Source organism: Falsiroseomonas frigidaquae (genome assembly GCF_012163145.1).
Classification (GTDB): domain Bacteria; phylum Pseudomonadota; class Alphaproteobacteria; order Acetobacterales; family Acetobacteraceae; genus Falsiroseomonas; species Falsiroseomonas frigidaquae.
In genome coordinates this window covers 226,490-281,642 of record NZ_JAAVTX010000006.1, presented here as the reverse complement: position 1 = coordinate 281,642, position 55,153 = coordinate 226,490, and the positions used below count along the sequence as shown (strand labels likewise).

The following is a 55,153-nucleotide window of genomic DNA, read 5'->3' as shown; positions in this document are numbered from 1 at the left end:
CTGCGGTTCTGGGAGACCAAGTTCCCGCAGCTCAAGCCGCTGAAGCGCGGCGGCGGCCGGCGCTACTACCGGCCCGAGGACATCACGCTGCTGCGGCGGATCTCCGACCTTCTCTATACCCAGGGCTACACCATCAAGGGCGTGCAGCGCCTGCTGCGCGAGGGCGGGCTGGACGAGGCGGGCAGCGCGCCCGAGCTGCAGCTCGGCGAAATCGATGAGCCGGAGGCGCCGGAGCCGGTGCGCGATGCGCTGGATGCGCTGGAACGCCTGGCGCATGAACTGCGGGTGCTGGCCGCCCGCGGCTGAAACGGGGCGCTGATGGGGGGCGCGAAGGGGCTGATTTTGCGCCCCGGGGGTTGGCGCCGTCGGCCCCCCGGTGCTATTGCCGCCGCAGTCGGAGCGTAGCGCAGTCTGGTAGCGCATCAGTCTGGGGGACTGGGGGTCGTGGGTTCGAATCCCGCCGCTCCGACCATTCAGCCCCAGAATCATTTCAAGTGGTTGTCCACAGGCGAGTAGCCGGGCCGCGATTTGGTCTTCTGCAGGTCACTCGCGCCATCGGGCCTGGGCGCGCCCGGGCCATGAAGCCGCGTCGCAGGCGACGCCCCCTTTAGACGAGCAGATCGACGGCCTCGAACTCCACCTGCCCCGGTTTCAGGCCGGACGGTGGGGGAGATCTGCCGGCGGCCACAGGCCTTCGAGGCAACATTCTATCGCTTGCGATCGCAACTTGGAACGCAACCGTCTTCTGCCTGCGCCGGATGTCGAACCGCAGCTCGGAACGACCTACTCCGCTGCGACGAGCGGCCGTTCCGGCATCTCGCCTCCGATACGCCGGGTCAGTGCCGCAGCCGCCTCGGCCAGGATCGGTCGCACGGCCGCCTGCGCCTCCGCTGTCCAGCGGATCACGGGCGCGGAGAGGGCCAGGGCCCCGGCGAGCTTGTCGCCGGGCCCGAAGACCGGCGCGGCCATCGCCCCGGTATGCGGATCCGTGGCGCCCATGGTGACGATCGGCAGGTCGAGCGTCGCGACATAGCCTGGCAGCGGCCGCTGCGCGAAGGCGCGGAGCACCTGGGCGATGGCGGAATTGTCGAGCGGCAGAGCGTCCCCGACCCGGACATGCATTCGTAGAAGGTGAGGGCTGTCCACTCGATACAGGCAGAGCCGCTGCTCACCACGCCGGATGTAGAAAGCCGCGGTCTCGCCCGTGCGCGCCACGAGCTCTTCCAGCACCGGCATGACGTGCGCGCCAAGCCGGAAGGACTGGGTGTAGATCGTGCCGAGGCGGAGCACCTCGGCATCCAGCCGGTAGGCGCCATCATCCTCGCGCGCGAGGTAGCCATGTTCCTCGAGCGAGATGGCCAGGCGCATGATCGTGCTCTTCACCAGCCCCGTGCGGTCCGCGAGTTCCGCCAGCGACAGGGCGCGATCTCCTTTGCGGAATGCGGACAGCAAGGTCAGGGCACGCTCCGCCGAGGCCACGCCCTCCAGCGCCGGTCGCCGCTTTCCGTTCTCCGCCATGCCCGCCTCCGGCCCTGCGGCTCCAGTTAAGCCGAATCCAGCCGCGCGCGCAGGATGCTACCCGTCTCGCTCCCGCTGATGAACAGGTCGTGCCCACCCAAGCCGCCCAGGCAGCGGCTGGTGGTGGAGGCGCCGGCGCGGGAGGTGACCGCAAGGAAGCGCCAGGCCGTGCCGACGCGGGTATGGGCGACCAGCAGGTTTCCGCAGTAGCCATCTGGTCCTGGTCCGCGAAGAAGATGCTGCCATCCGAGCCGAGGCAAGGGGTCGTTCAGCCCCGGGAAGCCCTCGCTGCGCGCGGCCTTCAGTAGCGGCGTGATCGCGTCGCTGGATGGATCCGTGCGGATCAGGCCGCGCTTGCAGTCTCCCTTTGTAGTCTTGCATTTCGAAACGGCATTTCGTTATAAGCGGGCGTCGCTCGGGCCTATCAAGAATGCCGCGGGCCGGGGAAGGAGGCGTTGGAGATGCCAGGACGCCATTTCTGCCGCCGCGCAACCTTCCTCGGACCGGCCGCACTACTGCCCACTCCGGCCCTCGCCCAGCGCGGCTGGCCGGCTGGGCGCCCGGTCGAGACCGTTGTTCCCTTTCGCGCCAGGTGGCGCCATGGCGCGAATCGTCGCGCCCTTCCTTGCCTGTCTGGCTCCCGTGTCGTGGTGAGCAACCGGGCCGGTGCCGACGGCCAGGTCGGGACCGAGGCGGCGGCGCACGCCGCGCCCTATTCGCCGACCCGGCCTGGTCCGAGGCTGCGGCCCGCGCGGGCTTGCCGCTCCAGCCCCTGGTCGGGGGCCTGTCGCGAACTGGCGCTTGGTGGCGATGCGGCGCTTCCAGCTTCCAGCTTCCGAACGATCGACCCGGAGATTGAAACCTCATTCCGCTGCCTTCCATACCCACGGTGGCGGACTCTTCAACGTGGGCCATGAGATCAGCGCGGCCTTAGCCATGAACATGCGCCCCGGCTTCCCGACCTTCTCCGAGAGAGCTCCTTCATGACTCAGCCTCATGCCGCGAAGCCCGCCGTCCTCGTCACGGCCGCGAAGCTGGCCCCGGAGGCGGTCTCGATCCTTACCGCCGCCGGCTATGCCGTGCCCTGCACCTCCGGCTATCCGTCCGAGGCCGAACTTCTCGCCGCCATCGCCGAGCACCGCCCGGTGGCGTTGCTGCACCGCCAGGGGGTCATCAACGGCACGGTGATGGATGCGGCCGCGCCCGCGCTGCGCGTCATCGCGCGCCACGGCGCGGGCGTGGACGGCATCGACCTTCCCGCCGCGGAGGCGCGCGGCCTCACGGTGACGCGGGCCGCCGGCGCCAACGCCCGCTCCGTCGCGGAACATGCCATGGCCCTGATGCTCTCCCTGCTGAAGGACCTGCCCGCCGTCACCGCCGGCATGCGCGAGGGGCTGTGGGAAAAGACGTCCCGCATGACCCGCGACGTGGCGGGTGTCTCGCTCGGTATCGTGGGCTACGGCGCCATCGGCTCCCGCGTTGCGCGACTGGCGGATGCCTTCGGCATGCGGGTCGCCGCCTTTGACCCGCTGCTGCCGGCCGGCCCCCTGCCGGGCCCCGGAGATCGCATGGCCGACCTGCCGGCGCTGCTCGCCCGCGCCGAGGTGCTGTCGCTGCATTGCCCGCTGGAAGCGGCGACGCGCGGCATGATCGGCGCGGCGGAACTCGCGGCGCTGCCGCGCGGCGCCATCCTGGTGCACACCGCCCGTGGCGGCATCGTGGATGAGGCAGCGCTGCTAGCGGCGCTGGATTCCGGCCATATCGCCTGGGCCGGCCTCGATGTCTTTGCGAAGGAGCCGCTGGACGCGGCCAGCCCGCTTCGCACCCATCCGCGCGTCCTGCCGACGCCGCATCTGGCGGCCAACACGCCGTTGGGCGCCGTCGGCATGTCCACGGGCGCGGCCGAGAGCATCGTCGCCGTGCTGGCGGGGCGCCTGCCGGCGCTGCCGGGCACCGTGGTGATCCCGGGTGGCCTGCGCGCGGCCGCCTGACAGGATGGCGGCAGGTCGCAGCAAGGGATGGTAGGGCGCGCATGACCCCGCGTCCTCCGCTCGCGCCAGCGCTCGCGCCGGACACCTTCACCTGCCTCGGCGCGCTGCGCGACGCCGGCTTCGATGGTGGAGTTGTCCACGGCCCCCCTTTGCGCCGGAAAGCGCAAGAATGTCTTCAACACAGCTGAACAGCTGGATTCCAAATGGAGAGGAAACCATGAGCATGCACACAGCCCTCACGCGCCGCGGCATCCTTGCCGCCGGCGTGGTGTCACTGGCCGCGCCCGCGCTGGCGCAGCCCGCCTGGCCGGCCGGCCGGTCCATCGAGGTCATCGTCGGCTTCGCGCCGGGTGGCGGGACCGACGTGATGGTGCGCGCCCTCGCGCAGTTCCTGCCGGCCGAGTTGCCCGGCGCCAACTTCGTCGTCTCGAACCGGCCCGGCGCCGGTGGCGAGACGGCCTATGCCGCGCTGCAAGGCGCCCGCCCGGATGGCTACACGCTCGGCACCATCAATACGCCGGGCTACGTCGCGCTCGGTGTGCAGCGCCGCGTCCGCTATGACCGCGCCCAGATCCGCCTGATCGCGCGCCTGGTCGACGATCCCAGCGCCTTCGTCGTGCACCGCGATTCGCCCTTCCGCACGCTGAAGGACGTGGTCGAGGCTGCGAAGCGCCGGCCCGGGACGATCAGCGTCGGCTCCTCCGGCATCGGCACCGACGACCATCTCGGCCTGACGCTGTTCGAGGCCGCGTCGGGGGCCGAGTTCATCCACGCGCCCTTCGCCGGCGCTGGACCCGTGCGGAACGCCGTGCTCGGAAAGCAGATCGACATTGCCGGCCTCAATCTGGGTGAAATCGGGATGCTGGGGCAGGAGAACCCACTCCTCCGCGCCATTGCCGGCATGGGCGAGCGGCGCTGGGAGCTGATGCCCGACGTGCCCACCTTCCGCGAGGAGGGCTACGACGTGCAGATGAGCAGCGAACGCGGGATCGGCGCGCCGCACGGCATTCCGGACGAGATCGCGAAGCGCCTGGAGGATGCGATCGCGAAGGTGATCGCCACGCCCGAATGGGCCGAGAAGGTCCGCCAGCTGGAACTGGCGATGTCCTTCCTGCGCGGCGCGGAGTGGGAGGCGCAGATGCCGGCGCAGCTCGCGCGCTACCAGGGGATCTGGCAGCGGACGCCGTGGCAGTGACAGGCAAGACGATGCGCCGCCCGCGGCAAGGTGCGCCATCCCTGGCCGCCTTGGGGCTGCGCACGGCCCGGGCGCAAGCATGACCTGCTAGCCGGGACATCCCACAGGTCGTAGGTGCCTCCGGGTCCTCAATCGGCGAAACGTCTTTCGCGAGGGAGCCTTGCGGCGATGCAGGAGAGGCAGCCGGTGCCGACCGAGTGCGGCCCGGTGGCCTCGCCCTGCCGAGCGGGCAGGCTGCCGGTACGCAGCTTCCGGATGGATTCTAGGCCGCAGGCAAAGGCGACGAGGTTCTGGCGCGTGCCTGGAGGTTACGGCCGCACTGCCGGGGTTTCGACCGCGAGGCCTGCGGCGCGGGACATCAGGAACAGCTCGATGGCGATGTATTCCGGGGCGCCATAGGCGAAGGGCTCGGCCCGCACCCCGGTCATGCAGCCACGCAGCCGGCGTTGCAGCGATCCCAGCGCCTGCCACTCCAGCCGGTACAGCGGGTAGCCGGTGGGATGCGCCTGCGGGATGATGCTGCCGGCGAGCCGCCGTCCCGGATGGTCGTCGTGGCACTGCGCGCAGGACAGGTCGAGCTGCCCGCGCCGTTCCGCATAGAGCGCCGCCCCCTGCACCCGTGCGGCATCCAGCCGCGGGTCCGCCGGTGGCGCAATCGGCAGGCCGCGCGACTGCTGCCCGACATGGGCCGAAAGCGCCAGCAGGCCCTGGCTCTCGCGCGCCAGCGGTGGCGCGCCCTGTCGATCTGTCCGGCACTGCGCGATGCGGCCGGCGAGGTCGATCGGCGCCTGCCGCGCCGTGTCCCAGGCCGGGTAGCGCGCCGCGACTCCCTGCATCGAGCCCTCGGCGTGGCAGGAGGCGCAGGATTGCCCGGCGGGCCCGGCAGGCTGCCGGAACAGATCCTCGCCCTCCAGTGCCCAGAGCATGCCGGGGTTGCTGGTATCGTCGCGCTGCATGGCCTGGGTCTGCGGCGCCATGTCCTCGAAGCCGGAGCGCCGTTCCTGCGCCAGGGCCGGCAGCGCGAGCAGGGCGAGCATCAGCGCGCGGTGGATCATGTGACGGTGAGGTCGCGCGTCTCGGTCTGCGCAAAGCCATTGTCGCCCTCCCAGCTCATTTCCACCACGCCTGATCGGGTGGCCACGGTGGTGAAGGACAGGAATGGGTTGGCCGCGATGGCGGGCGACAGCTCCGCCTGGAAGACGACCTCGCCATCATAGCGGCAGGTGAAGCGCCGGATGATGTCGCGCGGCGCCACCACGCCGTTGGCATCCGGCCGGTAGCCGGTCTCCATCAGGTGCTGGATCAGCGTGCGGATGGTGATGACCTCCCCGCGCGCCGCCGTGCGGGGGACGTTGATGAGCACACGTGCCATGGCCTAGCCCTCGATGCAGGCGGCGAGGGTGACGACCACCTGCGCCTCGTCCGACCAGAAGCTGCCATCCGACAGTGACGCCACCGCCAGCAGCCTTTGCGACGTCGCCAGCCGCATATGCGTCGCCAGCATCGCCCGCCCGGCACGCGGGCCAAGCTGCGCGGTGATGACATGCGGCTGGGGATTGCGTTCGTTGAAGACGGCGATGGCGCGGACGTGGTCCGCCGCCGTCATCGGACTGTCCACCACCACGCTGAGCGGCACGGTGTTGCCGTTCTCGACCAGCGGCGAGATGTCGAGCGTGACGCGGCCGCGCGTGACCGGCGCGCCGCCGGTGAAGCCGCGCACCGCCTCCGCCATCGCCTCCGCCGTCGCATGGGCGGCTCGGGGCAACAGAAGCAGGCCTGGTGCGGCGAGGAACAGGCGGCGGGGCGTGATCATGGGGCAGCCTCTTCGCGCAGCGTCATCAGGAAGGCCAGCACATCCTCGATCTCCGCCGCCGTCAGGATGGTGCGGCCCTGGAAGGCGGGGCCGACGCGGTGGAGACCCTCCCTGCGATGGTAGGAGGGCATGATGCTGTCCGGGTTCAAGCGCTTGCCATCGACCAGCCGCAGCCGGAGCTGGCCCTCGGTCCAGCGGCTGCCGGCGCCGGCCAGGCTGGGCGCGAGGTTGCCCTGGAAGGGCTCCTCCGGGAACGGCCCGGAATGGCACAGCAGGCACAGCCCGCGCTGGCGGTCGGCGACGATGGCGCGGCCGCGCGTTGCATCGCCCGGCGTGCCGGTCAGGGAGCGCGGGATCGCATCCTCCACCACCTCCTGCGCGGCAGCGGGCAAGGCCAGCAGCAGGAATGCCAGCAGGATGCTAGGCGAAGGCATCGGCTGTGATCGTCTCGAACCAGTCCTCGGCATATCGCGCCTCGGCCTCCCGCACCGCCGCCGGGGCCGCGAGGGGGCTGGTGCCGCCGGCGCCGGGCACGTCGGACAGCAGGCCGTTCGCCGGCTGGTAAACGCCCGCGACGGAAATGCCGTAGCCGGGCGCCACCAGGCTGTAGCAAGTGTTCAGCAGCTTCGGCGGCTGCACCGGCGCATCGCGCAGCAGCCCCGCGATGGCCGCCGCGCAGACCCTCGCCTGGGCATTCGCGGCGAAGGCGGATTTCGGCATGGCGCCGGCAATGGCGGCATCGCCGATCACATGCACGCCCGGCACCAGCCGGGACTCGAAGCTGGCCGGGTCGATCGGGCACCAGCCGCTACGGTCTGCCACGCCTGCCTGTGCCGCGATGTCGCCGGCGCGCTGCGGTGGGATGACGTTGACCACGGCGCCGGAATGGTCGCCGAAATCCGTCACCACGCTGCGCTCCCCCGGCTTCACCGCGGTGACGCGGCCGCCCATGGACAGGGGCACGTATTCCAGCAGGCCGGGATACAGCGCCGCCCAGGCGGCCTCGAACAGCCGCTGCTTGGAGAAGACATCCTTCGCATCCAGCACGATCAGCTTGGAGCGCGGCTTCGACTGTTTCAGGTAATGCGCGATCAGGCTGGCGCGCTCATAGGGGCCCGGCGGGCAGCGATAGGGATTGGCGGGGATGGTCATGACGACGGTGCCGCCATCCTCCATCGCCACAAGCTGGCGCCGCAGCAATTCGGTCTGCGCCCCGGCCTGCCAGGCATGCGGCAGCGCCTCCGCGGCGGCTGCGTCATAGCCGGGCAGCGCCTCGAAGCGCAGCGTGATCCCCGGTGACAGCACCAGCCTGTCATAGGCCAGTTCCGCGCCGTCGCGCAGCCTCACGCGCCGTGCCGTGGCATCGACGCCCGTCGCCGCCTGCTGCACCACCGCGATGCCCTGGGCCCGCAGCGCATCATAGCCGAAGCGTTGCGCCGAGATCGGCCGCAACCCGGCGATCACCGCATTGCTGAACGGGCAGGCGGTGTAGGTCGCGTTGGGCTCGACCAGCGTCACGTCCAGTGCATGCCCATGCAGCGCGCGGGCGCAGCTGGCGCCGCCGAAGCCGCCGCCGATGACAACCACGCGCGGCCGCCCCCGGCCTTCTCCCTGGGCCAGCGCCGGCGCCGGCAGCAGCAGCGCGGCGAGGCCGCGGCGCGAGAGCCTCATCGGACGATCCATGCGGCGATCGCCTGCGTCTCGGCCTCGGAGAGCCCCTTGGCCAGCCGGTCCATCAGCGTGGCCGGCCGTGTTCCTTCGCGGAAGGCGCGCATCGTTGCCGCGACCTCCGCCGCATCCCGCCCGCGGAGGGAGGGGATGGCGGCCCCCTCCCGCCCATGGCAGCCGAGGCAGGAGGAAGCGCCGGGTGGCGCCTCCTCCGCAGCTGCCGCGAAGGCCGCCAGTGCCAGGATCGGCGCCAGCTTGCGCGCGCTCACGTCCGGCGCAGGTCGGCCTGCTGCAAGGGCAGGGACCGAACCCGCTTGCCGGTCGCGGCGAAGACCGCGTTGAGCACGGCCGGCGCCGCCACCGCGATGGTCGGCTCGCCAACGCCGCCCCAGAAGCCGCCGGAGGGCAGGATGATGCTCTCCACCTTCGGCATGTCCGCCATCCGCATCACCGGGTAGGTGTCGAAGTTGGTCTGTTCGATGCGGCCATCCTTCACCGTGCAGGCGCCATAGAGCGCGGCCGAGAGGCCGTAGACGAAGGACCCTTCCACCTGGGCCGCGATCTGCTGCGGGTTCACCGCATGGCCGGGATCGGTCGCGGCGACGATGCGGTGCACCTTCAGATCGCCGGCGTCGCTGACGGAAACCTCCGCGCAGGCCGCCACGTAGCTGCCGAAGCCATGCGTCACGCAAAGGCCGCGATGCACCGCCTGACCGTTCACCGGCGCCGCCGGCGTGCCCCAGCCGGCCCGTTCCGCCACCGCGTTCAGCACCGCCAGGTGCTTCGGGTGGTTCGCCATCAGCGCCCGGCGGAACTCCAGCGGATCCTTGCCGGCGGCATGCGCCAGTTCATCCATGAAGCATTCCAGGTAGATGGCGTTCTGGTTCAGGTTCACGCCACGCCAGAAGCCGGGCGGCACATGCGGGTTGCGCATGGCATGGTCGATCAGCAGGTTGGGGATGGTGTAGCCGATATCGGCTTCGCCACCGCTGGCGTTGAGCCCCTGGAACACCACCGGGTCACGGCCGTCGCGGATATTCTGCGGGAAGATGCCGGCGACGATGGACTGGCCGGAGATGCGCATGGTCAAGCCTGTCAGCTTGCCCTCCGCATCCAGCCCGCCCACCAGCTTGCACATGGTGACAGGGTGGAAGCGGCCCTGCAGCATGTCCTCCTCCCGCGTCCAGAGCAGCTTCACGGGCGTGCCGGGCATCTGCTTGGCGATATCCACCACCTGGCGAACCCAGTCATGCACCGCGCCGCGCCGGCCGAAGCCGCCGCCGAGGTGGATCTTGTGGATTTCCGTCTGCGCCGGCGGCAACCCGGCCGCTTCCGCCGCGGCGGCGTGGGCGGCTTCGCCATTCTGCGTCGGCGTCCAGACCTCGCAGCGTTCCGGGGTCCAGACGGCGGTGGCGTTCATCACCTCCATGCAGGCGTGGTTCTGGTGCGGATAGCCGTAAACGGCCTCGATGCGCTTCGTGGCACCGGCGAGGCCGGCGGCGGCATCGCCGGCGCGGTTGCCGAGCGCCGCCTGCGGCGCCTCCAGCCCTTCCCGCATCACCGCCTCGAAACTGGCGGAGGAGGCATTGGCGTGCTCGCCCTCGTCCCAGGTAATCTTCACGGCATCCAGCGCCGTCTTGGCGCGCCACCAAGTGTCGGCAACCACGGCCACGGCATAGTCGCCGACCCGCAGCACGCGCTTCACGCCCGGCATGCGCTCCGCCTCGGCGCTGTCCACCTCCCGCACCTTGCCGCCGAAGACCGGGCAGGCGTGGATCGCGGCGTTCAGCATGCCGGGCAGCTTCAGATCCATGCCATAGACCTGGCTGCCATTCAGCTTGGCGCGGGTATCCAGCCGCGGCACGGGCTGGCCGGCGATCTTCCAGTCGGCCGGGTTCTTCACGGCCACATCCGTCGGCACCGGCAGCCGCCCGGCGGCTTCCGCCACCTGCCCGTAGGTGGTGGTCCGCCCGGTCGGCGCGTGGGTGATGACGCTGGCGGCGGCGCGGCATTCACCGGCCGGCACGGACCACGCATTGGCGGCGGCCTGCACCAGCATCATGCGTGCCGCGGCGCCGCCCTTGCGGACATAGTCGTGGCTGTCACGGATGCCGCGGCTGCCGCCAGTGGACATATTGCCCCAGATACGGCCACGCGCCAGGTTCTGGCCGGGCGTCGGGTATTCCGTGGTGACCTTGGCCCAGTCGCATTCCAGTTCCTCCGCAACCAGCTGCGCGAGGCCGGTCAGCGTGCCCTGACCCATCTCGGACCGGGCGATGCGGATGACGACGGTATCGTCCGGCTTCACCACCACCCAGGCATTCACCTCGGGCGAGGCCGGCGCTGCGGCAGGTGTCCCCTGGGCCGCGGCCTCCCCAGGCATAGGGATGCGGAAGCCGAGGGTGAAGGCGCCGGCGGCAGCGACCGCGGTGCCGAGGATGCGGCGGCGAGACGGATTTCTAATGGCGTTCATGGTGCGCTTCCTCCTCAACCGGCCGCGGACGAACCGGCGGCGCGCTGCACCCCGGCGATGACCCGGTTGTAGGTGCCGCAGCGGCAGATATTGGTGATCTCCTCGCGGATCTGTGCCTCGGTCGGGCGCGGCGTATTCGCCAGCAGCGCGGCGGCGGCCATGATCATGCCGGGCTGGCAGAAGCCGCATTGCGGCACATCCAGCGCCAGCCAGGCCTGCTGGATCGGGTGGCTGCTGTCGGGCGACAGGCCCTCGATCGTGACGATCTTCTGGGTCTCGTCGAAGGCGGAGACCGGCATGGCGCAGGATCGCATGGCGGCGCCGTCCACATGCACGGTGCAGGCGCCGCACTGGGCGATGCCGCAGCCATACTTGGTGCCGGTCAGATTGAGGTGTTCGCGCAGTACCCAGAGCAGGGGCGTATCATCCTCCACCTGCACGTCCATGATGCTGCCATTGACGTTGAGCTTTGCCATTTGCCGTCCTCCCACCAATAGGTTGCAGCAGCGCCCAGTTTCGAGCGCATGCGCGGCCCATCCATCGACACAACCTATGATGGCAAACGCTAACAGCTTGCGGGCGAAGGCGACAACACATTCCCATGGTAGATCGAGGGGCCTGCCACATCTGGCCTGGGACCTGGCCCTGGTCGGATGAACCGCCCGGACATCGCCCAGGGCGGTAGCGTCCGCGGAGGTTGTGCAAGATCCGGCTTCGGCCGGGGTGTTGGGTTCGGGTGGCCATCGGCCCTGGCAGCCAGGGTAGCGTTGCGAAGCTCCCGCCCCTGACCGGCCGAGGACCCGATGACCGACGACGGATTGGCTACTGGCGGACCTGCTGGCGAAAGCCGGAGGCGGAGACTTCCTTCGTGGCGTTGCCGAGGCGGTGCTGCAGATACTGACGGAGGCTGATGTGAAGGCCTGATGGGCGCCAGCGTCGGTTCGAATCCCGCCGCTCCGGCCATCGAGCCCCCGCTACCGCCCAGGTCGCAGCAGGTCCGCCAGAAGCGCGGTGCCGACGCCGGCCAGCATCAGCAGCGCCATCGGCACCGCATCCTCCCCCGTCAGCGCGCCCACCAGCCCGGCGCCCAGCGCCGCCAGGCCGAATTGCAGCACCCCGAGCAGGGCGGAGGCGCTGCCCGCGCGCATGCCGTGCCGCGCCAGCGCGCCGATCGCCGCATTGGGCAGCACCAGTCCGGTGCAGGCCAAGGCGAGGCAGGCCGGCAGGTAGAGGCCGAGGAAGCCGCCCCAGCCGGTGAACGCCGATGCCGTCATCAGCAGCACCGAAAGCGCCGCCGCATACAACGCGACCCGCGGCACCAGCCCGCCGAATCGGGTGAGCAGCCAGGGGTTGAACTGCGTCAGCCCGATGAAGCCGATGGCGCTGACCGCGAACAGCAGCCCGAATTGCGACGGCGCGATGCCGTATTGCGCGATATAGACCTCCGGCGCGCCGCCGATGAAGGCGAAGACCATGAACATGGAGGCACCGCCCATTACCGCATGGGTGATGAAGCCGCGCTCCACACTGATGCGCCCGAAATCGGCCAGGAGTCCCAGGGGGGAGCGGCGCACCCGGCGCTCCGCCGGCAGCGTCTCCGGCAGCAGGAAGCCCGCCAGCAGGCAGGAGGTCAGGCCATAGCCGGCCGAGACCCAGAAGATGATGCGCCAGCCCGCGGCCTCCAGCAGCAGCCCGCCGATGGTGGGTGCCAGGATCGGCGCGGCGCCCATCACCAGCATCAGCCGCGACATCAGCCGCGCCGCATCCAGCCCGGTCGCCAGGTCCCGCACCATGGCGCGCGGGATCACCGCGCTGGCCGCGCCGCCGAAGGCCGCCAGGCAGCGCCAGGCGGAGAGCATGGCGATGTCGGTGGACAGGGCGCAGCCGATGGAGGCGACCGTATAGATGGCGGTGCCGATGATCAGCGGCCGGCGGCGGCCGAGCCGGTCCGCCAGCGTGCCCTGCACCAGCTGCCCGACCGCCAGGCCCAGGAACCAGGCCGAGAGCGTCGCCTCCACGCCGCCCCAGCGGGAGCCGAGCTCGGCCTCGATGGCCGGAAAGGCGGGCAGGTACATGTCGGTGGAAAGCGGCCCGACCGCGGTCAGGAAGCCGAGCAGCAGCGGAAGCCAGCGAGGCATGGAAATCCTTGTGGGATGGCGTGCGCCGGGTCTGCGCTGCGGAGTATTGGACGTGACCATGCAGGAGGGTCGGGGCGCCTGCCAACGCCGATTGGCGGAACCGGGTATACGCTGCGGGCCGGGCAACAGGCGAAATGAGGAGTTTCCCCCGCTACGTCGGCGCGCGCTAGGCTGCCGCAAGGCCAGGGGGAACAACGAACGATGCCGCGCCGGATCATCGACCTGTCGATTTCGCTCGATAATGACGTGGTGCAGGACCCGCCCGGTTACGGCCCCTCCATCGAATACCGCACCCACAAGGACTCGGCGGCGGAGCTGGTCGCCTTCTTCCCCGGCATCACGCCGGACCAGCTGCCGGATGCGGAGGGCTGGGCGATGGAATGGGTGAAGCTCTCCACCCATAACGGCACGCATCTCGACGCGCCCTGGCATTATGCCAGCACCATGGATGGCGGCGCGCCGGCGCTGACCATCGACGAGGTGCCGCTGGATTGGTGCATCGGTCCGGGCGTGCGGCTGGATTTCTCCGACTACGCCGACGGCCATGTGGTGACGGCGGCGGAGCTGGAGGCGGCGCTGGCCGCCATCGGCCATACGCTGCGGCCGGGCGATATCGTGCTGGCGCATACCTCGGCCGGGGCCTGCTATGGGCGGCCCGACTATGTCTCCCGCGGCTGCGGCTTCGGGCGGGAGGCGACGCTGTGGCTGACGGCGCGCGGCGTGCGTGTGGTCGGCACCGATGGCTGGTCCTGGGACGCGCCCTTCGTCCACACCAAGGCCAAGGTCGCCGCCACCGGCGATGCCAGCCTGATCTGGGAAGGCCACAAGGCGGGGCGGGAGGCTGGCTACTGCCAGATCGAGAAGCTGACCAACCTCGACAAGCTGCCAGCCACGGGATTCACCGTGAGCTGCCTGCCGGTGAAGATCACCCGTGCCTCCGGCGGCTGGTGCCGGGCGGTGGCGATCTTCGAGGATTAGGCGTCACGCAACCGCGCTGGACAAACCCCGCCGGGCCGACAACTCTACCGCATAACAAAGCCGCGGCCGTAACGGACCGCGGCGGACGTCCAGGGAGAGTATCGGAGCGGTGAAACCAGCCCCCTTCGCCTATGCGCGCGCCTCCACCCTGGCCGAGGTGTTCGACGCGCTGGAGACCCATGGCGACGCGGCGCGGCTGCTGGCCGGCGGGCAGAGCCTGGTGGCGGCGCTGAACCTGCGGCTCGCCAGCCCGTCGCTGCTGCTCGACATCAATGGCGTCGCCGCGCTGCGCGGGGTGACCTTCGCCGATGGCCTGCTGCGCATCGGCGCGCTGACGCGGCATGCGGAGCTGGGGGCGGACCCGCTGGTGGCGTTGCACGCGCCGCTGCTGGCCCAGGCGGTGCCGCACATCGCCCATGCCGCCATCCGCAACCGCGGGACCATCGGCGGGTCCCTGGCGCTGGCCGACCCGGCGGCGGAACTGCCGGCCTGCGTGCTGGCGCTGGAGGCGGTGCTGGTGCTGGCAAGCCGCGCGGGCGAACGGCGCGTGGCGGCGGGCGATTTCTTCCAGGGCCTGTACCGGACGGCGCTGCGCGGCGATGAGGTGCTGGCGGCGGTCGAAGTTCCCCCCCGCGCCGGGGCGTCCTGCACGGTTCAGGAACTGGCGCGGCGGCATGGCGACTACGCCATCGTCGGGCTGGCTGCGCAAAGCCTGGGGCAGGGGGTGCAGCTGGCCTGGTTCGGCGTCGGCGCGGTGCCGCTGCGCACGCCACTTGCGGAGGCCGCGCTGGCCGCCGGCGATATCGCGGGCGCGCAGGCGGCGCTGGCCGGGGAGCTGGACCCGCCGGGGGATCTGCATGGCCCGCCCGCCTTGCGCCTGCATCTGGCGCGCGTGCTGCTCGGCCGCGCCGCCGCCGCGCTGAAGGGGCATTGAGATGAAGCTGGACCTGTCCCTGACGGTGAATGGGGAGGCCGTCTCCGCCCGCATCGAGCCGCGCATGCATCTGGTGGATTTTCTCCGCGAGGTGCTGGACCTGACGGGCAGCCATGCCGGCTGCGAGCACGGCGTCTGCGGCGCGTGCTCGATCCTCGTGAACGGGCAGATGGTGCGCGGCTGCCTGATGCTGGCCGTGCAGGCGGAAGGCGCCGAGGTCTGGACCGTGGAGGGCCTGACCGAGACCGGCGCCATCGCCGCGCTGCAGGAGGCCTTCGTGGCGCGCAACGCCCTGCAATGCGGCTTCTGCACGCCGGGCATGCTGGTGGCGGCAGCGACGCTGCTGAAGGCTAACCCGACCCCGACGCGGGAGGAGATCCGCGAGGGCATCAGCGGCAATTACTGCCGCTGCACCGGCTACCACGCCATCATCGACGCCATCGAACAGGCCGCGCGCGCATGAACGAGCTTTCGTCGGTTGATCGGCCCAATTCCTACATCGGGCGCTCCGTGCCGCGGCCGAATGCGAAGCGGCTGGTGGCGGGGCGCGGGCAGTATGTGGACGACCTGCGCCTGCCGCGCATGGTCCATGTCGCCTTCCTGCGCAGCCCGCACGCCCATGCGCGTATCCTTTCCATCGACAGCACGGCGGCAAAGGCCGCGCCCGGCGTGGTGCGGGTGGTGACGGGGGCGGAGATGGCCGCGGTCTGCACGCCCTGGGTCGGCGTGCTGCACCATCTGAAGGGCCTGAAATCCGCGCCGCAGCACGCACTTGTCGTGGATCGCGCCTGCTGGCAGGGGGAGCCGGTTGTCGCCGTCGTCGCGCGGACGCGGGCGGAGGCGGAGGATGCGGTCGGGCTGGTCGAGGTGGCGTGGCAGGAACTGCCGGCGGCGGTGGATATGGAAGCGGCACTCGCTACCGGCACGCCGGTGATCCACCCGGATCTGGGCGACAACCTGGCCTTCACGCGCGAGCATGTCGGCGGCGAGCCGGATGCGTGTTTCGCCGATGCGGAGAGCGTGGTGGTGCAGGCGGTGTTCCACACCGGACGGCACACCGGAGTCTGCCTGGAGGGCCGCGCCATCCTGGCGGACTACAACCCGGCGGAGGGTCGCCTGACGGCGTACCATTCGAACCAGGCGCCGCACATGATGCAGACGGTCTTCGCGAAACACCTGGGCCTGCGCGAGGGTGATGTGCGCGTGGTATGCCGCGACGTCGGCGGCAGCTACGGCATCAAGGTGCATGTCTATCCCGACGAGATGGCGACGGCGGCGCTGTCGAAGATGCTGGGCCGCCCGGTGAAATTCGCCGCCGACCGGATGGAGGGCATGGTCTCCGACATCCACGCCCGCGACCATCGCATCGCGGCGCGTGCGGCGGTGACGAAGGACGGCGTGATCACCGCGATGGAGATCGATGACCTCACCGGCATCGGCCCCTATTCCGTCTATCCGCGCACCTCCGCGGTCGAGGGCAACCAGGTGGTGAACCTGTGTGGCGGGCCCTATGGGCTGCGCGGCTACAAGGCGCGCACAACGGTGGTGTTCCAGAACAAGACGCCCACCTGCCAGTACCGCGCCGTAGGCCACCCGATCGCCACCACGGTGACGGAAGGGCTGGTGGATCTCGCCGCCGAGGCGATCGGCATGGACCCCGCCGAAATCCGCCGGCGCAATCTTCTGGCTGATGACGTCTATCCTTTCCGCAATCTCGCCGGCCTGGCCTTCGAGGGGCTGTCGCACCACGCCTGCCTGACCAAGCTGCTGGCGATGATGGACTACGAAGGGCTGAAGGCGGAACGCGATGCGCTGCGCGCGAAGGGCGTGTATCGCGGCATCGGCATCGCCAGCTTCATCGAGCTGACCAATCCCTCGCCCTTCATGTACGGCATCGGCGGCGCACGGATTTCCGCGATGGACGGCGCGACGGTGCGGCTCGACCCCGATGGCAGCGTCGCCATCGCCTCCGGCGTCACGGAGCAGGGGCAGGGGACGGAGGCGATGCTGGCGCAGATCGTCGCCGGCGCCGTCGGCGTCGATCTTTCGCGTGTGCGCGTCACCACCGGCGATACGGAGACCACGCCCTATGGCGGCGGCACCTGGGCCAGCCGCGGCGCGGGCATCGGCGGAGAAGCGGCGCTGCAGGCAGGCAATGCGCTGCGCGAGCAGATCCTGGTGATTGCCGGCGCCATGCTGCAGGCCGCGCCCGAAAGCCTGGATGTGCGCGGCGACGCCGTGGTGGATCGCGACACCGGCGCCGAAAGGCTGCCTTTGGAAGAGCTTGGCCGCATCGTCTATTTCCGCGGCGATACGCTGCCAAAGGATCTGCCGCGGGAGCTGGTGGCGACGCGGCACTATACGCCGAAGGATTATCCCTTCGCCTTCACCAACGGCGCGCAGGCCAGCTACCTGGAAGTCGATGTCGAGACCGGCTTCGTGAAGCTGCTGAGGCATTGGTGCGTCGAGGATTGTGGCACCGTCATCAACCCGATGCTGGTGGACGAGCAGATCCGCGGTGGCGTGGTGCAGGGCCTCGGCGGCGCGCTGCTGGAACACTGCGTCTATTCGCCGGAGGGGCAACTGTTGACCGGCAGCCTCGCCGACTACCTGCTGCCGATGTCGGGCGAGATGCCGGATATCGCGGTGGCGCATGTCGAGACACCGACGAAGGAATCGGCCCTGGGCGCCAAGGGCGCGGGGGAGGCGGGAACGGCGGGCGCGCCGGCCGCCGTGCAGAACGCCATCAACGACGCGCTGCGGCCCTTCGGCGCGCGCGTCTTCGCACAACCCTTCACACCCGCGCGCATCCTCCCGGCGCTCGGCAAGATCTGAACAACAGGGAGAACGAACATGCACAGCATCACCCGCCGGGCGCTGCTCGGCACCGCCGCCGCCGCCCCGCTCGCCGCGCCTTCGGTTCTGGCGGCGCAGACGCAGATCAACATCACCATCGCCGCCTCCCACCCCACCACCATCGCCTGGATCTGGGCGATGCAGCAGGCGCTGATGCCGGCGGTGAACCAGGCGCTGGAGAACACCCGCTTCCGCATCCGCTGGCGCGAGGCCTTCGGCGGCACGCTGTACCGCTTCACGGAGACGCGCAACGCGGTGAAGGACGGCATCACCGATGTCGGCTTCGTCGGCACCCTGTGGGAAGGCAGCGCCATGCCGCTGCAGAACGTCACCTACTTCACGCCCTTCGCCACCGACAACCTGCGCCTGCAGGTCGATGTGATGGAGAAGATGACGGCCGAGATGCCGGAGATGCAGAAGGCCTGGACCGACAACAACATGGTCTATCTCGGCACCTGCGGGACCGAGACCTATGACCTCTGGACCACCTTCCCGGTGCGCACGGTGGAGGACCTGCGCAACCGCAAGATCAGCGCGCCCGGCGTCTCCGCCACCTGGCTCGGCGGCACCGGCGCGGTGCCGGTGAATGGCGCGCTGACCACCTACTACACGGATATCCAGACCGGCGTGAGCGAGGGCACCATGTCCTTCCCCTCCGGCATCTTCCCGGTGCGGGTGCATGAGGTGGCGAAGTACATCACCAAGGTGAATATCGGCTGCATGTATGTCGGCGGCATCGGCATGAACAGGCAGACCTTCAACCGCCTGGACCCGGTGGTGCAGGCCGCCTTCCGTACCGGCGGCAAGGCGTACACCGCGGCGCTTACCAATCGCGTGCTGGAAACCAGCGAGGCGAATATGCGGGAGATGGTGGCGAAGGGCGCCGAGCTCTCCACCCTGCCGGCCGCGGAACGCCAGCGCTGGGTCGATGGCCTGCCGGATATCGCTGGCGACTGGGCGCGCACCAATGAGGGCCGCGGCCAGCCGGCGAAGAAGGTGCTGGCGGCCTATATGGACGGGCTGCGCGCCGGTGGCGCCACGCCTGGGCGCGCCTGGACGGCCTGATCCTACCCCCCCACCCAACCCTCCCCCTGAGAAGGGGGGAGGGCTTTTTACGGGACATGCCGTATGGCGGAGTTGGATAGCATCAGCGATGCGGCGCAGGAGGAAGCGGCACGGCCACCGAAGGATGCCTTTGGCCTGGCGCTATGGCTGCTGAACAGCCTCGGCACGCTGATGATTGCGGCGATGATGGTGCTGATCGTCAGCGACGTGATCGGCCGGTCCTTCTTCAACGCGCCGCTGAATGGCGTGGCGGAAATCTCCTCCATGCTCATCGTCGTCATCGTCTTCCTGCAATTGCCGGCGGCGATCCATTGGCAGCGCATGACGCGGGCGGACATGTTTCTCAATCGCCTCGCGGCGCGCAGCCCGCGCGCCGGGCAGGCGCTGGAGGCGGTGTTCGCCGGCATCGGCGTCTTCGTCTTCCTGGTGATCTTCCGGGCCACGCTGCCGCAATTCACCGATGCCTGGGAGCAGAACGAGTTCTTCGGCGTGCAGGGCGTCTGGACGCTGCCGACCTGGCCGATCCGCCTCGCCATCCTGGTCGGCTGCGCAGGCGCGGCGCTGGCCAGCCTGGTGCAGGTGGCGATGGGTTTGAAGCGCGCCTTCGCAGGGACGCCGGCATGATCGAGATCGAGATCGGCCTCGCGCTCATCGCCATCATGGCGGGGCTGGTGCTGGCCGGCGTGCCGATCGGTATCGGCCTGGTTTTTCTTTCCTACATCGGCATCGGGCTGATCCGGGAGAATTGGGACCTGGCCGGGCGGCTTCTGGCGCTGGCCTCCTATGCCGCCATCTCGGACTACCTCTTCGCCACGATTCCGCTTTTCGTCTTGATGGGACTGCTGGTCTCCGTCAGCGACGTCGGCAAGGACACCTTCGAGGTGGCGCAGCACCTGCTGCGGCGGTTGCGCGGCGGCCTGGGCATGGCGACCGTGCTGGCGAATGCGGTGTTCGGCGCCGTCACCGGGATCTCCATCGCCTCGGCGGCGGTCTTCACCAAGGTGGCGGTGCCGCAGATGATGCGATTCGGCTATACGCCGCGCTTCGCCGTGGGCTGCGTCGCGGGCAGTTCCATCCTCGGCATGCTGATCCCGCCCTCCCTGCTGCTGATCATCTATGGCGTGCTGGCGGAGGTCTCGATCGGGCGGCTGTTCCTGGCGGGCATCATCCCCGGCCTGGTGATGGCGGCGGGCTTCATGCTGATGATCTGGCTGATGGCGACCTTCCGGCCGGACTGGGTGCAGCCCGTCTCCGCCACCGTCGCCCCGCCGCCGGAGGAAACCGCGGGCAGCCTGCTGATGAAGTCGGTGCCGATCACGACGCTGATCGCCCTGGTGCTGGGCGGCCTCTACAGCGGCTATTTCACGCCGACGGAGGCCGGCGCGGTGGGCGCCTTCGGCGCGCTGGTCATCGCCCTGCTGCGGCGGCGGCTGAATTTGCAAAAGTTCTGGCGCATCCTGGTGGAGACCGGCTTCGTCTCGGTCGGCATCCTGTTCCTGCTGATCGCCGCCAGCATGTATTCGCGGATGCTGACCATGGCCGGCATCCCGGCCTCCATCGCGGACCTGATCCAGGCGCTGGGGCTCGGCGTCTATGGGTTCCTGTTCGTCTACATCCTGTTCGTGCTGCTGCTCGGCATGATCGTGGACAGTTCTTCCATCCTGCTGATCGTCACGCCGATCGCCGCCCCCATCGCCATGGCCTTCAACCTGGACCTGATCCACTTCGGGATCATCACCGTGATCGCGGTGGAGGTGGGGTTGCTGACGCCGCCCTTTGGCATCGGCGCCTTCGCCGTCAAGGCGACGTTGAACGACCGGCGCATCGGACTGGAAACGATCTTTGCCGGCTGCATTCCCTTCATCGCGGTGATGCTGGCGGTACTGGCGCTGATCGTGGCGGTTCCCGGCCTTACGCTCATGTTCAACTAGTCCCGGCTGGCGTGCCAGCGGCATGCCGCTGAAAGGTTGGGCTTCCCATCAGGTGATGCGTTTCCTTCACTTGCGTCTTGCCCGGACAGCCTGCACAAATGTCGCAGAAGCGCATCGGCCATGCGTTGACGGCGGACCACCGCCGCGATGCAGCCGGTGCCATAACAAGACAATTGGGGGCGTCCACGAGTGGTCGATACGATCCTCGAGACCGAGGGGCTGACGAAGGAGTTCCGGGGCTTCGCCGCGGTCAGCGATGTGCGGCTGCAGGTCGCGCGCGGCAGCATCCATGGTCTGATCGGCCCCAACGGGGCCGGCAAGACCACCTGCTTCAACCTGCTGACCAAGTTCCTGCCGCCGACGCGGGGCAGCATCCGCTACGATGGGCGGGACATCACCGGCATGAAGCCGGCGGAGGTGGCGCGGCTGGGCCTGGTGCGGTCCTTCCAGATCTCCGCGGTGTTCCCGAACCTGACGGTGCTGGAGAATGTGCGCCTGGCGCTACAGCGCCAGCGCGGCGGGTCCTTCGACTTCTGGCGTGGCGAGAGCCTGCTGCGCCAGTATGACGACCGGGCGATGCAGCTGCTGGAGGATGTCGGGCTTACCGGCTACGCCCGCCACGCGGCCGGGCAGCTTCCCTATGGCCGCAAGCGGGCGCTGGAGATTGCGACGACACTCGCGCTCGATCCCGTGATGATGCTGCTGGACGAGCCCACCGCCGGCATGACGCATGAGGATGTGGACCGCATCGTCACCCTGGTGAAGCGCGTCGCCGCCGGGCGCACGGTGCTGCTGGTGGAGCACAACCTGAAGGTGGTGGAAGGACTGTGCGACACCATCACGGTGCTGACGCGCGGCCGCGTGCTGGCGCAGGGGGATTACGCCACCGTGTCCCGCAACCCGGAAGTCCAGGCCGCCTATCTCGGCACCGATCCCTCGATCGCGGGAGGCACCCAGCATGTCTAATGCCGCCATGCTGGAGATTCGCGACCTGGAGGCCTGGTACGGCGAAAGCCATGTGCTGCACGGCGTCTCCCTGGATATCCATCCGGGGGAGGTGGTGACGCTGCTCGGCCGCAACGGCGCCGGCAAGACCTCCACCTTGCGATCCATGATGGGGCTGGTGGGGCGGCGCTCGGGCAGCATCAAGTTCGAGGGGCGGGAGACGATCGGCCTGCGCTCCGACCTCATCGCCCGCACCGGCATCGCCTATTGCCCCGAGGAGCGCGGCATTTTCGCGAGCCTCGACGTGACGGAAAACCTTATGCTGCCGCCGGTGATCGCGCCGGGCGGCCTCGGGTTGGACGAGATCTACACGCTGTTCCCGAACCTCAAGGAACGCGCCCGCAGCCCGGGCACGAAGCTTTCGGGCGGCGAGCAGCAGATGCTGGCCATTGCCCGCATCCTGCGCACCGGCGCCCGCCTGCTGCTGCTGGACGAACCCTCCGAGGGCCTGGCCCCGGTCATCGTGCAGCAGATCGGCGCCATGATCCGGGAGATCAAGCAGCGCGGCTTCACCGTGCTGCTGGTCGAGCAGAATTTCCGCTTCGCCCAGACCGTGGCGGACCGGCACTATGTGATGGAACACGGCCGCGTCGTGGACATGGTGGAGAACGGGCAACTCGCCTCCAGCCTCGACCGGCTGCACGAATACCTGGGCGTCTGACAGCCTGGGCCGGACTTGAACATTCTGGGGAGAATCCAAGACATGACCATGAATCGCCGCACGCTGCTCGGCGCCGCCGCCGCCCTACCGGCCCTTGGTGGGCTGCCCTTCCGCAGCGCCCGCGCCCAGGCCGCCAACACCATCCGCATCGGCGTGCTGAACGACCAGTCCGGCACCTATCGCGACCTGTCCGGCCCGGGCTCCACCCAGGCGGTGGAACTGGCCGTGAAGGAATCCGGCATCACCCAGCGCGGCGTCACCGTGGAAGTGGTGCAGGCGGACCACCAGAACCGCCCGGATGTCGGCTCCACCGTGGTGCGCCAGTGGATCGACCGGGACGGCATCGACGTGGTGGTGGATGTGCCCACCTCCTCCGTCGCGCTCGCGGTCAACACGCTGGTGCGGGAGAAGAACAAGGTCTTCCTGAATTCCGGCGCCGCGACCTCGGACCTGACCGGCGCGCAGTGCTCGCCGAACACGGTCCATTGGACCTACGACACCTACATGCTGGCCAATTCCACCGGCGGCGCCATGGTGCGGGCCGGCGGCAAGTCCTGGTTCTTCATCACCGCCGACTACGCCTTCGGCCATGCGCTGGAGCGTGACACGGGCAATTTCGTCAAGGCGCAGGGCGGTGAGGTGCTGGGCGCCGTCCGCACACCCTTCCCGGGCACCACCGACTTCTCCTCCTACCTGCAGCAGGCGCAGCGGTCCCGCGCCCAGGTCATCGGCCTGGCCAATGCGGGCGGCGATACCATCAACTCCATCAAGCAGGCGGCGGAATTCCGCATCACCCGCGGCGGCCGCGTGAAGCTGGCGGGGCTGCTGGTGTTCATCACGGACGTCAACTCGCTCGGCCTGGAAGTGGCGCAGGGCCTGGTGCTGTCCGAGACCTTCTACTGGGACCTGAACGACAAGACCCGCGCCTTCACCCAGCGCCTCGGCGCCATGCCGGGCAATATCAAGCCCTCCATGGTCCAGGCCGGCTGCTACGGCTCGGTCCTGCACTACCTGAAGGCGGCGGGCGACATGGGTGTGGCCGCGGCCAAGGCCTCTGGCGTCGAGGCGGTGAACCGCATGAAGGCGATGCCGACCAGCGACGATGCCTTCGGCGACGGCACGATCCGCGCCGATGGCCGCAAGATCCACCCCTGCTACCTGTTCGAGGTGAAGGCCCCGTCCGAGAGCCGCGGCGCCTGGGACTACTACAAGCTGCTCGGCACCACCGCCGGCGACCAGGCCTTCCGCCCCGTGGCGGATGGCGGCTGCGCGCTGGTCCGTAGCTGATGGAAAGCCCTCTCCCCCCAATTGGGGGGAGAGGGTTGGGTGAGGGGGGCAGGCGCCGCCCGATCCTGCCTGACCCCGCCTTGAACTCGACGAAGGCCCGCGCCCGGTGATCGAAAACCTGCTGTTCGAACTCGAGATGGCCGCGCCCCAGGTGATCCTCGGGCTGGTCAACGGCGCCTTCTACGCGCTGCTCTCGCTTGGTCTTGCCATCATCTTCGGCATGCTGAACGTCATCAACTTCGCGCACGGCGCGCAGTTCATGATGGGCGCCTTCGTCGCCTGGATGCTGCTGGCCTGGGCCGGCATCCCGTACTGGGGGGCGCTGGTGCTGGCGCCGCTGATCGTCGGCGCCTTCGGCGTGGTGATCGAACGCACCATGATCGCCCGATTGTACAAGCTGGACCACCTCTACGGCCTGCTGCTGACCTTCGGCCTGGCGCTGATCATCGAGGGTGTGTTCCGCAACGGCTTCGGCTCCTCCGGCCTGCCCTATGCGCCGCCGGCGGCCTTCAACGCGCTGAACATCGACATCCCCATCATGTTCCTGCCCGGCTACCGGGTCTGGGTGGTCATTGCCTCCTTCCTGGTGTGCCTGGCCACCTGGCTGGTGATCGAGAAGACCAAGATCGGCGCCTATCTGCGCGCGGCGACGGAACGGCCGGAACTGGTGCAGGCCTTCGGCGTGAACGTGCCGCGGATGATGACGCTGACCTATGGCGCGGGCGTCGCACTCGCCGCCTTCGCCGGCGTGCTGGCGGCGCCGATCTATTCGGTGAACCCGGCGATGGGCGCCAACTTCATCATCACCGTCTTCGCCGTGGTGGTCATCGGCGGCATGGGGTCCATCATGGGGTCCGTCGTCACCGGCTTCGGGCTTGGGCTGATCGAGGGGCTGGCCCGGGTGGTCTATCCGGAAGCCTCCGCCACCGTCGTCTTCGTCATCATGGCGATCGTGCTGCTGACGCGGCCCGCCGGCCTGTTCGGAAGGGGCTGAGCCATGGCCGACACCACCATCGATCTCGGCACCACCGCCGCCAAGCATGAGGAAGCGGGCTTCCTCGGCTTCACCCGCGCCCAGGCCCTGGCCTTCGGCGTGCTGGTCGCCTTCGTCTTCATCAGCCCGTTCTTCCTCTACCCGGTCTTCCTGATGAAGATCCTGTGCTTCGCGCTATTCGCCTGCGCCTTCAACCTGCTGATCGGCTATGTCGGGCTGCTGTCCTTCGGCCATGCGGCGTTCTTCGGCATGGGCGGCTACATCACCGCCCATACCGCGAAGGTCTGGGGGCTGACGCCGGAACTGGCGATCCTGGCCGGCGGCGTGGTGGGTAGCGTGCTGGGCCTGGGCATCGGCTGGCTGGCGATCCGGCGGTCCGGCATCTATTTCGCCATGATCACGCTGGCCATGGCGCAGATGGTCTATTTCTTCTGCCTGCAGGCGCCGTTCACCGGTGGCGAGGACGGCATCCAGCAGGTGCCGCGCGGTAGCCTATTCGGCATGGTGCCGCTCGACCGGGACTTCACGCTGTACTGGGTGGTCGCCTTCGTCTTCCTGGCCGGCTTCCTGCTGGTGCACCGCGTGGTGCATTCGCCCTTCGGCCAGGTGATGAAGGCGGTGCGGGAGAATGAGCCGCGCGCCACCTCCCTCGGCTATCGCACGGATGACTACAAGCTGATGGCCTTCGTGCTGTCCGCCGCCCTGTCCGGCGTGGCCGGCGGCACCAAGGCGCTGGTCTTCGGCATCGCCACGCTGGTCGACGTGAACTGGACCATGTCAGGCGAGGTGGTGCTGATGACGCTGGTCGGCGGCCTCGGCACCGTGTTCGGGCCGGTGGTGGGGGCCGCCGTCATCGTCACCATGCAGAACTACCTGGCCGAATTCGGGGCCTGGGTGACGGTGATCCAGGGCGTGATCTTCGTGGCCTGCGTGCTGGCCTTCCGTCGCGGCGTGGTCGGCGAGATTGGCAACCTGCTGAAGGTGAAGCTGTAGGGCTGCCGCATCATGCGGCAGTCTGGGCAGGGCGCGGGCAGCGCCCGGTTGGAAACTGGACAATCTGTCCAGAAATCCGGCTTGCGCGTCTGGGTCAGCCTGTCATGTAGCAAGGCATGACGTGGTCGATCCTTCTGCGCGATTCAACGACCGGTGAATTCGGCGTCGCGGTGGCCAGCCGCTTCCTTGCGGCGGGCGCGCTGTGCCCGCGCGTCGAGGGCGGCGTCGGCGCCGCCAGCACGCAGGCCCTGGTGAACCCCTTCCTGGCGCCGGATGCCCTGTCGCGGCTGCGGGCCGGGCAGGGGCCGCAACAGGCGCTGGCGGAGCTGGTCGCCGCCGATCCGGGCCAGGCGACACGCCAGGTGCATGTGCTGGCCACCGATGGCACCAGCGCGCAGCACACCGGGGCGGAATGCGTCGGCTGGTGCGGCCACCTTGCGGCGCCGGATGCCTCGGTGGCCGGCAATATGCTGGCGGGGCCCCAGGTGCTGCGCGCGACGCTGGACGCAGCCATGGCCGCCGCCGGCCTGCCGATGGCGGAGCGCCTGCTGCTGGCGATGGAGGCCGGCGAGGCGGCGGGCGGCGACAAGCGCGGCCGCCAATCGGCGGCGATACAGGTGGCCTCGGCCGACCCCTATCCGGACCTCGACCTGCGGGTGGACGACCACCCGGACCCGCTGGCGGAGCTGCGCCGGCTGCACGGCGTCTGGCGCGGCTATCTGCGCCATTTTCGCCGCTTCCTGCCGGGGCGGGACCATCCCGGCGTGTTCGACCGCGCCGTGATCCAGGCGGCCATCGCGGAGGCGCAATCCGAGTGAGCACACCAGTCCTGGACCTCGCCCGCGTCACTGTTGAATTCCCCACCGATCGCGGCCGGCTGCGGCCCGTCGACGGAATCTCCTTCAGCGTCGAGGCCGGCAAGACGCTGGCCGTGGTGGGCGAAAGCGGCTGCGGCAAGTCGGTCACGGCGCTCGCCATCATGGGCCTGCTGCCGCAGGGCGGCGAGGTCGGCGGCGGCATCCGCCTCGCTGGCCAGGAATTGCTGGCGCTCACCCCCGACCAGCGCCGCGCGCGAAGGGGCGGCGAGATGGCCATGGTGTTCCAGGAACCCATGACCAGCCTGAACCCCGCCTTCACCGCCGGCGAACAGGTCGCGGAGGCGCTGCGCCTGCACCAGGGCCTGTCCCCCGACGCGGCCTTCGCCAAAGCCATCGAGATGTTCCGCCGCGTCCGCATCCCGGAACCCGAGCGCCGTGCCCGAAGCTATCCGCACCAGCTTTCGGGTGGCATGCGCCAGCGGGTGATGATCGCCATGGCGCTCGCCTGCCGCCCGCGCCTGTTGATCGCGGATGAGCCGACCACGGCGCTGGACGTGACCGTGCAGGCGCAGATCCTGGCGCTGATCGACGAGATGAAGCGGGAGACGGGCACGGCGGTGGTGCTGATCACGCATGACCTCGGCGTGGTGCGGGACCATGCGGACGACGTGGTGGTGATGTATGCCGGGCGCGTCGCGGAACGGGCCAGCGCCGCCGATCTGTTCGCCAACCCGCAGCATCCCTACACGATCGGCCTGCTCGGCGCCGCGCCGCGGCTGGAGGGTGGCGCCGCGCGGCTGGCCAGCATCGAGGGCACGGTGCCCGACCTGATGCACCCGCCGCCCGGCTGCCGCTTCGCGCCGCGCTGCCCCTTCGCCATCGCGCAATGCGCCGAACAGCCGCCGCTGGCCGACATCACCCCCGGCCACCAGGCGGCCTGCTGGCGCGCGCCGCTGGATAGCCTGCTGGAGCAGGCGGCATGACCGCACCCCTGCTGGAACTGCGAGACCTCGCCAAGGGCTTCCCGGTGCGCGACGCCATCGGCCGCCGGCGCGGCGCGGTACGGGCGGTGGATGGCGTCTCGCTATCCGTGCCGAAGGGCAGCGTGCTGGCCATCGTCGGCGAGAGCGGCTGTGGCAAATCGACCCTCGGCCGGCTCGCGCTCAGGCTGATCGAGGCGGATGCCGGGGAGATCCTGCTCGAGGGCGAGGACCTTCGCGGCCTGTCCGCCCGGGCGCTGCGGGCGCGCCGGCGCGACATGCAGCTGATCTTCCAGGACCCGTTTGCGAGCCTCGACCCGCGCATGACGGTGGAGCAGGCGGTGGCCGAACCTCTGCGCCTGCACGGCATCGTGCCGCGGGCGCAGGAGGCGCAGCGCGTCGCTGAATTGCTGTCGCGTGTCGGGCTGCGGCCGGAACTGGCGCGCCGCTGGCCGCATGAATTCAGCGGCGGCCAGCGCCAGCGCATCGCCATCGCCCGCGCGCTTGCCAGCCAGCCGAAGCTGATCATCGGCGACGAGCCGGTCTCGGCGCTGGATGTCTCGGTTCAGGCACAGGTGGTGAACCTGCTGCAGGATCTGATCCGTGAACTGGGCCTGACCTTCGTGCTGATCAGCCATGACCTCGGCGTGGTGCGCCACATCGCGGACCGGGTGGCGGTGATGTATCTCGGCCGCATCGTCGAGGAGGGGCCGACGAGGCAGGTCTTCGGCAACCCGCGCCACCCCTACACGCGGGCGCTGCTGGCGGCCGTTCCCGGCCAGGGGCATGCGAATGCGCCGCTGCTGGAAGGCGACATCCCCAGCCCGATCAACCCGCCCTCCGGCTGCCGCTTCCGCACCCGCTGCCCCTATGCGCAGGCGCTTTGCGCGGAGCAGGTGCCGCCGCTGGAAGGCGCCAGCCATCTCGCCGCCTGCCACTTCCAGAACAGCCTGCCGCCCGCCGTCGCGGGGCAGGATGCGGATACCGGTGGCGAAAGGCTGCGCCGCTTGCAGGCCTACTTCACAGACCAGACACAAAAGACGGGAGAACTGGCATGATCCGAAAGACCCTCGCCCTCGGGCTGGTGGCCTTCGCGGCGCTTGGCACCGCGCCGGCCGCCGACGCTCAGAACCTGCGCATCGCGCTGCGTGAGGACCCGGACATCCTCGACCCGACCCTGTCGCGCACCTATGTCGGCCGCATCGTCTACATGGGCTTCTGCGACAAGCTGTTCGACATCAACGCCCAGCTCCAGCCGGTGCCGCAGCTCGCCACCAGCTACAGCTGGGACGACCCGACCACGCTGACCATCAAGCTGCGCGAGGGCGTGCGCTTCCATGACGGGGAGATGATGGATGCGGAGGCGGTACGCTATTCGCTCAACCGCCACCTGACCCTGCAGGGCAGCTTCCGGCGTTCCGAGATGGGCGCCGTCACGGCGATCGAGGTGGTCGATCCGCTGACCGTGCGCATCAAGCTCGGCGCACCCAATGCCGCCTTCCTGGCGACGCTGACCGACCGCGCCGGCATGATCCTGAGCCCCAAGGCGGCCGAGGCCGCCGGCCGCAACTTCGGCACCCGACCGGTCTGCGCCGGCCCGATGCGCTTCGTCGAGCGGGTGGCGCAGGAGCGGATCGTGCTGGAACGCTTCCCGGAATACTGGGACGCCGCCAACATCCACTTCAACCGCGTGACCTACCTGCCGATCCCGGACAACACCGTCCGCCTGGCCAACCTGCAGTCCGGCGCGGTGGAATTCGGCGAACGGATGGAGCCGGACGACCTGCGCTCCATCCAGCGCAACCGCAACCTGCGCGGCGTGCCGGTGGAGGAGCTGGGTTACCAGGGCATCACCATCAACATCGGCAACGGTCCGCGCGCGAACACGCCCATGGGGCGTGATGCCCGCGTGCGCCAGGCCTTCGAGCTGTCGCTGGACCGCGCCGCCATCAACCAGGTGGTCTATGAGGGGATGTACACCCCGACCCGCCAGCCGGTGCCGCCGGCCAGCAGCTTCCATGTCCGCAGCTTCCAGCCGGAGCCGCGCAACGTCGACCGCGCCCGCGCCCTGCTGCGCGAGGCCGGCCACACCGCCCCGGTTCCGGTGGAGCTGACCATCCCGAACAACCCGGACCTGCGCCAGGCCGGCGAGGTGATCCAGGCGATGGCGAAGGAGGCCGGCTTCGAGGTGACGCTGCGGGCCTCGGAATTCGCCTCGGCGCTGGCCGGCGCGGTGCGCGGCGAGTTCGAGACCTTCCTGCTCGGCTGGTCCGGCCGCACCGATCCGGATGGCAACATCTACGCCTTCATGCATAGCCGCGGCGGCCAGAATGACGGGCGCTATTCGAACCCGGCGGTCGATGCGCTGCTGGAATCGGCGCGGACGGAGCAGGACGTGGCGAAGCGGCAGGACATGTACCGCCAGGTGATGGAGACGGCGCTGGGCCAGGACCGCATGCGGATCTACCTGTGGCACCGCAAGAACGTGATGATCCATTCGGCGCGGCTGACCGGCTACCAGCCGATTGCGGATGGCATGGTGCGGCTGCAGGGCATGCGGCTGAACTGAGACGCGGAACAACCCCCCCCCAACCCTCCCCCGTGAACGGGGGAGGGCTTCTTCTCCCTCCCCCGCTTGCGGGGGAGGGTCGGGGTGGGGGCAGGGGCCATCCCCAGGAGCTGACCTGAGATGTGGAACTGGCTTCTGAAACGCCTCGGCCAGGTGCTGCCGACGCTGGTGATTCTTTCCTTCCTGATCTTCGGGCTGCAACAGCTCATGCCCGGCGATCCGGCGATGATCCTGGCAGGCGAGGAACGCGGCGATCCGCAGGTGCTGGCGCAGATCCGCGCCGAGCTACGGCTCGACCAGCCGATCTGGTCGCAATACCTGTACTGGATCGGCAATGTGCTGCAGGGGGATTTCGGCTTCTCCTGGCGCATCCGCATGCCGGTCTCCGACCTGATCCTGGAGAAGCTGCCGGTCACGGCGCAGCTCGCCACCATGGCCTTCATCATCGCGGTGCCGATCGGCGTGCCGCTCGGCATCCTGTCCGCGGTGAAGAAGGACACGGCCTGGGACTGGGCGGCGAATGGCATCGCGCTGTTCGGCATTTCCACGCCGAATTTCTGGCTCGGCATCATGATGATCCTGTTCTTCAGCGTGCAGCTCGGCTGGCTGCCACCCTCCGGCTATGTGCCGCTGTGGGAGGATCCGGTGCAGTCGCTGGCCACCACCATCATGCCCGCCTTCGTGCTCGGCACCGGCGTCGCCTCCGTGCTGATGCGCCACACCCGGGCTGCGATGCTGACGGCGCTGAGCCAGGACTATGTCCGCACCGCCCGCGCCAAGGGCCTGACGGAGCGCGTGGTGGTCTGGAAGCACGCGCTGCGCAATGCACTGATCCCGGTGGTCACGCTGGGCACCATCGAATTCGGCCGGCTGCTGGCCGGTGCCGTGCTGACCGAGCAGATCTTCACCATCCCCGGCTTCGGCAAGCTGGTGGTGGATGCCGTGTTCAACCGGGACTACCCGGTGGTGCAGGGCGTGGTGCTGGCCACCGCGCTGATCTTCGTGGTGCTGAGCCTGCTGGCGGATATCCTGTACATGGCCATCAACCCCCGCTTGAGGCAGGCATGAGCGCGACCGCCCTGCCGGCCCCGCTGGCGCGCGGCGAAAGCCCGGCGCGGCGCGCGCTGCGCCGCTTCATCCGCCACCGCCTGGCGCTGGCCGGCTTCGTGGTGGTGCTGGCCTTCGTGCTGGTGGCGATCCTGGCGCCCTGGATCGCGCCCTTCGACCCGATCGAGACCAGCTGGTCCCGCATCCGCCGCCCGCCGTCGGAGCTGTACTGGTTCGGCACGGATGAGAATGGGCGAGATGTGCTGTCCCGCGTCATCTGGGGCGCGCGGGCGTCCCTGATGGCGGGCGTGGTGTCCGTGCTCGGCGCCGTGCTGATCGGCGTGCCGCTCGGGCTGCTGGCGGGGCTGGCGGGGGGCTGGGTGGATGCGCTGATCTCGCGCGTCGCGGATGCGATGCTGTCGATCCCGTTCCTGATCCTGGCCATCGCGCTCGCCGCCTTCCTCGGCCCGGCGCTGGAGAATGCGATGCTGGCCATCGCCATCACCGCCAGCCCGATCTTCGTCCGGCTATCCCGCGGCATGGCGCTGGATGCGAAGAGCACGGATTGGGTGGAGGCGGCGCGATCGCTCGGCAACCCGCCCTGGCGCACCGCCTTCGTCCATGTGCTGCCCAACATCATCCCGCCGCTGCTGGTGCAGTCCACGCTTTCGATCGCGGAGGCGATCATCGCCGAGGCCTCGCTGAGTTTCCTGGGACTTGGCCAGCAGCCACCCTCGCCTAGCTGGGGCTCCATGCTGAACAGCGCCCAGCGGTTCCTGGAGACGGCGCCCTGGCTTGCGATCGCGCCGGGGGCAGCGATCTTCGTGGTGGTGCTGGCCTTCAACCTGATGGGCGACGGGCTGCGGGACGCGCTGGACCCCCGCGCCGACAGGCGCTGAGGCCAAGGGCGCCGACAGGCGCTGAGGCCAAGGGCGCCGACAGGCGCTGAGGCCAAGGGCGCCGACAGGCGCTGAGGCCAAGGGCGCCGACAGGCGCTGAGGCCAACGGCCCGCCGACAGGCGCTGAGGCCAAGGGCGCCGTCAGGCGCTGAGGCCAAGGGAGCGCCGAACGGCGCTGAGGTCCCGCGCGGCGGTCGGCGGGAGAGGCTCAGAAGCGCAGTGTGATCCGGTAGACGCCGCTGAAGGTCACGGTTTCCCCGAACAGCGTGAGCGTGCCCTGTCCACTCGGGATGATCAGGTGGTCGGGCCTCAGGTAGAACTGCGGCTCCGGCTCCCAGTATCCGTGCTGCCCGGGCGGGTTCAGGCTGAAGCTGGCCTGGCCGAGGCTCTCCCTGACTTCGTCATAGGTCAGCCCCGACAGGTCGAGCTCCAGTTCGTTCCAGTGGCTCCCATCGGGCTGGATCATCCCGGCCCGGAAATCCAGATTGCCGTCGCCGGGGCGCCAGACCGCGGTGTGGTCCGAGCCCGTCGGCGTGGCGGTGCCGGTCGTGACCTGCGGCGCATCCTCATCACCCAGCGGCTCCGCGTCATCAGCTTCCGGGGGCGGCATGGGCGTGGCTGGCACCTCCTCCTGCTCATGCCGCGCGGCCATGCCGCCGGTCACTTCCGCCAGATCGTCGGCGTTGAGCGGGTGGAGGCCGGGGCCTTCAACAGGTGGCATGCGAGCCGCTCCAGGCTGGTCGACAAGGTGGGGCAGCCCCGGGATCCGGGCGGCGTGCCGATTGTATGCGGTGGGCATGATGTGCCCTTCATCAAATTCCACTATCGGCATCATCGGAAATCCCTGTAGCGGTTCCGTCCCTTGATCCGGCGGCACCGCGCAGCGATCTGAAGGGCGCCATGGCCAAGACCCCCCGTCTGAAGACGACCCCCCGCATCCTGCTGCCCACGCTGCCGGCGCCCGCGCGGCGCGTGGCCGGCTTCTGGCTGCTGACGCTCAGCCTCTGGCTGGCCAGCGCCATCGCGTTGTTCCGCTGATGCAGCGCCCCGATCAGCGCCCCGAGCAGCGCCCCAATCAGCTCCCCGTCTGGCAGAACGACCCCTGGCGCGGTGCCCGCGCCAAGGCGGAGAGCACCTTCAGCACTTTCCGCAACGGCACCCGCGGGTTGCTGCTGCCCCTGTTCACCTGGCCGCTGCTGTTCGACGTGGTGGTGGAGGTGGTGCGTGGGAATACGCGCGGCCTGGTCGCCGCCGGCCTGGGCATCCTGCTGCCCATCCTGGCGGTGCGGACCCTGCGACGCGGCCGGCGCGGCGATACGCGGCGCGCGGCGATGCTGGTCGCCGCCGCCACCGGCATCGTCGCCGGCATGGGCGCCGGCACCGGCGTGCCGATCGCGTTGCTGCTGGCCGCCGGCGCCTGGCTCGGCACGCGCCTGATGTATGACGGCGCGCAGGTGGAAGTGGACCCGCCCGCGCCGCCCGTGCCGCCGCCGCCGCCCGGCCCGTTGGACGAGGCGCGCATCCGCCTGGCGCGGATCAGTGCGGAGCCGCGCATGGCCGGCATCGCCCAGGCGATGGATGCGGTGCTGGATGACCTCGACGCACGGCCGGACCGGCTGCCTTTGGCCCGGCGTTTCCTGGCCGTGCATCTGGATGGGCTGGACCGTATCGCCCAGCGGCTGTCCGCCGGCGCCCAGCCGCCGGCAAGCCTGCCGCAATTGCTGACGGATATGCAGACCGCGGCCGACGACCTTCGCGCCAAGCTACGGGCGGAGGAGAGCGTGGCGCTGGATATCCAGGTGAAGGTGCTGGCCGACAGGCTGCGCCAGGAGGGTTACGCATGAGCACGACCAAGCCGAACAGCCCGAAGCCCTATGGCGCACAACCCGCCGAGGCCACCCGTTCCCCCGTCGCTCCAAGCCCGGTCTCCCCAAGCCCGATGGCAACCGCCCAGGCGGCGGCGGAGCGGGACCTGTCCGAGGCCGCGCCGGCCGGTGCGCCGGTGCCGGATGCGATGATCGGCCAACTGGCGCAGCAGATCGACCTCTCCGACCCTGGCTCGATCCTGCGCTTCGGCCAGCAGACGCAGACCCAGGCCCAGGCGGCGGCCGATGCCATGCTGGAGGGCGCGCGGAACCAGGAGACGGGGGAGGCGGGGCGGACGCTGGCGTCCCTGCTGCAGACCCTGCGCGGCTTCGACGTGACCAAGCTGGATGAGCGCCCCGGCTTCCTGGCCCGCATGTTCACCAAGGCCGGCGCCGAGGTGACCGAAATCATCGGCCGGTACGAGACGGTGAAGGGCCAGATCGAGGGCATCGGCGACAAGCTCGATACCCACCGGACCCGGCTGCTGGAAGACGTGGAGCGGCTGGAGCGGCTGTACCAGGCGACCCTGGAGTGGTTCCACGCCCTCGGCACCCATGTCCAGGCGGGCGAGGAGGTGCTGCGGCGGACCGACAGCGAAGCCATCCCGGCGATGGAAGCGGCCGTGGCCAACTCCGCCGATGACCTGGCCCCGCAGAAGCTGCGCGACCTGCGCGGCGCGCGGGATGAGCTGGATCGCCGCGTGCACGACCTGCGCCTGACCCGGCAGGTGGCGATGCAGGCGCTGCCCTCGATCCGGCTGATCCAGGAAAACGACAAGGCGCTGGCCAGCAAGATCCACTCGGTGCTGGCCAATACCGTGCCGCTGTGGCGCCAGCAGCTCGCCCAGGCGCTGGCGATCCACCGGATGCGGGAGGCCGGCCAGGCGGTGAAGGCCGCCACCGACCTGACCAACCAGCTGCTGACCGCGAATGCCGAGACGCTGCGCCGCGGCAATCTGGAAGCCCGCACCGAGCTGGAACGCGGCGTCTTCGACCTCGCCGCCGTGCAGAAGGCCAATGCCGCCCTGGTCGCCACCATCGAGGACAGCCTGCGCATCGCCGACGAGGCCCGCGGCCAGCGCCTGCGCGCGGCGGAGGAACTGGAGAAGCTGGAGGGCGATATCCGGCGCGCGCTGAAGGCGGCCAAGCCGCCGCCGCCGGCGCCGCGGCCGGTCTGAATCGTTCTTGCTCCCGGCCAGCCGCGCGCGGATGCTGCGCCCGGTTGGATGGGGGGAGAACGCCATGCTCAAACGCCGCGGCCTGATCGCGCTGGGTGCGCTGGCCGCCCTGCCGAGGGCGGCACAGGCCCAGACGGTGTTCCACCTGCCGGACCCCGCCGGCATGCGGGTCTTCCTGCATCGCCCCGCCGGCTGGCGCCCGGATGGCCGGGTCATCATCGTCATGCACGGCCTGCAACGCGATGCCGACCGCTACCTGGCGGAATGGGCGCCGCAGGCGGAGGCCGCGAACCTGCTGGTGGTCGCGCCCGAATTCTCCCGCGCGCTGTTCCCCACCGTTGCCTCCTACAACTGGGGCAACGTCGTCACCCAGGATCTGGCGCCAAACCCGCCGGAGGCCTGGTCCTTCGGCATCATCGAGAAGGTCTGGGACGCGGTGCGCGCGCGAACCGGCGCGACGCGCCCCGGCTATGCGCTGTTCGGCCATTCCGCCGGCGCGCAATTCGTCCATCGCTACCTGCTGCTGGCCGAGACCAGCCGGGCGGAGGCAATCATCACCGCCAATGCCGGCTCCTACACCATGCCGGTGCGGGAGGTGGCCTTCCCCTCCGGCCTCGGCGGCACCAGCGTGGATGATGCCAGGCTGGCGGCGGCCTTCGCGCGGCCGGTGACGGTGCTGCTCGGCGCCGATGACGTGGACCCGAACCACCGTTCCATCCCGCGCCAGCCCGGCGCCATCGCCCAGGGGCCGCACCGCATGGCGCGCGGCTTGCGCTTCTACGCCGAGGCCCGCTCCAGCGCCTGGCGACTGGGCGTGCCGTTTCGCTGGCGGCTGGAGACGGTGCCCGGCGTCGGCCACGACAATGGCGGCATGGCCCGCCGCGCGGCGGAGATCGCGGTCAGCGCCCCAACCTGATCCCGAAGCCGGACAGCACCTCATCCTCCTCCGCCTCGGGCAGGTCCTCATCCGGCCCGGGCAGGCGGCCATCCGGCGTCAGGCGGTCCACCATGCGCGGCAGGCCCTGGCTGAGCCGCGCCAGCACATCGTCCCGCCCCAGCCCGGTGCGGGCTTCCACCTCGGCCAGCGCGCCGGGCGGCAGGGCGCGTTCCAGCGCCGCGGGGTCGGCCGGCTGGTTGCCGCCCTGGGCGATCCAGCTCTTCACCTGCGGACCGAGCCCGGCCGCGCGCAGCCGGTCCGTCAGCGTCGCCAGGCCGCGCGGCCCGCCCGAGCCATGCGTCAGGCTGGTGAGCAGGGCACGCAGCACCGTCAGGTTCATGCCATCCGCCCCGGCGGCCTGGGCGGCGCCCGCTTCGGCCTCATGCAGGTCGAGACCGCCGGGGTGGCCGAACAGCCCGTCCATGATCTCGGTCAGGCTGCCGCCGCCAAGCTCGCCGGAGCTGTGGCCCTCCATTGTCTGGTGCGGCGCCTCCCCGCTGCGGGACAGGATGCGGGACAGGATATCGGTCATCGCGCGTGGTCCTTTCTCATGCGGGCCTCAACGCGCACCGCGCGGCGGTGTTCCGGCCCCGCTTGCGCGGCTGGCGGGGCTTGGGCCTAATGCCTGCAAAGAACGATCAGGGAGGATCGACCATGCCCCAGCTCACGCGCCGCGTGCTGCTCACGGCTGCCGCCGCACTGGCCGCGCCCGCCACCATCCAGGCGCAGTCCGCCTGGCCCAACGGCACCATCCGCATCGTGCCGCCCTTTCCGCCGGGCGGCAGCACGGATGCCCTGGCCCGGCTGCTGCAGCCGCATCTCATGCGCATCCTCGGCGTGAATGTGGTGGTGGAGAACCGGCCGGGCGCTTCCGGCTCCCTCGGCACCGGCGCCGTGGCGCGCAGCGCGCCGGATGGCAACAGCTGGGTGCTGGTCTTCGACACCCATGCGGTGAACCCGGCGCTGATCCCGAACATGGGCTTCGACACGGAAAAGGACATGACGCCGCTGCTGCTGTTCGGCACCGCGCCGATGGTGCTGACGGCGCATCGCACGCGCCCCTTCAAGACCTTCGCGGAGATGGCGGCCGCCGCCAAGGCGAAGCCGGATACGCTGACCTATGGCAGCATCGGCAACGGGTCGCTGGCGCATCTGACCATGGCGCTGGTCGGCCGCGCGGCCGGGCTGCAACTGGTGCATGTGCCGTATCGCGGCGGCGGCCCGCTGGCGATCGCCGCCGTGGCGGGGGAGGTGGACATGCCGGTCGCCACCCGGCCGGCGATCGGCGTGCATATCGACAGCGGCGCGCTGGTGCCCCTGGCGCAGACCGGCGCCACGCGCTCCCCCTCCATGCCCGACATCCCGACGCTGGCCGAGGCCGGCGTGCCCGGCATCGATGCGCGCGCCTTCTGGGGCTTCCTCGGCCCGGCCGGGATTCCGGCGCCGATCAAGCAGCGGATGGAGGCGGCGCTGCTCGAGGCGCTGGCGGTGCCGGAGGTGCGGGCGCGCGTCATCGCCCTCGGCATCGACCTGGATCCGAAGGGGGAGGCCGAGTTCGGGGCGTTCCTGTCCAGGCAGATCGCCACCTGGGGCGCGGTGGTGCGGGAGAACAACATTCGTCCTGATTGAGCGGCCCGATTGACCGGAACCGCGCCGCCTGTTGCCATGCATCCGATGAACCGGGGGAACGAACGATGAAGGCATGGGCGATCGTGGAAGTGGCGCAGCCGTTGCAGGAAATCGACCTGCCGACGCCGGAGCCCACCGGCAAGCAGGTGCTGCTGGAGGTTACCCATGCCGGCGTCTGCCATTCGGACATCCATGTCTGGGAAGGCGAATGGGACCTCGGCAGCCGCGGCAAGATGCGGCTGCTGGACCGCGGCGTGAAGCTGCCGCTGGCCATGGGGCATGAGACGGTGGGCCGCGTGGTGAAATGGGGGCCGGAGGCCGAGGGGCAGGGGCTGGAGGTCGGCCAGACCCGCATCGTCTTCCCCTGGGTCGGCTGCGGTACCTGCGCCAAGTGCCGGGCGGAGGAGGACAACATGTGCCTCCAGGGCAAGGCGCTCGGCATCTTCCAGAATGGCGGCTACGCCACCCACATCCTGGTGCCGGAGCCGCGCCACCTGGTTGATCCGGGTGACATCGACCCGGCGCTGGCGGCCACCTATGCGTGCTCCGGCATCACGGTCTTTTCCGCCATCAACAAGGTGATGCCGATGGAGGCCGACGTGCCGATCGTGCTGGTCGGGGCCGGCGGTCTGGGCCTGCAGGCGATCGCGGTGCTGAAGGCCATGGGCCACAAGCGAATCGTCTCCGTCGATGTCAGCGATGAAAAGCTGGAAGCGGCACGTCAGGCCGGGGCCAGCGACACGCTGAATGCCAGCGGCGAGGATGCGGCGCAGCGCCTGGTCGCCCTGTGCGGCGGGCCGGTGGAGGCGATCATCGACCTGGTGAATGGCAGCCAGACCGCGCGGATGTGCTTCGACGCGCTGACCAAGGGCGGCAAGCTGATCCAGGTGGGGCTGTTCGGCGGCGAGCTGACCGTGCCGCTGCCGCTGATGGCGATGCGGGCGCTGACCGTGCGCGGCAGCTATGTCGGCAGCCCGAAGGAGCTGCGGGAGCTGGTGAAGATCGCCCAGGGCGGCGGGTTGCCGAGCATCCCCATCACGCGGGAGCCGATGCAGAATGCGGACAGCGCCCTGCAACGCCTGCGTGCCGGGAAGGTGACTGGCCGCATCGTGCTGACGGCGGAGGCTGCATAGGCCGCAAGAGGCATGTAAGCTGCGGGGCATGCTGATCGAACCGGCTGCCCCGCCGAGTGCCCCGACGCCCTTGGCGCCCTACGTGCCCCCGTATCCGCCGCGACCGGATACGGGCCTGCCGCTGCTGCGGATGCTGAAGCTGGCGCGGGAGAACTGGCTGGCGATCTGGGCCAAATCCTCCTTCGAGCGCGACGTCTATGGCAGCCGGCTGTTCCTGCGCGATGTGGTGGTCTGCAACAGCCCCGATTCGGTGCACTACGTCTTCGTCGAGCGGCATGAGAATTTTCAGCGCAAGAGTCCGCAGCACCGCCACGCGCTGACGCCGCTGCTCGGCGACGGGCTGTTCGTCAGCGACGGCCCGCTGTGGCGCGAAAGGCGGCGGGTGGTGGCGCCCGTCACCCATGTCTCGCGGCTGGCGGAGCTGGCGCCGGCCATCACCGAGGCCGCGGCGGAGCGCCGCGAACAGTGGCGCGCCTTGGCGAATGGCCCGGCGCCCGGCCCGCTGGATGTGCTGGCCGAGATGGGCCACCTGACCGCCGAGATCATCTGCCGCACCATCTTCGGCCGTGCGCTGGGCCGCGATGCGGCGGGGGAGGTGGTGGCCGCCTTCGCCGAATACCAGGCGCATATCGGCCAGACCGACATCCTGTCCCTGCTCGGCCTGCCGGACTGGTTCCCCCGCTTCCGCGGGCCGCGTGTGCGCCTGGCGGCGCGCCGCATCCACAAGGTGGTGGACGGGCTGATCGCGGACATCCTGGAGGGCAGCCATGGTGGCGAGGCGTCCCTGATCCGCGCCATGTCGGAAGCCAAGGTGCCCGGCACCGACCGCCCGATGGACCGCCGCGCCTTCCGCAACGAGGCCATCGTGCTGTTCATGGCGGGGCATGAGACCACCGCCAATACCCTCGCCTGGGCGCTGTTCATGCTGTCCCAGGATTCCGCGAGCGCGGAGCGGCTGGCCGGGGAAGTGCGCGAGGTGCTGGGCGACCGCGTGGCGACGCTGGCCGACCTGCCCAACCTGCCCTTCACCCGCGCAGTGGTGGAGGAAACGCTGCGCCTGTATCCCCCCGTGCCGCTGCTGTCGCGGGAGGCGCTGGGGCCGGACCGGATCGGCGACCGCCCCGTGACGAAGGGCGCCATCATCCTGGTCAGCCCCTGGCTGCTGCACCGCAAGCCGGGGCTGTGGGACCAGCCGGATGCCTTCATCCCGGACCGCTTCATGCCCGGCGCGCCGAAGCCGCCGCGGCATGCCTACATCCCGTTCAGCACCGGCCCCCGCATCTGCACCGGCCAGCATCTCGGCCTCGCGGAAGCGACCATCTGCCTCGCCGCCCTGGCCGGCAGTTTCCGCCTGGTGCTGGAGCCGGGTACCCAGGTGATGCCGGTGGCGCGGCTGACCTTGCGCCCGGGCGAGACCCTGCCGATGCGCCTGACGGCCCGGTAATGGACCACCTCTACCCGTCGCCCCCCTGGCGCTGGTCCGCGCGCCGGGACCTGCTGCGCCATTGGCTGCGCGATCCCCTGCAGGGGCTGGCCGATTGGCTGCCGCACCAGGCGCTGCGCCTGCTGCCGACCGAGGCCGCCTCCGCCTTCGGCGTCCGCATGGGGCAGCGCGCCGGCCGCAAGCGGCAGGTCGGCTCCGACCGCGTCCGCGCCCTGCTGCGGCAATTGCGGCCGGAGGCGACGGCCGAGGAGGTGGAGGCGCTGCTGGCCGCGCATTGGGCGCATGTCGGCCGCTGCTTCAGCGAATTCGCCGCGCTGTCGCGCTTCCGCGCCGAGGGGCGGATCGAGATCGAAGGCGGCGAACAGCTTCTGGCGCTGCGCGATGCCGGGCGCCCGCTGATCATCGCCGGGCTGCATGTGGGGAATTGGGAAGTGGTGCATGCCGGGTTGGCGCAGCTCGGCATTCCCTTCCACGCCATCTACCAGCGCCTGCCCAACCGATTTCGCATGCGCATCGCGGACAAGGCGCGTGGCCGCAGCCGCAGCGTGGCGGGACCGCAGGCGGCGGTGGCGGTGGCACCCACGCTCGGCGCGGTGTTCGAGGCGCATCGCGTGCTGGAAAGCCGCGACGCGGCGCTGCTGTATTACGTAGACGAGTTCTGGGAGGGACGGGTGCACGCCCCGGCCCTCGGCCGGCCGTTGAAGCTGGACGGCAACATCATGCGCGCGGTGCGCCTGGCGTCTTCCACCGGGGCGGCAATCGTGCCGGCCTATGCGCTACGGCTGGGACAGGCGGCGCGGTTCCGTCTGCACTTCCTGCCGGAGGTGCCGGTCGGCCCGCCGGGGCGCGGCCGCAAGGCGGTGCTGGAGGACATCGCCGCGCTGGATGCGGTGCTGGAGCAGGTGGTGCGCGCACACCCCGAGCAGTGGTTCATGGCGCATGTCTTCCAGCCGGATCGGTAGACGGGCTTTCAGCGCCGCAGCTGCTCCATGAATCGCTGGTGATTCTGGTCGTTCAACTGCTGCTGCTGCTGCATCCTGTTCTGGTGCTGCTGGAATTGCTGCTGCTGTTGCTGCATGCGGGAATTGTGGTCCCGGGTCATCTGCTGGCTGGAATAGCCCTGGCCGCCCTGCATCATGCCCCCAGCCGGCATCCCCGCCTGGGCCTGCTGCTGCTGCCAGGCGCCCATCACCTGCTGCGCGCCACTCTGGAAAAACTGGCAGGCCTGCATGTTGCCCTGCTGGCAGGCGAACTGCGCCTGGGTGAGCTGCTGCGCGCTGGCCTGCAATTGCTGCATCGCGCCGCAGCCCTGCGGATTGCCTTGCTGGCACGCCATCTGCGCCGAGTTGTACAGGGCCTGGAGCGGCATCGCGACGCGCGGGTCGAGCTGCGCCGCGGCAGGTCCCGCCACGAGAAGCCCGAAAGCCAGGCACGCCATTGGCGAAAGATGGGCGAGTCGGGCCATGTCTCTGAGCCTCGTCGTGAAATCTGGACGGACGATCATGGCCGCCGGTCCCGACCCTCGCCAAGCTTCCAAAGGGGGTAGCCGGCCACTTGTGCGCGAGGCTTCCGGCACGCGCCCCTGGCCGCGCGCCGCATCCTGTGGCACGCCAGTCCCAAACCATCGGGAAGCGCGCCATGACCAAGTGGGACAAGTCCAAGCTGCCGAGCCGCCACACCACGGTGGGGCCGGAACGCGCGCCGCATCGCAGCTACTACTACGCCATGGGCCTGACGCAGGAGGAGATCGACCAGCCCTTCGTCGGCGTCGCCACCTGCTGGAACGAGGCCGCGCCCTGCAACATCGCGCTGTCCCGCCAGGCGCAGTCGGTGAAGATCGGCGTGAAGGAGGGCGGCGCGACGCCGCGCGAATTCACCACCATCACGGTGACCGACGGCATCGCCATGGGCCACCAGTCCATGAAGTCCTCGCTGGCCTCGCGCGACGTCATCGCCGATTCCATCGAGCTGACCATGCGCGGCCATTGCTATGACGCGCTGGTCGGCGTGGCGGGATGCGACAAGTCGCTGCCGGGCGTGATGATGGCGATGGTGCGCCTCAACGTGCCGTCGGTGTTCATGTATGGCGGCTCGATCCGCCCCGGCCGCTTCCAGGGCCGCGACGTGACGGTGGTGGATGTGTTCGAGGCGGTCGGCCAGCACGCCGCCGGCAACATGTCCGACGCCGACCTGCTGGATCTCGAACAGCATGCCTGCCCGGGCGCCGGTGCCTGCGGTGGCCAGTTCACCGCCAATACCATGGCCTGCATCTCCGAGGTGCTGGGCCTGGCCCTGCCGGGTTCCGCCGGCGCGCCCGCACCTGACGAATCGCGCGACTACTACGCCGTGCAGTCCGGCCGCGCCGTGGTGGACCTCATTCGGAAAAACCTGCGGCCGCGCGACATCGTGACGCGGGATGCGCTGTTCAACGCCGCCGCCATCGTCGGCGCGACCGGCGGGTCCACCAACGCCGCGCTGCACCTGCCGGCCATCGCGCATGAATGCGGCATCAAGTTCGACCTGCATGACGTGGCGGAGATCATGCGCGCCACGCCGCATATCGCGGACCTGAAGCCCGGCGGGCGCTACGTGGCGCAGGATGTGTTCAACATCGGCGGCGTGCCGGTGATCATCAAGGCGCTGCTGGAAGGCGGCTACCTGCGCGGCGACGCCATCACCGTCACCGGCAAGTCGCTGGCCGAGAACCACCGGGAGGTGATCGTCCCGAAGGACCAGGATGTGGTGCGCCCGACCAGCGACCCGATCAGCCCGATCGGTGGCGTGGTGTCGCTGAAGGGTTCGCTCGCGCCCGAAGGCGCCATCGTGAAGATCGCCGGCATGCACAAGCTGCGCTTCGAGGGCACGGCACTGTGCTTCGACTGCGAGGAGGATGCCTTCAAGGCCGTGGAGATGCGCGCCTACAAGCCGGGCGACGTCATCATCATCCGCTACGAAGGCCCGAAGGGTGGCCCCGGGATGCGGGAGATGCTGTCCACCACCAGCGCGATCTATGGCCAGGGCATGGGCGACAAGGTGGCCCTGATCACCGATGGCCGCTTCAGCGGCGCGACGCGAGGCTTCTGCATTGGCCATGTCGGGCCGGAGGCCGCGGTCGGCGGCCCGATCGCCCTGCTGAAGAACGGCGACCCGATCGTCATCGACGCCGAGGCCGGCACCATCGACGTGATGCTGCCCGAGGCCGAGATGGCAGCCCGGCGTGCCGCCTGGACCCCGCGCAAGACGCTCTACACCTCCGGCGCCTTGTGGAAATACGCCCAGACCGTAGGGCCGGCGTCGCAGGGCGCCGTCACCCATCCGGGCGCGGCCGAGGAAGGCCACATCTACGCCGACCAGTAGGATCGCGCCTGGCGGCGCCACCGCCAGAATGCCCTCTCCCCCCCGTTGGGGGGAGAGGGTTGGGTGAGGGGGGCGGCCCCAAATTTAAGCCGGCTCCGCCCGCCGATTTAAGCCGGCTCCGCCTGCCCATCTAAGCCGGCTCCGCCCACCAATTTAAGGCGGCTCCGCCGCAATGGGCCTCGCAGTCGCCGCGATCGCGCCCGAACCGGGACATGACGCTCGGGTTAACTCCGTATCAAGCGGCAGGGCCACCGACAGAAACCGGTCCGCCGCGCGGGAGTCCCCGTCATGCGCCGCCTCCGAGCCTTCTTCCTGCTGCTGCCGGTGCTGCTCTTCGCGCCGGGCTGCGTCGTTGCCGCCGATGTCACGCCGGTTGGCGGCTACGGCTATGGCTACGCGCAGCCCTATTACGCGCCGCCGCCGCCGCGCTACTACGCGCCGCGCCCGGTCTACCGGCCGTATTATGCGCCGGCCCCGCGGTACTATGGCCCGCCGCCGCGCCACTACGCGCCGCCGCGCCACCATGGCGGCTGGGATCGGGGTCGCGATCGGGGCCACCAGCAGCACGGCCATCGCGGCAATGACCGGGGCCACGATCGGGGCCACGATCGGGGTGGGCGCAACTGGCGCTGAGGCTCAGTCAGCCAGGTCGACGACGAGCGGCGTGTGGTCGGAGGGCTGTTCTTCCGCCCTCGGGTCCACATCCACCGTGCAGGCCACAAGCCGCTCTGCCAGCTCCGCGCTCAGCAGCGCGTGGTCGATCCGCAGCCCGGCATTGCGCTCGAAGGCGGAGCCGTAGTCCCAGTAGGTGTAGATCTGCTCCGGCGCCGGGTGCAGCGCCCGCAGCGCATCGGTCAGGCCGAGATGTTCCAGCGCACGCCATTCGGCGCGGGTCTCCGGCCGCACCAGCGCATCGGTCGGCGGCAGGGTGCCCTTTGCCAGGTCGTGTTCGGTCGGGCAGACGTTGAAGTCGCCGAGGATGGCGAAGGGGATGAAGGCATCCAGCCGCGCCTGTGCCAGGCGCCGCAGCCGCTCCATCCAGGCCAGCTTGTACAGGTAGCCCTCATCCCCGCCGGAATTGCCGTTGGGCAGGTAGATGCCGGCCACCTGCATCCCGGCCGCGGCCACCTCGATGTAGCGGGCCTGGCTGTCAGTCGCCTCGCCCGGCAGCGACTCGGCCACCACCTCGAAGGGAATGCGCGACAGCACCGCAACGCCGTTACGGCCGCCCGGCTGCCCCACCGCATGGAAGCGGTAGCCGGACGCGGCAAGCTCCACCGCCGGGAATTCCTCCGTCCGACATTTCAGCTCCTGGAGGAACAGCAGGTCGGGCTGCTGCCGCGCCAGGAAGCGCAGGATATGCGGCGCCCGCTTGCGGACGGAGTTCACGTTGAAACTGGCGAGCCTTGTCATGCGGCGGACACTGCCCGCTCTAGGCCGGGAACGAAAGGGTGACGCGGGTGCCCTGGCCGAGCGTGCTCTCGATCGCGAGGCTGCCGCCCAGGTTCTCGGCGAATTGCCGCGCCATGGACAGGCCGAGACCGGTGCCGCGGCCCGACCCCTTGGTGGTGAAGAACGGCTCGCTCGCCTGGCGCAGCACCTCCGGCGTCATGCCGGTGCCGGCATCGGCGACGGTCACGCGCAGCCGCGCCGCGCCATCCTCCGCGCGCTGAAGCCCGGCCGTCACGCGCACCTCGCCGCCATCCGGCATCGCGTCGCGCGCATTGATGACCAGGTTCACCAGCACCGTCTCGAACTCCGCGCCGTCCGCCCGCAGCGGCGGCAGGTCCGGCTCCGCCTCGCAGACCAGGCGGATGCCGGAGCCGAGCAGCCCGCCCACCGTCTCCTGCAGCCGCTCGAATGCCGCCTGCAATTCGACCGGTTCTTCCCGCATCGGCTGCTGGCGGCCGAAATCCAGCATGCGGGACGCGATCCGCGCGCCGCGCGCGGCGGTTTCCCGCATCATCAAGGCCAGGCTGCGGACCTTTTCCGGTTCCTGCGCCCGGCGGTCGATCAGTCGTGACGCGGCCATGACGCTCTGGATCAGGTTGTTCATGTCATGCGCCACGCCGGCGGTGATCTGGCCGAGCGCGGTGATGCGGGCCGTCTCGTGCAGCCGGATTTCTGCCTCCAGCCGCCGCACCGTTTCCGCCCGCGCGCGGGCCAGGGCGACGTATTCGCGACGCATGCCGATCTGCGCCAGCCGGATCAGCGAGAGCAACAGGGCCACCACGACGACGGCGGCGGCGGCGTAGCCAGCGGCGCGACGACCCCAGATGCGGCGCATCTCGTCCATGTGCAGCCCGTAGATGACAGCGACGCCGTAGCGGTCGAGCCACCGCGCGGCCACCAGCCGATTGGCCCCGAAGGCGGGAAGACCGGCGCCGGAATTGCCGGCACCGACATAGGCGAGGGCGACCCGCCCGGTCCGTGCCGAGGTGGCGATGATGGCCATCTTGTCCTCATGGGCGCCGGCCTCCTCCGGCGCCTCCGGTGCCGCCGGGTGGCGCACCAGGATGCGCCCGTCCTGGCGGATGAGCTGGATCGTGTCGGAGGGGGATATGACGATGGATGCGTAGAAATTGGCGAAGGCGTCGACGTCCGACGTCGCCCAGATCACGCCGCCATCGGGCCTCCCTTCGCGACCGCGCCGGGGATGGCTGACCGGGAAGATGCGGCGCCCGCGGACGCGGCCGGTGATGGCGGCGCCCACCGCCGGCCGCACATCATCCACCCGCGCCCCCTGATGTGCCTGGAAGTAGTCGCGTTGGGACCGGTCCACCGGCTGCATCGGGAAGGCGCGGCTGGAGATATGCAGCAGCATTCCGTCCGGGGAGATGATGCCGATGGCGCTGGTGCCCGGCGCGCTGTCGCGCAGCCTGGCCAGGAAATCAGCCACATCCGCGCTGGCCGATATCTCCGGCCAGGTGCGGTCCATGATGAAGCGGTTCACCGCGGTGAGATAGGCTTCCTGGCTCTCCAGCGAGCGCAGCGTGTTCTCATGCAGCAGGTCGACTGTCCGGGTCAGGCGGCTTTCGGTGTCCGCCTGCAGGTCCTGCCAGCTCAACCAGGCGGCGACTGCCGCCGCCAGCAGCGGGAGCACCACCACGGCCACGCAGAGCGGCCAGAATGTGCCGGGGGAGGTGAATCCGGGGGGTTCCGGCGGCGCCGGCAGCCTGTCGCTCGCCCGCCGGCCGACCGGGGTGACGGCACCTTCCAGTGCCGCACGGGCAGGCTCGGCAAGGGATACCGTCACGTTACCGGAATGCCCCGGCTGCGCCATAGGCTGACCCTATCCTTGCCGCATCCCGCATAACTGGAGGTTGCAGCCGCGTCCAGAACTGCCAGCCCTGGCAACGTTCCTGTGAACGAAACAGGGCGCCGTCGACGCTTGAGCCGACCCTTTGGCCGGCCCGTCGACGCCCATGGCTGATCAGATGTGAAGGTCCGCGATCTTGGGCCGACTGCGCCCGCAGCTGCCTAGCCGACGCTGAAGCTCGTGCCGCAGCCGCAGGCGCTGACGGCCTGGGGGTTCTTCACGGCGAAATGGGCGCCGATCAGCGCCTCGGTCCAATCCAGCTCGGCACCGGCCAGCAATTCCATGCTCACCGGATCGACGAAGACTCGGCCGGGGCCTTCCGCCACCACCAGATCATCCTCGGCCGGCGCATCCTCCAGGTCGAAGCGATACTGGAAGCCGGAACAGCCGCCGGCATCCACCGCCAGGCGCAGGCCGGCGCCCGGCTTGCCCTGGCGGGCCGCAATCTCCGCCACCTGGGCGGCGGCGCGGGGGGTGACACGGAACGGCGCGGTCATGGTGTCCATGATGGCAAGATAGGATGGAAACGCCCGAGGTTCCAGGCTCGCCTGCCGCAACTCCTCCAGCGAGCACGTCGAAGCGGGGGTCTTCCAGCACGGCCGGGCTTTCCAGCGAGGCAGGGCGGGTGCTAGGCCGCTCGGGATGGATCCGAAGCGGCTCCCGGATGGGCTGGCCCCCTGGGCAGTCCGCACTGAGAACTCCCGCGGGCGGCTGCATGCCGAGCCCGGCGGTGGCGCGCGCTCGCCGTTCCAGCGCGACCGCGACCGCATCATCCACGCCACCGCCTTCCGGCGCCTGCAATACAAGACCCAGGTCTTCGTCTACCACGAGGGCGACCATTTCCGGACGCGCCTGACCCACAGCCTGGAAGTGGCGCAGATCGCGCGGTCGATCGCTCGCGAACTGGCGCTGGAGGAAGACCTCGCGGAGGCGCTGGCGCTTGCGCATGACCTCGGCCACCCGCCCTTCGGCCATGGTGGGGAGGATGCGCTGGATGCGATGATGAAGCCCTATGGCGGCTTCGATCACAACGCGCAGTCGCTGAAGGCGGTGACGCGCCTGGAAACCCGCTACGCCGGCTTCGATGGCCTGAACCTGACCTGGGAAACGCTGGAGGGCCTGGCCAAGCACAACGGCCCGCTGCGCCGCCCCAGCCCCTACATCGTCGAATACGACCGGCTGCATCCGCTGGAGCTCAACACCCATTCCAGCGCGGAAGCGCAGGTGGCGGCGCTGGCCGACGACATCGCCTACAACAACCACGACCTGGATGACGGCATCCGTGCCCGGCTGTTCACGCTGGAGGAAGCCGCGACCCTTCCCCTGGTGCGCGAAGCCCATGCGGAGGCGCTGCGCGCCAACCCGGCCATGCCGCCGGATCGCGCGGTGTCGGAGGTGGTGCGCCGGGTCATCAACGCCATGGTGAACGACACGGTGGCCGAAACCCGCCGCCGCATCGCCGCCCTGGCACCGGGCAGCGCCGCGGATATCCGCGCGCATGACCGGCCGGTGGTGGCATTCTCCGACGGCATGATGGAGGCGAACAACGAACTGCGCGCCTTCCTGTTCCAGCGCATGTACCGCCATTGGCGCGTCAACCGCACCACCCAGAAATGCAAGCGGGCGCTGCAATTGCTGTTCACCCTTTTACACGGGGAGCCGCGCCAGCTGCCGCCCTGGTGGCAGGAAAAGGCCGGGGAGGCTGGCAGCCCCGCCGCCGCCCAGGCGGTCTGCGACTACCTGGCCGGCATGACCGACCGTTTCGCGCTGGAGGAGCATCGGCGCCTGACCGATCCCTCCGTCCCGGGCTAGCAGGGTGCCGAAATTCGCCTAGAACGCCCCTTCCCCCGCTTCTGATGGGGGAGAAGGCTTTTGCCGCAGCCTGCCAGACCCCCACCGTTTCCGGATTCGCCTTCCCATGACCCCGACCGCCGACCTGTTTGCCACCATGCGCGCCCATGTGGTGGAGGCGCTGACGCAGATCCTGCCGGAGCTGCCGCCCGAGGCCTTCGCCCGCGTGCTGGTGGAGCCGCCGAAGGACGCGGCGCATGGCGACATGGCGACCAATGGCGCGATGGTGGTCGCCAAGCAGGCGAAGATGCCGCCGCCGAAGCTGGCCACGGCCCTGTGCGAGAAGCTGCGCGAGCTGCCGGTGGTGGTGGAGGCGACGCCGGCCGGGCCGGGCTTCGTCAATCTCCGGCTGGATGAGGGGTTCATCCGCGCCGTGGTGCCGGCCGTGCTGCTGGCCGGGCCTGCCTATGGCGACGGCCCGGCGCGGGATGGCGGGCCGGTGAATGTGGAATATGTCTCCGCCAACCCGACCGGCCCGATGCATGTCGGCCATTGCCGCGGTGCCGTGGTGGGCGATGCGCTGGCGCTGCTGCTGCGCAAGGCGGGCTATGACGTCACCCGCGAATACTACGTGAACGACGCGGGCGCGCAGGTGCTGGCGCTCGCCTATGCCACCTACTGGCGCTACCTGCAGGCGCTGGGCACGCCGATGACGGAGGAGGATTACGCCCAATCCGTCCCCGGCGGCCTGCAATACAAGGGCGAGTACCTGGTGCCCGTCGGCGTCGCGCTGCGCCAGATCTTTCGCGAATCCCTGGCCGAGCCGGGCGGGATGCCCGCACCGGCCACGCTCTGGCTCGACACGGTGCGCGACTTCACCGTGGAAGCGATGATGTCCGCGATCCGCGAGGACCTGGCGGCGCTGGGCGTGCAGCACGACGTCTTCATCAGCGAGCGTGCGATCGTGGCCGAGGGCTGGCTGGAGAAGGCCGAGGCGACGCTTTCCGCCAAGGACCTGATCTACACCGGGGTGCTGGAGCCGCCGAAGGGCAAGACGCCCGAGGATTGGGAGCCCCGCCCGCAGGTCCTGTTCCGCGCCACGCAGTTCGGCGACGACGTGGACCGCCCGCTGCGCAAGTCGGATGGCAGCGGCACCTATTTCGCCAATGACGTGGCGAACCACCTCGCCAAGATCGAGCGCGGCTTCCCGCAGCTTGTGCAGGTCTGGGGCGCCGACCATGGCGGCTATGTCAAGCGCATGCAGGCCGCCGTCGCGGCGCTGTCGGACCGCAAGGTCAGCCTGGACGTGGTGCTGACCCAGATCGTGCATGTGGTGAAGGATGGCGAGCCGGTCCGCATGTCCAAGCGCGCCGGCACCTATGTCACGCTGCGCGACCTGATCGACGAGGTCGGCAAGGACGCCGTCCGCTTCACCATGCTGACGCGCAAGGCGGATGCGCAGATGGAATTCGACCTGAACAAGGTCATCGAGCAGACGCGGGAGAACCCGGTCTTCTACGTGCAGTACGCCCATGCCCGCTGCCGCTCCGTCCTGCGCTCCGCCGGCGACCCTGCCCAGGCTGATCTGGCGCAGGTGAGCCTGGATCAGCTGACGGACCCCTCCGAACTCGCGCTGATCCGCCGCATGGCGGTCTGGCCGCGCACGGTGGAAGCCGCTGCTGCGGCGCGGGAGCCGCACCGAATCGCGTTCTTTCTCCAAGACTTGGCCAGCGACTTTCATGTATTGTGGAACAGGGGGCGTGACGATGCGACGTTGCGCTTCATCCGGGCGGAGGAGCCGGAGGCGACCCAGGCGCGATTGGCGCTGGTGGCCGCGACTTCGGTGGTCCTTCGCTCAGGCCTCGCGGTGATGGGGGTCGAACCCGTCGAGGAGATGCGATGAGCGACATGATGGTGCCATCCTATCGCGTGCAGCGGGACCCTTCGGGCGTCCCGTGGCGCATGCTGGCGGTGGCGGGCGGCATGCTGGCGGTGGTCGCGGTGGGAGCAGGGGGGTACTGGGCCTTCCAGCGCTCCGGTGGCGGCGGGGTGCCGGTGGTGGAAGCCGATCCGCGCCCCTTCAAGGTGCGCCCGGATGATCCGGGCGGGCTGCGCGTGCCAAACCAGAACGCGCTGGTGCTGGAACGCCCGGGCAACCGGCAATCCTCGGCGCAGATCGGCCAGCCGGCAGGGCTGGTGCCGGAGCCCGAGGCCCCGAACCTGGACCTGCTGCGCGCCACCGTGGCGCCACCGCCGGTGGTGGCACCGCGCGCCGTGCCGCGCGCCCCGCAGCAGGCCGCCGAGGCACCTGGGCCCGCGGTGGCAAGCGAGGCCGCGCCCGAGCCGGCCGCCGCACCGGAACCCGCACCCGCCGCACCCGCGCCTGCCGCAACGGCGGTGCCGCGCGCTGTGGCCAATGGGCGGGTCATGGTGCAGCTCGCCGCCGTGACCAGCGAGGAGGGCGCGCGTTCCGAATTCGACCGCATCTCCCGCCGCGCGCCCGAATTGTTCGAGGGCCGCAGCCCGGTGGTGCAGCGGCTGGAGCGTGACGGGCAATCCACGCTGTACCGGCTGCGGACCTCCGGCTTCGCTGACCAGGACAGCGCCCGGCAATTCTGCGAGGCCCTTCGCGCACGCAACTTCGCCTGCATCCCTGTCCGCTGAGCACGCCATGACTCCGAAGGCCGCCATCATCGGCATCGCCGGCACCAGCCTGTCGGCGGAGGAGGTGGCGCTGTTCCGGCAGCACCGCCCGGCCGGCGCGATCCTGTTCCGCCGCAACGTGGAAAGCCCGAACCAGGTGACGGCGCTGACCGCCGCGCTGCGGCAGGAGCTGGGGGAGGCAGCGCCGATCCTGGTGGATCAGGAAGGCGGCCGCGTCGCCCGGCTGCGCCCGCCACACTGGCCGGAATTTCCCGCCGCCGCGCTGTTCGAGGATGCGCCATCCATGGCGGCGGAGGCGAATGCCACGCTGCTCGGCATGGAATGCGCGGCGATCGGGCTGGATGTGGTCTGCGCCCCGGTGCTCGACCTTCGGCTGCCCGGCGCGCATGGCGTGATCGGCGACCGCGCCTTTTCCGCCCGCCCGGCGGAGGTCGCCCGCCTCGGCGCCGCCTGGGTGCGGGGGCTGCAGCAGGCCGGCTGCATCCCGGTGGTCAAGCACATCCCCGGCCATGGGCGGGCGGAGGTGGACAGCCACGAATCACTGCCGCGCGTCACCGCGGACCGCGCCGCGCTGGCGGCGGATCTCGAACCCTTCCGCGCGCTTTCGGCACCGGATGGCGGGGCCAGGCTGTGGGCGATGACGGCGCATATCCTGTACGCCGCGCTGGATGCGGCGCGGCCGGCCACCCTGTCTCCCGACCTGATCCGCGACGTCATCCGCGGCGAGATCGGTTTCGACGGCGTTCTGGTCTCGGATGATCTGGCGATGGGGGCGATGGCGGGACTTTCGAGCGACCTGGCCGGCGCCACCATGGCGGCCGGCTGCGACCTGGCGCTGCACTGCACCGGCGTGCTGGCGGAAACCGCCGCATTGCTCGCCACCTGCCCGACGCTGTCGGACGATGCCGCGCGCCGGATCCAGCGCGCGCGGTCCGAAATGCTGGCGGCGCGAAGGGTGGTGGACCCGGACCTGCTGGCGCTGATCCGGGACCGGCTGCTCGCCACCCGATCCTATCTCACCGGGCCCGCCTTCGCGTGATCGCCGAGATCACGGCGATCGCGCTCGCCGCCATTTTCGCCATCACCCTGCATGAGGCGGCGCATGGCTATGCGGCGCGGGCCCTGGGCGATGACACGGCCTATCTCCTCGGCCGGGTCAGCCTGAACCCACTGCGGCATGTGGACCCGGTCGGCACGCTGCTGCTGCCCGGCATCCTGCTGGTGACGCAGCTGCTGACCATCGGGCGGGTCGAGGCGATGTTCGGCTGGGCCAAGCCGGTGCCGGTGGATTTCTGGCGGCTGCGCAACCCGCGCTGGGGCATGGTGCTGGTGGCCGCCGCCGGGCCGGGCATCAACTTCGCGCTCGCCATCGGCTTCGGCTTCGCGGCCCATCTGGTGACGGCCACGGATGCGATGGTGCCGGATGCGGCGCTGGACTGGGTGCTGCGCTTCTGCGCGCTGTCCATGCTCTACAACGTGATTCTCGCCTGCTTCAACCTGCTGCCGATCCCGCCGCTGGATGGCGGGCGCATCCTGGTCGGCATCCTGCCGGCGCCGCTGGCCCGGATGGTGGCCAGCACGGAGCGTTTCGGGCTTCTCATCGTCATCGGGCTGTTGTTCCTGGTACCCTACCTGGTGCCTGGATTCGACCCGCTGCGGATGCTGCTGCAGGCGGTGGCTTTGCCGGTGCTGGACGCGATCTTCACGCTGACCGGCCATGGAGGGGGGCGATGACCGACCCGGTGCTGCATCTTCGCCTCGATGGCTATGAGGGGCCGCTGGACCTGCTGCTGGACCTGGCGCGGGCGCAGAAGCTGGACCTCGCGGGCATCTCCATCGTGGCCTTGGTCGACCAGTACCTGGCGGTGATCGACAAGGCCCGCGGCATGCGGCTGGAATTGCAGGCCGAATGGCTGGTGATGGCCGCCTGGCTCGCCTGGCTGAAATCCCGCCTGCTGCTGCCGAAGGAGGAAGCCGGGCCGGAGGAAGACCCAGAAGCCCTGGCCAGCCGCCTGACCGACCGGCTGGCGGAGCTGGAGGCGATGCGCGCCGGCGCCGCCTGGCTCGGCCAGCGGCCGCAGCTGGGCCGCGACGTGTTCGGCCGCGGTGCGCCGGAGAACCTGACGGTGGAGGACCGCTCCGGCCTGCGCGCCGACCTCGCCGCGCTTTGCCAGGCCTATGTCGCCGGCCGTCGACGCGCGCTGGCGCTGCGCCCCTACCGCCCCAAGCCGCGCCGGCTGTGGAGCGTGCAGGACGCGCTGGCCCGGCTGAGCCAGGTGCTGGGCGACCTGCCGAGCTGGGCGGTGCTGCAACGCTTCCTGCCGGACGCCGGCGACCTGGATACGGTGGAGCGCCGCGCCGCGCTGGCCAGCACGCTGATCGCCAGCCTGGAGATGGCGCGCGGCGGCAATCTCGACCTGCGCCAGGACCGCGCCTTCGGGCCGATCCTGCTGCGCAAGGCCGAACGCGTGGAGAAGGCGGATGATGTCCGCGCTGCCTGAGGACGACCGGCCCGAGGACGACCGGCCCGAGGAGGTAAGGCCCCAGGAGGTGCTGCCCGAGGCCGACTCGCCCGGGGACGACCGGGCCGGGGACGAGCTGCCGCGGGCCAGCCCGGAGCCGGCGGTCAGCACCGCTGCCCTGCGCCTGGCGGAGGCGCTGCTGTTCGCCTCCGACCGCCCGGTCGCCCCCGCCCGGCTGCAGCCGCTGCTGGCGGAAGGGGAGGATGCGGCCGCCGTGCTGCGCGAGCTGGGCCATGCGCTCGAGGGCCGCGGCGTGGTGCTGGTGGAGACCGGTGGCGGCTACGTGCTGCGGACCGCGCCCGACCTCGCCGCCGCGCTGACCCGGGTGGTGGAGGTGCCGCGCCGGCTGCCGCGCGCGGCAATGGAGGCGCTGGCGGTGATCGCCTGGCACCAGCCCTGTACCCGCGCCGAGATCGAGGAAATCCGCGGCGCCAGCCTGGCCCAGGCGACGCTGGAGGCATTGCTGGACCACGGGCTGGTGGCACCGCGCGGCCACAAGGAAGTGCCGGGCCGGCCCACCCTGTGGGGCACCACGGCGCGCTTCCTGGAGCAGTTCGGCCTGAAGTCCCTGCGCGACCTGCCGCGGCGGGAGGAACTGGTCAGCGCCGAGGCCGCCGCCCCGGTAATGTCTGGCCCGGTGATGTCTGGCCCGGTGATGTCCGCCCCGCCGATCTCCGCCCCGCCGATCTCCGCCATGCCACCGCCAGGCGATGGACAACCCGGGTGAGCATCCGCTTCGAAGGCGTGTCCCACCACTACCCGGAACGCGGGATGGTGCTGCGGGAGCTGGACCTGGAGGTCGGGCCGGGTGAAATCCTGTGCCTTCTCGGGCCCTCCGGCTGCGGCAAGACCACGCTGCTGCGCCTGGCCTCGGGGCTGGAGCCCTTGCAGCAGGGGCGCATCACGCTGGACGGGCAGCTTATCGCGGAGCCGGGGCGGGAGACGCCGCCGGAGGCCCGCGGCGTCGGCTTCGTGTTCCAAGACTACGCGCTGTTCCCGCATCTGACGGTGGAGGAGAACGTCGCCTTCGGCCTGCGCCGCATTCCGCGCGGCCAGCGCAAATGGCGCATCATGGATGCGCTGGCGCGGGTCGGGCTGGAGGCCTTCGCCAGTTCCTGGCCGCACATGCTCTCCGGCGGGCAGCAGCAGCGCGTGGCGCTGGCCCGGGCGCTCGCGCCACGTCCGGCCGTGTTGCTGCTGGATGAAGCTTTCGCCAGCCTGGATGCCAGGCTGCGCGAACAGGTGCGCGACGACACGCTGCATGTGCTGCAGGAAGCCGGCATCGCCACGCTGATCGTGACCCATGATGCGGAGGAGGCGATGTTCATGGCCGACCGCATCGCGCTGATGAATGCCGGCCGCATCGAGCAGCTCGGCCCGCCCTCCGCCCTGTACCTGGCGCCGATGTCACGTTTCGTCGCCACCTTCCTGGGCGAGGTGAACCGGCTGCCCGGCATCATCCGGGACGGGCTGGCGGAAACGCCGATCGGCCCGGTGCGAC

General features: G+C 70.2%; 56 protein-coding genes and 1 tRNA gene (2 of these 57 cut by a window edge). 40 read left to right on the top strand and 17 right to left on the bottom strand.

The annotated features are described in order from the left end of the window. Window positions 1–306, top strand: partial view of a MerR family transcriptional regulator gene (locus HB662_RS20895; RefSeq protein ID WP_168052385.1) — the 3' portion only. It extends 114 nt beyond the left edge of the window; the window shows 306 of its 420 coding nt (coding positions 115–420); its start codon lies beyond the left edge, outside the window; the stop codon is at window positions 304–306. 89 nt (window positions 307–395) lie between these two features. Continuing rightward, window positions 396–472: transfer RNA gene (locus HB662_RS20890), tRNA-Pro, on the top strand. Between the two features lie 311 nt (window positions 473–783). On the opposite strand, the gene HB662_RS20885 is transcribed toward HB662_RS20890, so the two are convergent. Further along, entirely contained in the window at window positions 784–1,518 is a 735-nt protein-coding gene (locus HB662_RS20885) for an IclR family transcriptional regulator (protein WP_168052383.1), read from the bottom strand. A gap of 26 nt (window positions 1,519–1,544) precedes the next feature. Next, the gene (locus tag HB662_RS20880) at window positions 1,545–1,778 is read right to left on the bottom strand and encodes a hypothetical protein (protein WP_168052381.1); all 234 of its coding nucleotides are present in this window, start codon (window positions 1,776–1,778) and stop codon (window positions 1,545–1,547) included. Between the two features lie 723 nt (window positions 1,779–2,501). On the opposite strand from HB662_RS20880, the gene HB662_RS20875 reads away from it, so the two are divergent. Together HB662_RS20875 and HB662_RS20870 are read left to right on the top strand one after the other, a co-directional pair. Then, window positions 2,502–3,509, top strand: a complete 1,008-nt coding sequence (locus HB662_RS20875; protein WP_168052379.1) for a hydroxyacid dehydrogenase — start codon at window positions 2,502–2,504, stop codon at window positions 3,507–3,509. A gap of 217 nt (window positions 3,510–3,726) precedes the next feature. Further along, window positions 3,727–4,704, top strand: coding sequence for a tripartite tricarboxylate transporter substrate binding protein (locus HB662_RS20870; protein WP_168052377.1), 978 nt, complete (start codon window positions 3,727–3,729; stop codon window positions 4,702–4,704). A gap of 308 nt (window positions 4,705–5,012) precedes the next feature. Here the strand turns inward: HB662_RS20870 and soxA are convergent, their stop codons facing one another. From soxA to HB662_RS20825, 9 genes are all read right to left on the bottom strand, one after another. Further along, window positions 5,013–5,741, bottom strand: a complete 729-nt coding sequence (gene soxA, locus HB662_RS20865; protein ID WP_245185788.1) for a sulfur oxidation c-type cytochrome SoxA — start codon at window positions 5,739–5,741, stop codon at window positions 5,013–5,015. Window positions 5,742–5,755: 14 nt separating this feature from the next. Further along, window positions 5,756–6,076, bottom strand: a complete 321-nt coding sequence (gene soxZ / locus HB662_RS20860; RefSeq protein ID WP_168052373.1) for a thiosulfate oxidation carrier complex protein SoxZ — start codon at window positions 6,074–6,076, stop codon at window positions 5,756–5,758. 3 nt (window positions 6,077–6,079) lie between these two features. Further along, on the bottom strand, window positions 6,080–6,517 hold the full coding sequence (locus HB662_RS20855; protein ID WP_168052371.1) for a SoxY-related AACIE arm protein: 438 nt from the start codon (window positions 6,515–6,517) through the stop codon (window positions 6,080–6,082). Then, window positions 6,514–6,951, bottom strand: a complete 438-nt coding sequence (gene soxX / locus HB662_RS20850; protein ID WP_171970266.1) for a sulfur oxidation c-type cytochrome SoxX — start codon at window positions 6,949–6,951, stop codon at window positions 6,514–6,516. Before soxX ends, HB662_RS20855 begins: the two co-directional genes overlap by 4 nt. Then, window positions 6,938–8,188, bottom strand: coding sequence for an NAD(P)/FAD-dependent oxidoreductase (locus HB662_RS20845; protein WP_245185787.1), 1,251 nt, complete (start codon window positions 8,186–8,188; stop codon window positions 6,938–6,940). Before HB662_RS20845 ends, soxX begins: the two co-directional genes overlap by 14 nt. Further along, the gene (locus HB662_RS20840) at window positions 8,185–8,454 is read right to left on the bottom strand and encodes a c-type cytochrome (RefSeq protein ID WP_168052365.1); all 270 of its coding nucleotides are present in this window, start codon (window positions 8,452–8,454) and stop codon (window positions 8,185–8,187) included. The genes HB662_RS20845 and HB662_RS20840 overlap by 4 nt, the downstream gene beginning before the upstream one ends. After that, on the bottom strand, window positions 8,451–10,658 hold the full coding sequence (locus HB662_RS20835) for a xanthine dehydrogenase family protein molybdopterin-binding subunit (RefSeq protein ID WP_168052363.1): 2,208 nt from the start codon (window positions 10,656–10,658) through the stop codon (window positions 8,451–8,453). Before HB662_RS20835 ends, HB662_RS20840 begins: the two co-directional genes overlap by 4 nt. A 14-nt stretch (window positions 10,659–10,672) precedes the next feature. Then, window positions 10,673–11,134, bottom strand: a complete 462-nt coding sequence (locus tag HB662_RS20830; protein ID WP_168052361.1) for a (2Fe-2S)-binding protein — start codon at window positions 11,132–11,134, stop codon at window positions 10,673–10,675. 498 nt (window positions 11,135–11,632) lie between these two features. Further along, entirely contained in the window at window positions 11,633–12,796 is a 1,164-nt protein-coding gene (locus tag HB662_RS20825) for a multidrug effflux MFS transporter (RefSeq protein ID WP_168052359.1), read from the bottom strand. Window positions 12,797–12,997: 201 nt separating this feature from the next. On the opposite strand from HB662_RS20825, the gene HB662_RS20820 reads away from it, so the two are divergent. The 18 genes from HB662_RS20820 (at window position 12,998) to HB662_RS20740 (ending at window position 31,813) form a co-directional block, all read left to right on the top strand. Next, window positions 12,998–13,774 carry a cyclase family protein gene (locus HB662_RS20820; protein WP_168052357.1) on the top strand — a complete coding sequence of 259 codons (777 nt, stop codon included), beginning with the start codon at window positions 12,998–13,000 and terminating at the stop codon, window positions 13,772–13,774. A 109-nt stretch (window positions 13,775–13,883) separates the two neighbouring features. Beyond that, window positions 13,884–14,708, top strand: a complete 825-nt coding sequence (locus HB662_RS20815) for an FAD binding domain-containing protein (protein ID WP_168052355.1) — start codon at window positions 13,884–13,886, stop codon at window positions 14,706–14,708. 1 nt (window position 14,709) lies between these two features. Then, on the top strand, window positions 14,710–15,171 hold the full coding sequence (locus HB662_RS20810) for a (2Fe-2S)-binding protein (RefSeq protein ID WP_168052353.1): 462 nt from the start codon (window positions 14,710–14,712) through the stop codon (window positions 15,169–15,171). Next, window positions 15,168–17,543: a xanthine dehydrogenase family protein molybdopterin-binding subunit gene (locus HB662_RS20805; RefSeq protein ID WP_168052351.1), complete on the top strand. Its 2,376-nt coding sequence runs from the start codon at window positions 15,168–15,170 to the stop codon at window positions 17,541–17,543. The genes HB662_RS20810 and HB662_RS20805 overlap by 4 nt, the downstream gene beginning before the upstream one ends. Before the next feature lie 18 nt (window positions 17,544–17,561). Beyond that, a complete protein-coding gene (locus tag HB662_RS20800; RefSeq protein WP_168052349.1) occupies window positions 17,562–18,629 on the top strand; it encodes a C4-dicarboxylate TRAP transporter substrate-binding protein in 1,068 nt (355 codons plus the stop codon). 63 nt (window positions 18,630–18,692) lie between these two features. Continuing rightward, window positions 18,693–19,253, top strand: a complete 561-nt coding sequence (locus HB662_RS20795; protein ID WP_168052347.1) for a TRAP transporter small permease subunit — start codon at window positions 18,693–18,695, stop codon at window positions 19,251–19,253. Continuing rightward, window positions 19,250–20,560: a TRAP transporter large permease gene (locus HB662_RS20790; RefSeq protein ID WP_168052345.1), complete on the top strand. Its 1,311-nt coding sequence runs from the start codon at window positions 19,250–19,252 to the stop codon at window positions 20,558–20,560. Before HB662_RS20795 ends, HB662_RS20790 begins: the two co-directional genes overlap by 4 nt. A gap of 189 nt (window positions 20,561–20,749) precedes the next feature. Beyond that, window positions 20,750–21,526, top strand: coding sequence for an ATP-binding cassette domain-containing protein (locus HB662_RS20785; RefSeq protein ID WP_168052343.1), 777 nt, complete (start codon window positions 20,750–20,752; stop codon window positions 21,524–21,526). Continuing rightward, window positions 21,519–22,226: an ABC transporter ATP-binding protein gene (locus HB662_RS20780; RefSeq protein ID WP_168052341.1), complete on the top strand. Its 708-nt coding sequence runs from the start codon at window positions 21,519–21,521 to the stop codon at window positions 22,224–22,226. Before HB662_RS20785 ends, HB662_RS20780 begins: the two co-directional genes overlap by 8 nt. A 42-nt stretch (window positions 22,227–22,268) precedes the next feature. Next, window positions 22,269–23,513 carry an ABC transporter substrate-binding protein gene (locus HB662_RS20775; protein ID WP_168052339.1) on the top strand — a complete coding sequence of 415 codons (1,245 nt, stop codon included), beginning with the start codon at window positions 22,269–22,271 and terminating at the stop codon, window positions 23,511–23,513. A 106-nt stretch (window positions 23,514–23,619) separates the two neighbouring features. After that, window positions 23,620–24,507 carry a branched-chain amino acid ABC transporter permease gene (locus HB662_RS20770; protein ID WP_456305484.1) on the top strand — a complete coding sequence of 296 codons (888 nt, stop codon included), beginning with the start codon at window positions 23,620–23,622 and terminating at the stop codon, window positions 24,505–24,507. A gap of 3 nt (window positions 24,508–24,510) precedes the next feature. Then, window positions 24,511–25,500, top strand: coding sequence for a branched-chain amino acid ABC transporter permease (locus tag HB662_RS20765; RefSeq protein WP_168052337.1), 990 nt, complete (start codon window positions 24,511–24,513; stop codon window positions 25,498–25,500). A 116-nt stretch (window positions 25,501–25,616) separates the two neighbouring features. Continuing rightward, window positions 25,617–26,318 carry a DUF1028 domain-containing protein gene (locus HB662_RS28830; protein ID WP_209443398.1) on the top strand — a complete coding sequence of 234 codons (702 nt, stop codon included), beginning with the start codon at window positions 25,617–25,619 and terminating at the stop codon, window positions 26,316–26,318. Next, entirely contained in the window at window positions 26,315–27,301 is a 987-nt protein-coding gene (locus HB662_RS20760) for an ABC transporter ATP-binding protein (protein ID WP_342449554.1), read from the top strand. The genes HB662_RS28830 and HB662_RS20760 overlap by 4 nt, the downstream gene beginning before the upstream one ends. Further along, the gene (locus tag HB662_RS20755; RefSeq protein WP_168052333.1) at window positions 27,298–28,356 is read left to right on the top strand and encodes an ABC transporter ATP-binding protein; all 1,059 of its coding nucleotides are present in this window, start codon (window positions 27,298–27,300) and stop codon (window positions 28,354–28,356) included. Before HB662_RS20760 ends, HB662_RS20755 begins: the two co-directional genes overlap by 4 nt. After that, window positions 28,353–29,867 carry an ABC transporter substrate-binding protein gene (locus HB662_RS20750; RefSeq protein ID WP_168052331.1) on the top strand — a complete coding sequence of 505 codons (1,515 nt, stop codon included), beginning with the start codon at window positions 28,353–28,355 and terminating at the stop codon, window positions 29,865–29,867. Before HB662_RS20755 ends, HB662_RS20750 begins: the two co-directional genes overlap by 4 nt. Window positions 29,868–29,987: 120 nt before the next feature. Continuing rightward, window positions 29,988–30,935, top strand: a complete 948-nt coding sequence (locus tag HB662_RS20745) for an ABC transporter permease (protein ID WP_168052329.1) — start codon at window positions 29,988–29,990, stop codon at window positions 30,933–30,935. After that, window positions 30,932–31,813, top strand: a complete 882-nt coding sequence (locus HB662_RS20740) for an ABC transporter permease (RefSeq protein WP_168052327.1) — start codon at window positions 30,932–30,934, stop codon at window positions 31,811–31,813. The genes HB662_RS20745 and HB662_RS20740 overlap by 4 nt, the downstream gene beginning before the upstream one ends. Window positions 31,814–32,021: 208 nt before the next feature. Here the strand turns inward: HB662_RS20740 and HB662_RS20735 are convergent, their stop codons facing one another. Next, entirely contained in the window at window positions 32,022–32,648 is a 627-nt protein-coding gene (locus tag HB662_RS20735; protein WP_168052325.1) for a hypothetical protein, read from the bottom strand. A 65-nt stretch (window positions 32,649–32,713) separates the two neighbouring features. Between HB662_RS20735 and HB662_RS20730 the strand changes: the two genes are divergently transcribed. The 4 genes from HB662_RS20730 (at window position 32,714) to HB662_RS20715 (ending at window position 35,772) form a co-directional block, all read left to right on the top strand. Then, complete coding sequence (locus tag HB662_RS20730) at window positions 32,714–32,851, top strand: hypothetical protein (RefSeq protein WP_168052323.1); 138 nt, start codon at window positions 32,714–32,716, stop codon at window positions 32,849–32,851. Continuing rightward, entirely contained in the window at window positions 32,851–33,657 is an 807-nt protein-coding gene (locus tag HB662_RS20725) for a hypothetical protein (protein WP_168052321.1), read from the top strand. The genes HB662_RS20730 and HB662_RS20725 overlap by 1 nt, the downstream gene beginning before the upstream one ends. Continuing rightward, window positions 33,654–34,856 (top strand): toxic anion resistance protein, encoded by a 1,203-nt coding sequence (locus HB662_RS20720; RefSeq protein ID WP_245185786.1) that lies wholly within the window; start codon window positions 33,654–33,656, stop codon window positions 34,854–34,856. Before HB662_RS20725 ends, HB662_RS20720 begins: the two co-directional genes overlap by 4 nt. 64 nt (window positions 34,857–34,920) lie before the next feature. Further along, on the top strand, window positions 34,921–35,772 hold the full coding sequence (locus HB662_RS20715; protein WP_168052319.1) for an alpha/beta hydrolase: 852 nt from the start codon (window positions 34,921–34,923) through the stop codon (window positions 35,770–35,772). On the opposite strand, the gene HB662_RS20710 is transcribed toward HB662_RS20715, so the two are convergent. Then, on the bottom strand, window positions 35,756–36,325 hold the full coding sequence (locus HB662_RS20710; protein ID WP_168052317.1) for a YidB family protein: 570 nt from the start codon (window positions 36,323–36,325) through the stop codon (window positions 35,756–35,758). The two genes, HB662_RS20715 and HB662_RS20710, sit on opposite strands and share 17 nt — an antisense overlap. Window positions 36,326–36,447: 122 nt before the next feature. On the opposite strand from HB662_RS20710, the gene HB662_RS20705 reads away from it, so the two are divergent. The 4 genes from HB662_RS20705 to HB662_RS20690 all read left to right on the top strand — a co-directional run bounded on the left by HB662_RS20705 (window position 36,448) and on the right by HB662_RS20690 (window position 40,961). After that, a complete protein-coding gene (locus tag HB662_RS20705) occupies window positions 36,448–37,422 on the top strand; it encodes a tripartite tricarboxylate transporter substrate-binding protein (protein WP_168052315.1) in 975 nt (324 codons plus the stop codon). 65 nt (window positions 37,423–37,487) lie between these two features. After that, window positions 37,488–38,555 (top strand): alcohol dehydrogenase, encoded by a 1,068-nt coding sequence (locus HB662_RS20700; protein ID WP_168052313.1) that lies wholly within the window; start codon window positions 37,488–37,490, stop codon window positions 38,553–38,555. A gap of 28 nt (window positions 38,556–38,583) precedes the next feature. After that, complete coding sequence (locus HB662_RS20695) at window positions 38,584–39,999, top strand: cytochrome P450 (RefSeq protein ID WP_245185785.1); 1,416 nt, start codon at window positions 38,584–38,586, stop codon at window positions 39,997–39,999. Then, window positions 39,999–40,961, top strand: coding sequence for a lysophospholipid acyltransferase family protein (locus HB662_RS20690; RefSeq protein ID WP_168052311.1), 963 nt, complete (start codon window positions 39,999–40,001; stop codon window positions 40,959–40,961). The genes HB662_RS20695 and HB662_RS20690 overlap by 1 nt, the downstream gene beginning before the upstream one ends. Window positions 40,962–40,969: 8 nt before the next feature. On the opposite strand, the gene HB662_RS20685 is transcribed toward HB662_RS20690, so the two are convergent. After that, complete coding sequence (locus HB662_RS20685; RefSeq protein ID WP_168052309.1) at window positions 40,970–41,503, bottom strand: hypothetical protein; 534 nt, start codon at window positions 41,501–41,503, stop codon at window positions 40,970–40,972. A 134-nt stretch (window positions 41,504–41,637) separates the two neighbouring features. On the opposite strand from HB662_RS20685, the gene ilvD reads away from it, so the two are divergent. Then, window positions 41,638–43,356, top strand: coding sequence for a dihydroxy-acid dehydratase (gene ilvD / locus HB662_RS20680; RefSeq protein WP_168052307.1), 1,719 nt, complete (start codon window positions 41,638–41,640; stop codon window positions 43,354–43,356). 288 nt (window positions 43,357–43,644) lie between these two features. Further along, on the top strand, window positions 43,645–43,989 hold the full coding sequence (locus HB662_RS20675) for a hypothetical protein (protein ID WP_168052305.1): 345 nt from the start codon (window positions 43,645–43,647) through the stop codon (window positions 43,987–43,989). 3 nt (window positions 43,990–43,992) lie between these two features. Here HB662_RS20675 and xth read toward each other — a convergent pair whose 3' ends face one another. From xth to HB662_RS20660, 3 genes are all read right to left on the bottom strand, one after another. Continuing rightward, window positions 43,993–44,769 (bottom strand): exodeoxyribonuclease III, encoded by a 777-nt coding sequence (gene xth / locus HB662_RS20670; RefSeq protein ID WP_168052303.1) that lies wholly within the window; start codon window positions 44,767–44,769, stop codon window positions 43,993–43,995. Between the two features lie 19 nt (window positions 44,770–44,788). Then, window positions 44,789–46,612, bottom strand: coding sequence for an ATP-binding protein (locus HB662_RS29985; RefSeq protein ID WP_168052301.1), 1,824 nt, complete (start codon window positions 46,610–46,612; stop codon window positions 44,789–44,791). 224 nt (window positions 46,613–46,836) lie between these two features. Beyond that, on the bottom strand, window positions 46,837–47,181 hold the full coding sequence (locus tag HB662_RS20660; RefSeq protein WP_245185784.1) for a HesB/IscA family protein: 345 nt from the start codon (window positions 47,179–47,181) through the stop codon (window positions 46,837–46,839). 136 nt (window positions 47,182–47,317) lie between these two features. Between HB662_RS20660 and HB662_RS20655 the strand changes: the two genes are divergently transcribed. The 8 genes from HB662_RS20655 to HB662_RS20620 form a co-directional block, all read left to right on the top strand. After that, the gene (locus HB662_RS20655; RefSeq protein ID WP_168052299.1) at window positions 47,318–48,487 is read left to right on the top strand and encodes a deoxyguanosinetriphosphate triphosphohydrolase; all 1,170 of its coding nucleotides are present in this window, start codon (window positions 47,318–47,320) and stop codon (window positions 48,485–48,487) included. Window positions 48,488–48,593: 106 nt separating this feature from the next. Beyond that, the gene (gene argS / locus HB662_RS20650; protein WP_168052297.1) at window positions 48,594–50,369 is read left to right on the top strand and encodes an arginine--tRNA ligase; all 1,776 of its coding nucleotides are present in this window, start codon (window positions 48,594–48,596) and stop codon (window positions 50,367–50,369) included. Then, complete coding sequence (locus HB662_RS20645; RefSeq protein WP_168052295.1) at window positions 50,366–51,130, top strand: SPOR domain-containing protein; 765 nt, start codon at window positions 50,366–50,368, stop codon at window positions 51,128–51,130. The genes argS and HB662_RS20645 overlap by 4 nt, the downstream gene beginning before the upstream one ends. 7 nt (window positions 51,131–51,137) lie before the next feature. Continuing rightward, complete coding sequence (nagZ, locus tag HB662_RS20640; protein ID WP_168052293.1) at window positions 51,138–52,169, top strand: beta-N-acetylhexosaminidase; 1,032 nt, start codon at window positions 51,138–51,140, stop codon at window positions 52,167–52,169. Beyond that, window positions 52,166–52,864: a site-2 protease family protein gene (locus HB662_RS20635; RefSeq protein ID WP_168052291.1), complete on the top strand. Its 699-nt coding sequence runs from the start codon at window positions 52,166–52,168 to the stop codon at window positions 52,862–52,864. Before nagZ ends, HB662_RS20635 begins: the two co-directional genes overlap by 4 nt. Continuing rightward, a complete protein-coding gene (locus tag HB662_RS20630; protein ID WP_168052289.1) occupies window positions 52,861–53,631 on the top strand; it encodes a segregation and condensation protein A in 771 nt (256 codons plus the stop codon). Before HB662_RS20635 ends, HB662_RS20630 begins: the two co-directional genes overlap by 4 nt. After that, on the top strand, window positions 53,615–54,379 hold the full coding sequence (gene scpB, locus HB662_RS20625) for an SMC-Scp complex subunit ScpB (protein WP_168052287.1): 765 nt from the start codon (window positions 53,615–53,617) through the stop codon (window positions 54,377–54,379). The genes HB662_RS20630 and scpB overlap by 17 nt, the downstream gene beginning before the upstream one ends. After that, window positions 54,376–55,153, top strand: partial view of an ATP-binding cassette domain-containing protein gene (locus tag HB662_RS20620; RefSeq protein ID WP_168052285.1) — the 5' portion only. The gene runs 290 nt beyond the window's last position; the window shows 778 of its 1,068 coding nt (coding positions 1–778); its start codon is at window positions 54,376–54,378; its stop codon lies off the right edge, out of view. Before scpB ends, HB662_RS20620 begins: the two co-directional genes overlap by 4 nt.

What these genes read in the sequence shown, in the direction of transcription:
- HB662_RS20870 (WP_168052377.1), top strand. Translation starts at nt 3,727, where the DNA reads ATGAGCATGCACACAGCCCTCACGCGCCGCGGCATCCTTGCCGCCGGC.
- HB662_RS20765 (WP_168052337.1), top strand. Translation starts at nt 24,511, where the DNA reads ATGGCCGACACCACCATCGATCTCGGCACCACCGCCGCCAAGCATGAG.
- HB662_RS20805 (WP_168052351.1), top strand. Translation starts at nt 15,168, where the DNA reads ATGAACGAGCTTTCGTCGGTTGATCGGCCCAATTCCTACATCGGGCGC.
- HB662_RS20800 (WP_168052349.1), top strand. Translation starts at nt 17,562, where the DNA reads ATGCACAGCATCACCCGCCGGGCGCTGCTCGGCACCGCCGCCGCCGCC.
- HB662_RS20700 (WP_168052313.1), top strand. Translation starts at nt 37,488, where the DNA reads ATGAAGGCATGGGCGATCGTGGAAGTGGCGCAGCCGTTGCAGGAAATC.
- HB662_RS20755 (WP_168052333.1), top strand. Translation starts at nt 27,298, where the DNA reads ATGACCGCACCCCTGCTGGAACTGCGAGACCTCGCCAAGGGCTTCCCG.
- HB662_RS20780 (WP_168052341.1), top strand. Translation starts at nt 21,519, where the DNA reads ATGTCTAATGCCGCCATGCTGGAGATTCGCGACCTGGAGGCCTGGTAC.
- HB662_RS20720 (WP_245185786.1), top strand. Translation starts at nt 33,654, where the DNA reads ATGAGCACGACCAAGCCGAACAGCCCGAAGCCCTATGGCGCACAACCC.
- HB662_RS20710 (WP_168052317.1), bottom strand. Translation starts at nt 36,325, where the DNA reads ATGACCGATATCCTGTCCCGCATCCTGTCCCGCAGCGGGGAGGCGCCG.
- HB662_RS20660 (WP_245185784.1), bottom strand. Translation starts at nt 47,181, where the DNA reads ATGGACACCATGACCGCGCCGTTCCGTGTCACCCCCCGCGCCGCCGCC.
- HB662_RS20825 (WP_168052359.1), bottom strand. Translation starts at nt 12,796, where the DNA reads ATGCCTCGCTGGCTTCCGCTGCTGCTCGGCTTCCTGACCGCGGTCGGG.
- soxZ (WP_168052373.1), bottom strand. Translation starts at nt 6,076, where the DNA reads ATGGCACGTGTGCTCATCAACGTCCCCCGCACGGCGGCGCGCGGGGAG.
- argS (WP_168052297.1), top strand. Translation starts at nt 48,594, where the DNA reads ATGACCCCGACCGCCGACCTGTTTGCCACCATGCGCGCCCATGTGGTG.
- HB662_RS20845 (WP_245185787.1), bottom strand. Translation starts at nt 8,188, where the DNA reads ATGAGGCTCTCGCGCCGCGGCCTCGCCGCGCTGCTGCTGCCGGCGCCG.
- HB662_RS20820 (WP_168052357.1), top strand. Translation starts at nt 12,998, where the DNA reads ATGCCGCGCCGGATCATCGACCTGTCGATTTCGCTCGATAATGACGTG.
- HB662_RS20715 (WP_168052319.1), top strand. Translation starts at nt 34,921, where the DNA reads ATGCTCAAACGCCGCGGCCTGATCGCGCTGGGTGCGCTGGCCGCCCTG.
- HB662_RS20675 (WP_168052305.1), top strand. Translation starts at nt 43,645, where the DNA reads ATGCGCCGCCTCCGAGCCTTCTTCCTGCTGCTGCCGGTGCTGCTCTTC.
- HB662_RS20745 (WP_168052329.1), top strand. Translation starts at nt 29,988, where the DNA reads ATGTGGAACTGGCTTCTGAAACGCCTCGGCCAGGTGCTGCCGACGCTG.
- xth (WP_168052303.1), bottom strand. Translation starts at nt 44,769, where the DNA reads ATGACAAGGCTCGCCAGTTTCAACGTGAACTCCGTCCGCAAGCGGGCG.
- nagZ (WP_168052293.1), top strand. Translation starts at nt 51,138, where the DNA reads ATGACTCCGAAGGCCGCCATCATCGGCATCGCCGGCACCAGCCTGTCG.
- HB662_RS20690 (WP_168052311.1), top strand. Translation starts at nt 39,999, where the DNA reads ATGGACCACCTCTACCCGTCGCCCCCCTGGCGCTGGTCCGCGCGCCGG.
- HB662_RS20645 (WP_168052295.1), top strand. Translation starts at nt 50,366, where the DNA reads ATGAGCGACATGATGGTGCCATCCTATCGCGTGCAGCGGGACCCTTCG.
- soxX (WP_171970266.1), bottom strand. Translation starts at nt 6,951, where the DNA reads ATGCCTTCGCCTAGCATCCTGCTGGCATTCCTGCTGCTGGCCTTGCCC.
- HB662_RS20875 (WP_168052379.1), top strand. Translation starts at nt 2,502, where the DNA reads ATGACTCAGCCTCATGCCGCGAAGCCCGCCGTCCTCGTCACGGCCGCG.
- HB662_RS28830 (WP_209443398.1), top strand. Translation starts at nt 25,617, where the DNA reads ATGACGTGGTCGATCCTTCTGCGCGATTCAACGACCGGTGAATTCGGC.
- HB662_RS20685 (WP_168052309.1), bottom strand. Translation starts at nt 41,503, where the DNA reads ATGATCGTCCGTCCAGATTTCACGACGAGGCTCAGAGACATGGCCCGA.
- scpB (WP_168052287.1), top strand. Translation starts at nt 53,615, where the DNA reads ATGTCCGCGCTGCCTGAGGACGACCGGCCCGAGGACGACCGGCCCGAG.
- HB662_RS20725 (WP_168052321.1), top strand. Translation starts at nt 32,851, where the DNA reads ATGCAGCGCCCCGATCAGCGCCCCGAGCAGCGCCCCAATCAGCTCCCC.
- HB662_RS20885 (WP_168052383.1), bottom strand. Translation starts at nt 1,518, where the DNA reads ATGGCGGAGAACGGAAAGCGGCGACCGGCGCTGGAGGGCGTGGCCTCG.
- HB662_RS20705 (WP_168052315.1), top strand. Translation starts at nt 36,448, where the DNA reads ATGCCCCAGCTCACGCGCCGCGTGCTGCTCACGGCTGCCGCCGCACTG.
- HB662_RS20835 (WP_168052363.1), bottom strand. Translation starts at nt 10,658, where the DNA reads ATGAACGCCATTAGAAATCCGTCTCGCCGCCGCATCCTCGGCACCGCG.
- HB662_RS20750 (WP_168052331.1), top strand. Translation starts at nt 28,353, where the DNA reads ATGATCCGAAAGACCCTCGCCCTCGGGCTGGTGGCCTTCGCGGCGCTT.
- HB662_RS20630 (WP_168052289.1), top strand. Translation starts at nt 52,861, where the DNA reads ATGACCGACCCGGTGCTGCATCTTCGCCTCGATGGCTATGAGGGGCCG.
- HB662_RS20655 (WP_168052299.1), top strand. Translation starts at nt 47,318, where the DNA reads ATGGATCCGAAGCGGCTCCCGGATGGGCTGGCCCCCTGGGCAGTCCGC.
- HB662_RS20775 (WP_168052339.1), top strand. Translation starts at nt 22,269, where the DNA reads ATGACCATGAATCGCCGCACGCTGCTCGGCGCCGCCGCCGCCCTACCG.
- HB662_RS20730 (WP_168052323.1), top strand. Translation starts at nt 32,714, where the DNA reads ATGGCCAAGACCCCCCGTCTGAAGACGACCCCCCGCATCCTGCTGCCC.
- HB662_RS20790 (WP_168052345.1), top strand. Translation starts at nt 19,250, where the DNA reads ATGATCGAGATCGAGATCGGCCTCGCGCTCATCGCCATCATGGCGGGG.
- ilvD (WP_168052307.1), top strand. Translation starts at nt 41,638, where the DNA reads ATGACCAAGTGGGACAAGTCCAAGCTGCCGAGCCGCCACACCACGGTG.
- HB662_RS20830 (WP_168052361.1), bottom strand. Translation starts at nt 11,134, where the DNA reads ATGGCAAAGCTCAACGTCAATGGCAGCATCATGGACGTGCAGGTGGAG.
- soxA (WP_245185788.1), bottom strand. Translation starts at nt 5,741, where the DNA reads ATGCTCGCCCTGCTCGCGCTGCCGGCCCTGGCGCAGGAACGGCGCTCC.
- HB662_RS20740 (WP_168052327.1), top strand. Translation starts at nt 30,932, where the DNA reads ATGAGCGCGACCGCCCTGCCGGCCCCGCTGGCGCGCGGCGAAAGCCCG.
- HB662_RS20795 (WP_168052347.1), top strand. Translation starts at nt 18,693, where the DNA reads ATGGCGGAGTTGGATAGCATCAGCGATGCGGCGCAGGAGGAAGCGGCA.
- HB662_RS20695 (WP_245185785.1), top strand. Translation starts at nt 38,584, where the DNA reads ATGCTGATCGAACCGGCTGCCCCGCCGAGTGCCCCGACGCCCTTGGCG.
- HB662_RS20810 (WP_168052353.1), top strand. Translation starts at nt 14,710, where the DNA reads ATGAAGCTGGACCTGTCCCTGACGGTGAATGGGGAGGCCGTCTCCGCC.
- HB662_RS20735 (WP_168052325.1), bottom strand. Translation starts at nt 32,648, where the DNA reads ATGATGCCGATAGTGGAATTTGATGAAGGGCACATCATGCCCACCGCA.
- HB662_RS20855 (WP_168052371.1), bottom strand. Translation starts at nt 6,517, where the DNA reads ATGATCACGCCCCGCCGCCTGTTCCTCGCCGCACCAGGCCTGCTTCTG.